We start from the raw sequence: 40,956 nt of genomic DNA, 5'->3' as shown, positions 1-40,956 counted from the left end.
GTCTTGCCATGGTCCACATGCCCGATCGTGCCAATGTTGCAGTGCGGCTTGTTCCGCTCAAACTTAGCTTTCGCCATCTATCGGTCACCCTGTCGGTCATAGCGCCGATATCCGGCGCACCATCTGCCCATGGCATCGCCCCATGGCGCTTCCAGGCTCTTTGGAGCGGGTGACGGGAATCGAACCCGCACAACCAGCTTGGAAGGCTGGGGCTCTACCATTGAGCTACACCCGCACCGCGCACGGCCCTGGAACACAGGCCGCGCACCGTGGCGCCTCCAACCGGGGAAAGAGATGGTCCCGGCCGCGTCACGACCCGAGGGTCGCAGGCGGGCCGGTATGGAGGGGGTTGGATTCGAACCAACGTAGGCGCAAGCCAACGGATTTACAGTCCGTCCCCTTTAGCCACTCGGGCACCCCTCCGCGCTGTCCCCGGCCGGCGGGAGCGCCGCGCTCTATCCGGTTTCCGGCCATCCTGTCAACGCGCCGCATGGCGCCCGTGGCCAGAATCCTGCTGCGGCCCCATCCCGGCGGCGCCCGGGCGGCCACGGCAGGGGTGCCCTGCGGTGACGATGCTTGCGTGCGGCGCGCCGATCAGCAGGATACGCACATGTCTCGACCGCCCCGCCGGCCGGAAGGCCCGCGCCGTCCCGCCCCGTTTTCCCGCGATGCCGCCCCGACCGGCGAGGCGCCGCGCCGCGCCGCGCCCGAGGGCCGCCCCGGCCCGCGCCGCCTCGATTCGCCCGCCGAGCCGGTTCGGCGCGAGAAGCCGGAAGCCAACACGCTGTGGCTTTACGGCCTCCATGCGGTGGCCGCCGCGTTGCGCAACCCGCGCCGCCGCGCCCGACGCCTGTTGCTGACCGCCGAGGCGGAGCAAAACCTGCTGGAACAGCTGCCCAAGCCCTGGCGGCTCCAGCCGGAACGGGTGGAGCGCGCCCGCTTCCAGACCTTTTTGACCGAGGACGCCGTGCACCAGGGCGCCGCCCTGCTGGCCGAGCCGCTGCCGCCGGTGGATCTGGACGACGCGCTCGACGCGTCCCGCGGCACGGTGCTGCTGCTGGATCAGGTGACCGATCCGCGCAATGTCGGCGCCATCCTGCGCTCCGCCGCGGCCTTTGGCGCCGCGGTGGTGGTGATGCAGGACCGCAACGCCCCCCCGGAAACCGGCGCCATGGCCCGCGCCGCCGCCGGGGCGCTCGACATCGTGCCGGTGGCGCGGGAAGTGAACCTGGCCCGCACCATCCAGACGCTGCAGAAGCGGGGCTACTGGGTGATGGGCCTGGCCGGGGATGCCGAGGCGGAGCTCGCCCGGGCCAAGCCCGGCGACCGCCCTTCAGCCCTGGTGCTCGGCGCCGAGGACACCGGCCTGCGCCGCCTCCAGCGCGAAACCTGCGACGAGCTGGTGCGCCTGCCGATCTCCGGCGCGGTCGAGAGCCTCAATGTTTCGGTCGCGGCCGCTGTGGCCCTCTACGAACTGGCGCGGCAAGGTTGAGAATGAGCCTTCCGGCGGGCTGACGGGTTGGCGCCGGAGGCATGCCTCCGGCAACACGCGGGGCTTCGGGGCTGACCGGCACCCGCCCGGGATGTTCGCCGGGGCGGCCGCCGTTGCAGGCCGAGGCTCGGGTTCAGTCGGGCCGGATGCCGGCCCGGCGCACCACCTCGACCCACCGGCCGGCATCCGCCAGGATACGCCGGCCCAGCGCCTCGGGCGGCTCCTCCAGCGGTTCCACGCCGAGGCCGGCCAGGCGCTCCGCCACGTCCGGCTTCCGCAGCGCGGCCCGTCCGGCGGCGGTGAGCCTGGCCGCCAGGCCGGGATCGATGCCTGCCGGGGCCACCAGGCCGTGCCAGCCCGTGGCCGAAAGGCCCTGGAAGCCGCCCTCCTCCAGCGTCGGCACCTCCGGCAGTGCCGCGGCGCGCGCGGGGGAGGACACGGCGAGGCCCCGCAGCCGCCCGGAGCGGACATGGTCCGTCACCGCGCCGATGTTGATCCAGACACCTTCCAGGTGGCCGGCGAGAAGGTCGTTGATGGCCAGTGCGCCGCCGCGATAGGGAACGTGGGTCCAGCGGATCTCCGCGCTCTGCTGCATCAGCTCGCTCACGAGGTGCGAAAGGCTGCCATTGCCCGGCGTGCCTACGGCCAGCGATCCCCCGCGCGCGGCGGCGACGAACTCAGCAAGGCTGCGCTGCGGCGCCTCTCGGCGCACCACCAGGATCTGCGGCACGGCGACGCCGGGCAGGATCGGCGCGAAGGCCCGCAGGGGGTCATAGGTGAGGCGCGGAAACAGTGCTGCGTTGATCGAAAGGCTGTCGGAGCCGGCCAGCAGCGTGTAGCCATCCGGCCGCGCCCGCGCCGCCGCCTCGTAGCCGATGTTGCTGCCGGCACCGGGCAGGTTCTCCACCTGCACCGTCTGCCCCAGCACCTCCCCCATGCCCTTGGCCAGCAGCCGTGCGACCAGATCCTGGCTGCCGCCCGGCGCCACGGGAACGATGAGGCGCAGCGCGCGCCCGGGGAAGTGCGCCGGGTCCTCGCCCTGCGCCCGCGCGGCGCGCGGCAGCAGCAGGGCCGGGCTGGCCAGCGGCGCGGCCAGGGCGGCACCGAGAGCCATCAGGCGGCGGCGGGAAAGGCGGTCCTGCGTCATGTGGTCGTGAATCCTCGGAACGGTCCGAAACAGGCGGCCATCTCCGGTGCCAAGGCATGGCGGCAAGACCTGCCCACCACCACAAAGGCATCGGAAGAACCTGTCGGCCACGCCGCGGGCGCGTCCGGTGGGGTCGGCCAGCCCAGAATATGCGTTCTGTGTAGAACCCGATATAAACGTCCGTCAAACGTGCTTTTAGAAAAAACCCCAGAAATGTTCGTTATGATGCCGCTCGCGGCCAGCCTGGATCATCGACGCCGCGCCAAAGGTCAGGCGCCCTGCCGAGGTCCTGGTGCGCAAAATGGAGGACGGCGCGCAGCTCGACCGCGCGGGGTCGATACGCTTCGCCCGTCCGCCTCAGTGGTATGCGCGCTGCATGAGGACGCCCTCGACCCGAGCCGGCACGCCTGATGGTGCCAGCCCGGCCACGATTTACACTTCCGTTTCGGGTCATCGATGATTTACCCTGAATCCACCGTGATTCAGGGAGGGTCCCATGGCCGAATCCGCCGATACCGCGCTGGCATCCGCCTGCCTCGGCCTCCCCGCCGGGCCACTGGATGCCACGCCCGCCATGCTGGCCAGCCTTCTGTTCAGCGCGTTCGGATTGCTCGGCCTGGCTTTCTGCGGCGTCGTCTCGGGCTGAGCTTGCCGGCGGCGCCCGGCCGCCCGTAAGCCCCCGGCATGGATGCGGCACTTCCGGCGCCCTGGCGCCGGCAAACACTGGGCGTGATCCTCGCCGGCGGCCAGGGGCTGCGCATGGGCGGCGGCGACAAGCCGCTGCGGCTGCTGGGGGGTCGCCCCCTGCTGGACCATGCGGTGGCGCGGCTGCGGCCGCAGGTGGCCGCGCTGCTGCTGAACGCCAATGGCGATGCCGGCCGCTTCGCCGCCTGGGGCCTGCCAGTGGCACCCGACGCGCCACCTTCGCAGGGGCCGCTCAGCGGCGTGCTGGCGGCGCTGGACTGGGCCGCCGCCCGCCACCCCGAACTGCCCTGGGTGGCCTCGGTGCCGGGCGATACCCCCTTCATCCCGCCCGACTTGGTGGACAGGCTGCACGCGGCGCGCGAGGCCGCCGGCCATGACCTGGCCTGCGCCGCCTCGGCCGGACGATGGCACCCGCCGGTGGCGGTGTGGCCGGTGGCGCTGCGCCACGAATTGCGCGCCGCGCTGTCCCGTGGCGAAGGCGGCATCCGCCGCTGGGCCGAGCCGCTCGGCCTGGCGGTCGCGGAATGGCCCGCCCGGCCCCGCGACCCGTTCTTCAACTGCAACACCCCGGCCGAGCTGGCCGAGGCCGAGGTTCTGCTGCGAAGCTGAGGCCGATGGTCAGCCGATTCGCCGCCGCAGGCCCCGGTTCATCGCCGCCCGGTCAGGCGTCCGGACCCGTCCGCCCCCCGGCGATCCGCTCCAGCGCGGCCCGGATCTCCGCCCGCTCGGCCGCCAGGTCACCGCGGGCCACCATCCGTCCGGCCCGGCGGTACCAGTAGGCCGCGTTGTCGTGGTCGCCTTCCCAACGATGCAGGTACGCATGCACCCAATCGCAGTCCGGCTCGCCCTCGTGGTTCTGGACGATCTCGTGCGCGGCCTCGAAGGCGCCACGCTCGGCCTGCTCCAGGGCCCGCAGCGCGGGGGTGTCGGACGGTGCGGCCATGCGTGGCTCTCCTTCAGCGTTCGCAACGGATGAAAACCGTGCCCCGGTTGGCGATGTCGCCCACATCGGCGCCGCCCAGCTCCGGGCCGGTGCTCGCCTCGGTCCGCGGCTGGATGCCGGCCCTGCCGAGGAAGTCCTGCGTGGCGGTGCCCTTCACCGCGAAATTGACGTTCTGCGGAATGTCGCCGGTGCGCTTGGCGATGTTCTGCGCGTGCAGCTTGCTGACCACCACGCCCACCACATGGCCCCGCAGGTCGAACAGCGGCCCACCGGAATTGCCCGGCTGCACCTCGGCGCTGATCTGGTAATGGCCGGGATTGTTGCCGAGCCCGTTCAACCCATTCACCTCGCCCCGCGTCAGCTTCGGATCGGAAGACAGCAGCCCCGGCAAGGGGAAGCCATAGGCGATGACCCCCTCGCCGCGCCGCACCTCGGGGCTGGCGCGGAATGGCAGCACCTCGCCCGGATCGCCCGGCACCGTCAGCAGGGCAAGGTCCAGCCCGGCATCGACGCGGGCCGGCGGCACCGCGGGCAGGGTGCGGCCATCGGCGGTGCGGATGAAGATGCGGTCGCAGCCGCCCACCACATGCTGGTTGGTCAGCACGCGATCGGTCGCCACCACGAAGCCGGTGCCGGAGGAGACGCGGGCGCGCGGGTTGGGCTCGCCCGGGGCCGGCCGGCTGGCGGCGGCGCGCAGCGCGTCGGCCTCGATTGCGATGCGCGGGGCGGCGCAGATGTCGCGGTTGCGCAGCACCGCTTCCCGCCCGTCCGCCACCACCAGGCGCAGGTCGAAGCGGCAGCCCGCCCCGGCCTCGGTGCGAAAGGTGAACACCTTGGCGGTGGGCATCGGGCCCGGCAGCAGGTTGCGGCCCCACGCCGGCTGCCCGCCGGCCTGGCGGCCGCTGCGCACGGCGTAGAGGGCCCGCGCCTCCTGGCCGGTGCGGTTGGCCAGCTGGACGCGGTGGTCCTCGGCGGGCTGGGCCGGTGCCTGGGGTGGCGCCGGGGCCGGCGCAGGCGACTGGGCCAGCAGGGGCAGCGGGATCAGCAACGCCCCGAGCAGCAGGGCGGCGGGGCGGGGGGAACGGCGGAGGCGCGAGCTGGACATGGTTCAGATGTGTTCACCGCTGGTCACGCCGTCAATTGCTGCCCTTGACCTTCCCGCAATGGGAACCCCCATCTGCCGTGGCATGCCGGATCTCGCTCTCTCCCCCAATCGCCTGACCCTGCCGCTCACCGGCATGAGTTGTGCCGCCTGCGCCACGCGGGTGGAACGCGCCTTGGCCCGCGTGCCCGGTGTCGGCGGCATCAGCATCAACCTGGCCAGCAACCACGCCATCGTGGAAGGCACAGCCGCACTTCCCGCCCTGGCCGAGGCCATCGGCCGCGCCGGCTATGGCTTGGCGGAGGAGTCGCGCGACCTCGGCATCGGCGGCATGAGCTGCGCTTCCTGCCAGGGGCGCGTGGAGCGGGCACTACGGCGGGTACCCGGCGTGCTGGAGGCTTCGGTGAACCTCGCGACTGAACGGGCGCAGCTGCGCGTGCTGGTGGGCCTCGATCCGGCGCTGCTGGCGGCGGCGGTGCAGAAGGCCGGCTACAGCCTCACCGATGCGGGCCAGGCGGCGGACGCTCCGCGCGACGCCGGCCGGCACCGGCAGAAGCTGGAGCTGGCGGCTGCCTTTCTGCTGGCGGCGCCGTTCCTGCTCGGCATGCTTAGCATGGCGCTCGGCCGGCACTGGATGCCGCCCGGCTGGGCGCAGGTCCTGCTGGCGGCGCCACTGCAGTTCTGGCTCGGCGCACGCTTCTATCGCGCCGGCTGGCGGGCGCTGCGGGCCGGCACCGGCAACATGGACCTGCTCGTCGCCATCGGCACCAGCGCCGCCTTCGGCTTGTCGCTGGCGTTGCTGCTCCGGGGCGACCCGCATCTATATTTCGAGGCCTCGGCGGTGGTGATCGCCTTTGTGCTGCTGGGCCGGTTCCTGGAAGCGCGGGCCAAGCGCGCCACCGGCGCCGCCATCGCCGCGCTGCTGGCGCTGCGCCCGCGCACCGCCCGCCGCCTGGACGCCGCCGGCCGCGAGCAGGAGGTGCCCGCCGCCGCGCTACGCGTCGATGACCGGCTGGTGGTGCGGCCTGGCGAGCGCATTCCCGCCGATGGCGTGGTGGAGGACGGCGCCGCGGGCGTCGACGAAAGCGCGCTGACCGGCGAAAGCCGCCCGGTGGAAAAGCAGCCCGGCGACATCCTCGCCACCGGCACCGTGGCGCTGGACGGGCGGCTCCTGTTCCGCGCCACCGCGGTGGGCGGGGACACACGGCTGGCACAGGTCGCCGCGCTGGTGCAGGCGGCGCAGAACAGCCGCGCCCCGGTGCAGAAGCTGGTGGACCGCGTCAGCGCCGTGTTCGTGCCCGCCGTGCTGGCGGTGGCGGCGCTGACCTTTCTGGGCTGGTGGCTGGTCGGCGGCGGCGTCGCGGCCGCCATCCTGCACGCCGTCGCGGTGCTGGTGATCGCCTGCCCCTGCGCGCTTGGCCTCGCCACGCCGGCCGCCATCATGGCCGGTACGGGCGCGGCGGCGCGGGCCGGCATCCTGATCCGCGATGCCGCGGCGCTGGAGCAGGCCGGCCGGATCACCATGGTCGCCTTCGACAAGACCGGCACCCTGACCGAGGGCCAGCCGCATCTGGCGACCCTGCAGCCCGCCCCCGGCACCTCCCGCGAGGAAGCCCTGCGGGCCGCCGCGCGGCTGCAAGCCGGCAGCGAGCACCCGCTGGCCCGCGCCGTGCTGGCCGAGGTGGGCGACAAGGCTGCGGCCGGGCTTCCCGTGGCGGACATGTTCCGCGCCCTGCCCGGCCGCGGCGTGGAGGGGGTGGTGGAGGGCCGCCGCCTTCTGCTCGGCAGCCAGCGCCTGCTGGAGGAATGCGGCGCCGGGCCTGGCCCGCTGGCCGGGCCGGCGCGCGAAGCGGCGGAGCAGGGCCAGACCGTGTCCTGGCTGATCGACCCCGCGGCGCAGCGCCCGCTCGCCCTGCTGGCCTTCGCCGACACCCCCCGCCCCGGCGCGGCGGCGACGATCCGGGCGCTGCGGGACGCGGGGCTGCGCACCGCGCTGTTGTCCGGCGACGCGGCGGCGGCGGCCGAAGCGGCGGGCCATGCCCTCGGCATTCCCGAGATCGCCGCCGGCGTGCTGCCCGAGGGCAAGGCCCGGCAGGTGGCGGAATGGCAGCGCGGCGGCGCCCGCGTCGCCATGGTAGGAGATGGCGTGAACGACGCGGCGGCGCTGGCCACCGCCGATCTCGGCATCGCCATGGGCTCCGGCACCGACGCCGCCATCGCCGCCGCCCATGTGACGCTGCTGCGCCCCGACCCGCTGCTGGTGCCGGCCACGCTGCGCATCACCGGCGCCACGCTGCGCAAGATCCGGCAGAACCTCCTCTGGGCCTTCGGGTTCAACACGCTGGGCATTCCGCTCGCCGCCCTCGGCCTGTTGTCGCCGGCATGGGCGGGGGCGGCGATGGCCTTCTCCTCCGTGGCGGTGCTGGGCAATGCGCTGCTGCTCAGCCGCTGGAAGGCCGGCGCATGAACATCAGCGAGGCGGCACGGCGCTCCGGCCTCAGCGCCAAGATGATCCGGCATTACGAGACGCAGGGGCTGGTCACCGCCCGCCGGCTGGAGAATGGCTATCGCGATTATGCCGAAGCCGATCTCGCGGTGCTGCGTTTCATCCGGCATGCGCGGGCGCTGGCCTTCCCTCTGGACGATGTGCGCCGCCTGCTGGCGCTGTGGCGCGACCGCAACCGCGCCAGCGCCGATGTGCGGCGCATCGCCCTCGACCATGTTGCGGCGCTGGAAGCCAAGGCCGAGGCCATGCAGGCCATGGCGCATTCGCTGCGCCACCTGGCGGCGCATTGCCACGGCGATGGCCGCCCCGATTGTCCCATCCTGAACGAGCTGGAGAAGAACCCATGAGCGAGAGCATGTTGTTGAAGGTCGAGGGCATGGATTGCGCCCACTGCGTCCGGGCCGTGACCGAGGCGATCAAGGCCGAGGACCCGCAGGCGGAGGTTGCGGTGGACCTCGACGCCGGCACGGTCAGCGCCACCACCATCCTGCCGCGCCCGCGCGTCGCGACGCTGGTGGAGGAAGAAGGCTACACCGTGGCGCAGGGTTGACCGGGCGCTTCATTCTTCCTTCACTAGGCTCTGGCAGCCTCCGCGCCGAGCAAGATGCGGAGGCCCTGAGCCCGATGTGGAAGACCCCGACCCCGCCGCCCCGGCGACCGATGCCCGGCCCAGAACTGCCTGTGCTGCGGGGGCCCCGCGCTCCCTCGGCGCTGGCCGACTACAACCAGAACCGCTTCACCGGCTATGGCGGCAGCGACATCCACCTGGTGCCGCCCCAGGCGCCGCCCAAGGTGTCGCCCCTGATCGCACGGCTGCAGGAGGAGTTGGAGCGGCTGACCGAATCGCACCGCGACTTCCTGGCCCGGCACGAGAAGACCGACCGCCGCATCCTGAACCGCACCCCGGAAGGCTGGGCGGTGGCCTGGCGCCGCTGGGCGATCACCGATCTGGGCGACCGCGCCGCCTCGGTGCGGGACACCTTTGTGATCCATCGCGGCGAGAGCTACGGCCACCGGCTGTTTCTCGACAGGCAGGGCCAGCAATTGCTGGCGGTGCAGCCGGGCTCTCCTGCCTCGCCGCTGCGCTATGCGCGGCTCAGCGCCACCACGGATCTTTGCGATCTGTACGGCCCCTTCGCCCGGCTGTCCGACAACCCGATGGGATAAGCCACGGGGCGGGTGTTCCTTCCCACCGCCGGCGACTAACCTCCGCCGGCGGGCCTTCAGGGTTCGCCAGAAGGAGGAATACCAGGCCATGCAGCCGCTCGCCCGCTTCACCGTGCTGGACCTGACCCGCGTCCGCTCCGGCCCCACCTGCGTCCGGCAACTGGCCGATTGGGGCGCCAACGTCATCAAGATCGAGGCACCGGAGGCGATCGACACCGGCAAGGGCCTGGGCGGCGAGGTGCTGGGTCCGGACTACCAGAACGTCCACCGCAACAAGCGCGGCCTGACGCTGAACCTGAAAACGCCGGAAGGCCTCGCCACCTTCAAGCGCCTGGTCGCGCAGGCCGACGTGGTGGTGGAGAATTACCGCCCGGACGTGAAAGGCCGCCTCGGCATCGACTATGACAGCCTGGCCGCGATCAACCCCGGCATCGTGCTCGGCTCGATCTCCGGCTTCGGCCAGGACGGGCCTTATGCCGGGCGGCCGGGCTTCGACCAGATCGCCCAGGGCATGGGCGGGCTGATGAGCGTCACCGGCCTGCCGGGCCAGGGCCCGGTACGCGCCGGCATTCCGGTCGCCGATCTCACCGCCGGGCTGTACTGCGCCATCGGCATCCTGGTGGCGCTGCTGGAGCGGGAGCAGACCGGCCGCGGCCGCTGGGTGCACACCTCGCTCCTGGAAGCCATGGTGGCGATGATGGACTTCCAGGCCACCCGCTGGACCATGAAGGGCGAGGTGCCGAAGCAGGCCGGCAACGACCACCCCACCACCATCCCGACCGGCCTGTTCCGGACGCGCGACGGCGTCATCAACATCGCCGGCGGCGGTGGCGAGATGTGGCGTCGCATCGTCGAGGTGCTGGGCATCGAGGCGGAAGCCGCCGATCCGGACCTCGCAACCGATGCGCTGCGCTCCAGGAACCGCGGCAAGACCAACGCGGTGATCCAGGCCAAGCTGGAAACCGATGACGGCGCCAGTTGGGTCGCGAAGTTCAACGCCGCCGGCGTGCCCTGCGGCCCGGTCTACAGCATGGACCAGGTGTTCGCCGACGAGCAGGTGAAGCATCTGGGCCTGGCCTGGACCGTGCCGCACCCGCAGCTCGGCGACATCGCCCTGGTGCGGCCGCCGATGCAGCTGGCCGGCGCCGAGCCGTCCCGCCGCCCGACCCCGGCACGCGGCCAGCACACGGAGGAGGTGCTGCGCGAATTCGGCTTCGACGAGTTGGAGATCACCGCGCTGCGCAACAAGAAGGCCATCTGAACCATGCGCATCACGCAGATCCGCGACGGCGTGGCGCCGATCGCGAGCGACATCGCCAACGCCTATATCGACTTCTCCAAGATGACGGCCAGCATCGTCGCCGTCACCGTGGAGGACGGGAACGGCAGATCCGCCACCGGCTTCGGCTTCAACTCCAACGGCCGCTACGCCCAGCCCGGCCTGCTGCGCGAACGCTTCATCCCGCGCCTGGCCGAGGCGCCGGAGGCGCTTCTCTCCACGCCCGAGGGCACGCTCAACCCGGCCGGTGCCTGGGCCGCCATGATGCGCAACGAGAAGCCGGGCGGGCATGGCGAGCGCTCGGTCGCCGTCGGCGTGCTGGACATGGCGCTTTGGGACGCGGCGGCGAAGCTGGAAGGCGTGCCGCTGTGGCGCCTGCTGGCCGACCGCTACCGCCAGGGCCAGGCGGACGACAATGCCTGGATCTACGCCGCCGGCGGCTACTATTACCCGGGCAAGGGCGTGCAGCAGCTGGTCGAGGAGATGCGGCGCTACCTCGGCATGGGCTATTCGGTGGTGAAGATGAAGATCGGCGGCGCTCCCGGCACGCCGCTGCGCGACGCGCTGAAGGAAGACGTGGCCCGCATCGAGGCGGTGCTGGCGCTGCTCGGCGGCGATGGCTCGCGCCTGTGCGTCGACGTCAACGGGCGCTTCGGCCTGCATGCGGCGCTGAGCTACGCCGCCGCCCTCGCCCCCTACAAGCTGCGCTGGTACGAGGAACCGCTGGACCCGCTGGACTACAGCACCCATGCCGCGCTCGCCGAGCATTACGACGGCCCCATCGCCACCGGCGAGAACCTGTTCTCCATGCAGGACGCGCGCAACCTGATCCGTCATGGCGGGCTGCGCCCCGACCGCGACATCCTGCAATTCGATCCCGCCCTGTCCTACGGGCTGGTGGAATATCTGCGCACGCTGGAGATGCTGGGGAACCACGGCTGGAGCCCGCGCCGCTGCGTGCCGCATGGCGGCCACCAATTCGCGCTCAACATCGCGGTGGGCCTCGGCCTCGGCGGCAATGAAAGCTATCCGGAGGTGTTCGCGCCCTTCGGCGGCTTCGCCGACGACACGCCGGTGGAGAACAGCCGGGTCCGGATGCACGACACGCCCGGCATCGGCTTTGAGCGGAAATCGGCGCTGTACACGGTGTTCAGGTCGCTGCTCGATTGATGCGCGGCCGGTCCGTGGCGGCTCGACCGCGCGCCGCACTTCTGTAAGCTCGGCGGCGTCGCCATCCGGGACGCCGCCGATGCCTGACTGGACCCGCGCCACCGCCCTCGCCGAACGCATCGCCGCCGAATGGGATGGCGGGCCGGGCGGCGCCATCCTGGTGTTCGATGCGGCGGGTCCGCGCGGCGGCGCCGCGGGCGGCTTCGCCAGCCTGGAGCACCGCCTGCCCTTCACCGCGGCGACGCCCAGCCGCTTCGCCTCCATCAGCAAGCATTTCCTGGCCGCCACCCTGCTGCTGCGCGGCACGGCGCTGGAGGCGCCGCTGGGCGCGCTGGTGGAGGGGCTGGCGCCATCCATCGGCGCCGTGCCGCTCGGCCGCGCCCTCGACATGACGGGCGGCATCCCGGACGTCATGGAATGGCTGTGGCAGCGCGGCGTGCCCTTCACCGCCTCCCTGTCGCCGGAGGAGATCTTCGCGGCGCTGCGGGGCGTGCCCGCCCTGTGCGCCGCCCCGGGCACGGAGATGGCCTATTCCAACACCGGCTGGCGCTTGGCGCAGCGCATCCTGCCCGATTACGGCGCGACGCTGCGCCACCGCCTGCTGGACCCGCTCGACCTGCCGATCCGCTTTCCGCTGGACGAGTCGGAGGCGGTGCCGGGCCTCGCCACCGGCTACTGGCAGGACGGCGCCGCCTGGCGGCGCGGGCGCTACGGCCTGCATTTCTCCGCCTCGGGCGGGCTGGCCGGCAGCGCCGGGGCGCTGGCGCGCTGGGGCGCGGCGCTGCTGGCCGGGCGCGGGCCGCTGGACGGAATGCTGGAACGCCTCGCCGCGCCGCGCGGCTTCACCGATGGCACCGCCTCCGCCTACCGGCTCGGCCTGGTGGAAACCATGCTGGGCGGCACCCGGCTGCTGGCGCATGGCGGCTCGCTGCCCGGCTATCGCAACCACCTGCTGCTGGCGCCGGAGCACGGGCTCGGCGTGGTGCTGCTGAGCAACCGGGAAGACGAAGCGCTGTGGCCGGCGCTGCGGGTGCTGGCGGCGCTGCTGGGCGCGCCGATGCCGCGTCCCGCCGCCAATCCTGTTGGCCTCTACGCCGAGGAGGACGGCCCGTTCTGGGCGGAGCTGACGCCGGGCGCGATCGGCGTCATGGGCGGGCACGAGGCCCTGGTGGAGGATGGCGCCGGCGGCTTCCGCTCGCTGCCGGCCTATCTGGAGATGCGGCTGCACGCGGCGCCGGATGGCGCGCTGGAGGGCCGCATCGGCGGCGTGAAGCGACGCCTGCTGCCGGTGCCGGCCGGGCTGCCGCTGGACCCGAGGCTGCACGGCACGTGGCGGGATGCGGCCACCGGCGCCACCATCGTCCTGCGCACCGGTGGCACCGCCCGCTTCGGCGGGAATGGCGGCCTGGGCACCGAGACCACCCTGACGCCGCTGCCCGGCGCCCGCGCCTTGGCCGCGCTGTCGCACGGCCCCTGGCGGCATCGCCCCTGCCTCTGGCTGGAGGGCGACACGCTGCGCCTAGCCGGCCACCGCGCCCGCATCCTGCGCTTCCACCGCCACGAAGGAGATGCCCGATGATCACCGCCCCGCGCCGCTGGCTGCTGCTGGCCACCGTTCTGTGCGGCCTCGCGCCGCTGGCACCGCCGGCGGCCGAGGCGCAGCCGGCGCCGCAGCGGGTGCTGCGCGTCGCCCCGCATGCCGACCTGAAGACGCTGGACCCGGTTTTCGCCTCCATCGTGATCACCCGCATGCACGGGCTGATGATCTACGAGACGCTGTTCGCCTGGGACTCGAAGCTGCAGCCGCACCCGCAGATGGTGGACCGCTTCTCCACCGCCGAGGATGGGCTCAGCTGGCAGTTCCACCTGCGCCCGGGCCTGAAGTTCCATGACGGGCAGAAGGTGCGCAGCCAGGACGTGATCGCCTCATTGCGGCGCTGGATGGCGCGCGACACGGTGGGCGGCAAGGTCGCGGAATATGCCGCCGGGATGGAGGCGGTGGATGAGGACAGCTTCGTCATCCGGCTGAAGCGGCCGATGTCCATGCTGCCTTTCGCGCTCGGCTCGGCGGTCGGCCAGATCCCGGTGATCATGCGGGAAAGCGACGCCAACACCGACCCGATGCGGCCGGTGACGGAGGCGGTCGGCAGCGGCCCGTTCCGCTTCAACCGCGCCGAATGGCGCAGCGGCGCCCGCGTGGTCTATGACCGCAACCCGGATTACGTGCCGCGCGACGAGCCGGCCGACGGGCTGGCGGGCGGCCGCGTGGTGAAGCTCGACCGCGTCGAATGGATCATCATGCCCGATCCCGCCACCGCCGCGGCGGCGCTGCAATCGGGCGAGATCGACATCTGGGAACAGCCGAGCCAGGACCTGGTGCCGGTGATCGGCCGCTCGCGCGAGGTGAAGGTGGAGCGCTTCGCCAGCCTGGCCAACCAGGTCATGCTGCGCCCCAACCACTTGCACCCGCCCTTCAACGACCCGCGCGCCCGGCTGGCCCTGGCTTATGCCACCGACCAGGGCGATTTCCTGGCCGCCGGCTATGGCGACGAGCAATGGTGGAAGCGCTGCGAATCCTATTTCGTCTGCGGCGGCCCGAACGGCACCGAGGCGGGCACGTCGGCCTATGCGAAGCCCGACCTGGAGACCGCCCGGCGCCTGCTGGCCGAGAGCGGCTACAAGGGCGAGCGCCTGGTGCTGAACTCCACCTACGACATCGCGCCGATCGGTCGGATGGCCGAGGTCGCCGCCGAGTCGCTGAAGAAGATCGGCTTCAACATCGACCTGCAATTCGCCGACTGGGGCACGGTGACGACGCGGCAGCAGAACCGTGGCACGGTGGCGGAAGGCGGCTGGAACCTGTTCGTCACCACCGCCTCGGGCGCCACCATGCAGTCGCCGGTCACCAATATCGGCACCAACATGGCCTGCGGCGGCAAGTCCTGGGCCGGCTGGCCCTGCGACGAGGAAGCCGAGCGGCTGCGCGGCGCCGTGGTGGACGCGCCGGATGACGCGGCCCGCCAGCAGGCGACGGAGGCACTGCACCGGCGCCTGGCCGAGGTGCAGCCCTATCGCGTGCTGGGCCAATACGACCAGCCCTATGCCCGCCGCGCCAATGTGTCGGGCATGCTGCAGGCGCCGGTGATGCTGTTCTGGAACCTGGAGAAGCCATAAGCGGACCAAGTCACTCCGCCGGATCCACCCGGAAGCGCATCCGCCGCACGAGGCGGTCCACCAGCGCGGCGGGCAGCAGCGGCGACAGGCGCAGCGCCCAGAACAGCGGCCAGGGAAACGCCAGCTCCGCCGCGCCGCGCCGCAGCGCCGCCTCGATCCGCGCCGCCGCCGCGTCGGCGCTCATCGAGAAGGGCCGGTCGCCGCGATAGCGCCGCCCCATGGCGCTGTCGAAGAAGCCCGGCGCGACCAGGGTGACGCGGAGACCCTCCGGCGCCAGCGCCGCGCGCAGCGCCTGGCCATAGGCCCACAGCCCGGCCTTGCTGGCGCAATAGCCGGGACTGTCCGGCAGGCCGCGCAGCGCCGCCAGCGAGGCCACCAGCCCGATCCCGCCGCCGCCGCGTCGCCGCATCGCCGGCAGCAGCGGTTCCACCAGGTTCAGCGCGCCCAGCAGGTTGACCTCCAGCTGCGCGCGCACCGCCGCCGGGCCTTCCGGCCCGCCATCGGGGCGGGTGCCGTGGGCGATGCCGGCATTGGCGACCACCAGATCCACCGGGCAGGCGGCGTCCCAGTCCCGCAGCAGCGCCGACATCGCCTCCGCTTCCCGCACATCCAGCACCCCGAGGCGGGGCGTGGCGCCGCGCGCGGCGCAGGCCGCTGCCACCGCCGCCAGCGCCGCCGCGTCGCGCCCGATCAGTCCCAGCGTCACGCCGGGTGCCGCGAGGCGCAGGGCCAGCGCCGCGCCCAGGCCGCGCGACGCGCCACTGATCACCGCCGAGCGGAACCCCCGCGTCATCGCAGCCGCCGCAGCCGCGACAGCGCGGCCCTCACCCGGCCCTCCAGCCCCCGATGCAGCGTCAGCGGCGACAGGCGCCAGGCCGCGGGATCGTCGAGCCTTTCCAAAACCACCTCGGGCGGGCAGGGCAGCTCGGTCACCGGGTCGACCTGGCGGGGGAACAGGATCAGCGCCGCCGCCACCAACTCATCCAGGGTCAGGCGCCGGCCGCGGCGCGGCGGCGGGTTGCGGTCCTCCGTCAGGCCCCAGCCGGCGTAGAAGGGCTGGCCCCAGGTGACCACGGGCACGCCGCGCAGCAGCGCCTCGAAGCCGGACAGGGAGGTCAGGGTGTGCAGCGCGTCCACCTGGCCGAACAGCGCGGTCAGCGGCGCGCCGGTCACCACCTGATCCGCCAGCGCCGCCAGGGCCCGCGCTTCCAGCCGGCCCTGCCGGAAGCCGGCCTCCAGGTCGGGGTGCGGTTTGTAGATCAGGAAGGCCTCCGGATGCGCCGCCCGCACAGCCTCCAGCAGCGCCAGGTTGTTCTGGATGGCGCCGCCGCCCAGCCGCACCGAGGCATCGCCCTCCACCTGCCCCGGCACCAGCAGCCGCGGCCGGCCCGGCGGGGCGGCGATGGCCGGCGCCTCGCCGCGCAGATTGTACTTGGTGACGCCGCGGGCGACGATCGCCTCGCGCAGCGCCGCGGCGCGGGCCAGCAGCGCCGGGGGAAAGGCGGCATGGGCCAGAAGCTGCTCCAGCGCGCTGCTCCGCGCCGGGTCGTAGTAGACGCCCCGGTCATCCACGGCATAGGCGGCCCCGGGCAGGAAGCGCGCACCCAGCCCACGCGAGCGGACAAAGCCGTCCTCCACCGTCAGCAGCGGCACGCCGGCCGCGCCGCAGGCGGCGCGCAGATCCGGCGTGGCGCGGCTGGCCCAGGCGGCCACGGCGCCGCCCTGACGCCGGGCATCGGCGATGGCCTGCTGCGGCCGGCCGCTGAAGCGGGGCGTGCCGGCGGCATGGGCGAACAGCGCGGCGATCCGGGGCCGCTTCCAGAAGGCCATGCCGAGGCACACCGCGACCCGCCGGTTCTCCAGCTGGGCCCGACGCCAATCCGCCAGTTGTTCCAGCGCCCGCTCCAGCGGCCAGGGACGGGCCAGGAACGGGTCGGCGCAGCGCAGGGCGGTGATCAGCGCAGCCCAGCGCGGAACTGGATCCAGCCGCCGCCCGCCCACCGCGACGCCGGCGGCCGATGCCAACAGGGCCATCTCGGCGGAAGCCCCGTGCAGGTCTCCGGCGAGGTCGAGCAAGGCCCAGGGCGACAGCGGCGCCGCCAGCAGCCGGACGCCGGCCGGCGGCGTCAGCAGCGGCGCGGCCCCGCCCGGAGCCGCGGGGTCGCGCGCCAGGACCACCGGCCGCCCGCCGGCCGCCGCGAGGCCCGCCGCCAGCGCGGCCCGCGCCGCGGCGTCGTGGCCCGGCCGGCAGGGATCGAGCACCAGCACCGCGCCGTTCCGGGGCAGGCGCAGCGCCTCCGGCGCAGGCTCCGGCAGTCCGGGCTCGCCGCCGATTCGCTCCGCCGCGGCCATGCCGGCGGCCGCCGCGGCGCGCGCTGCCAGAGACCGGTCCTCCACAGGCGGCAGCGCTGCCAGCGCTGCGTCCCCGAGTGCCGCCGGCAAGGCCTGCAACGGCAGCAGGGCGACCGGGAGGCAGCGAGGGCCGAAGGCCGGCGCGCGCAAAGGTCCGGTTGCAAAGCGGAGCACACTTGCACCCGTTGAAATCGCGGGAGTTGTAGCGTCCTGTCGAAGGGCCAGCACATCCGCTCGCCCGGCATGGGCCAGACCATATTCGGGCCAGAATGCCGCCAAGCGCGCGAAATTGACCGGATCCTCACCCGGAAACGCAATGGTCGGGGCGAGGTCAAGCCCCGCAGGGTGAGGAACCTTTTTAATGATTATTCAACTTCTGTGCAGGGCGTGTTTTACAAGGCCAGTTGTGCTGGGTTAGGTTCAACCCATGCAAGAGCGAGTGCAACTCTGCGTGTGCGGGAAACCCACCCTTCCTTCACGGAAGCGGGCACCGTTCATGCAACCCTTGATGGCATCCCTCCTGGCTATGATGCTTTCCGGCTGCGCGACCCAGGGCGCCCCTGGTCACGCTTCAGGTGCCGCGGCGCCGCTGCCTGCCCGGCCCGCCGATCCGCTCGCCGCCTTTGCGGCCCGCGCCCAGCCGGGGCAGGTCGAGGATGTGTCGCCGCAGCCCGGCGCCGCGCCGGTGACGGTGCGGTTGGTTCGTGCCTATCAGGCCGGCAGCGGCCGCGAATGCCGCGAGCTGACCGTCGGCTACCGGGCCAGCCGCCCGGCGCTGTACTGTGAGGACCCGGTGGCCGGCTGGTCCGTGGCCCGGGCGCTGCTGCGCGGCGGGGCCGTGGGACGGCCGTGATGGTGGAGATCCCGCGGCGCCGGGCCATGAGCGGCGCCCGGGCGCAGGTCCAGGTCGTCGGCGCGCTGTTCATGCGGGAGATGCTGACCCGCTTCGGCACCAGCCGCATCGGCTATGTCTGGCTGCTCGCCGAGCCGCTGATCCTCGGCAGCATGATCTCCCTGATGCATGCGCTGAGCGGCAGCGACCTGCCGAACGGCCTGCCGACCTTTCTGTTCTACGCGCTGGGCTACACGCCCTTCCTGATGTTCCGCTCCATCGTGGCGCGCGGCTCCAACGCGGTGAACGGCAACATCTCGCTGCTGTTCCACAACCGCATCACCCTGCTCGACACCATGATCGCCCGCAACCTGATGGAGATGATGGTCTGCTTCACGGTGTGCCTGCTGTTCATCCTGCTCGGCATGCTGATCTTCGGCGAGCTACCGCACCAGCCGGCCCTGCTGGTGGCGGGCTGGTTCATGAGCGCTCTGCTGGCGCACGGGCTGGCCATGGTGATCGGCTCGGCCATGGTTGTGATGGAGTGGGTCGAGCACCTGGTGCATCCCTTCACCTACCTGATGATGCCGATCTCGGCGCCGTTCTACATGATCGACATGCTGCCGCAGGGCACGCAGGAGATGCTGCTGTGGAACCCGCTGGTCAGCATCCACGAGCTGAACCGCTGGGCGATGTTCGGCGACCGCGTCATCCCGCATTACGACCTGGTCTACGTCCTCGCCTGGATCATTGGCCTGAACGTGCTCGGCATGGCGGGCCTGCGCATGGCGCGGCCGCGGCTCAGCCTGTCGGACTGAGCCGCCCATGCTGGAGCTGCGCAACGTCTGGAAAAGCTTTGAGCAGCGCCAGGGCCGCAAGGATGTGCTGCGCGGCATCAATGTCCGGGTGAACCGCGGTGACCACCTCGGCATCCTCGGCCGCAACGGCGCCGGCAAATCGACGCTGGTGCGCGTGCTCGCGGGGGTCGAGGCGCCGACGCGCGGCTCCATCCGGCGGGAGATGCTGATCTCCTGGCCGCTCGGCGGCGGCTACGGCATCCAAAGCAGCCTGACGGGGCGCAACAACTCCCGCTTCATTGCCCGGCTCTACGGCCTGTCGCTCAGCCAGACCGAGGCGTTCGTCGAGGATTTCTCCGAGCTCGGCCGCTACTTCGACGAGCCGGTAAAGCACTACTCCTCCGGCATGCGCTCGCGCCTGATGATGGCGCTGTCCTTTGCCGTGGATTTCGACGGCTACCTGGTGGACGAGGCCCTGTCCACCGGCGATGCCCGCTTCGCCAACAAGTGCCTCTCCGTGTTCGAGGAACGGCGCCAAAACGCCGCCGTGATCATGATCTCGCACAACCTGAACCATGTCCGGCGCTACTGCCGGACGGCTGCCGTGCTGCGCAACGGCATGCTGGAATTCTACGAGGACGTCGATGAAGCTATCGCCGCTTACCAGGGTCTCTGAACCCGCGCTGAGCGGCCATCTGGCCGGCCAGCGCAGCGCCAGCCGCCGCCCCTCGCCCCTGGCACGGGCGCTGTGGAAGCGGCGCTTCTACTTGCTGCTGGTGGCGCTGCCGACGCTGCTGACGGCCTTCTACCTTTATGCCTTCGCCGCCGGACAATACGTCTCGGAGGCGCGCTTCCTGGTGCGCGGCCGGCAGGAAAGCCCTTCCGGCGGCGCCCTCGGCGCGATGATCGGCGCCGCCGGCTTCAAGCAGTCGAGCGAGGAAGCCCTGGCAGTGCGCGACTACCTAGAGTCGCACGACGCACTGTTCGCGTTGGTCGGCAATATCGACCTGATCGGGCTGTACCGGCGGCCGGAAGCTGACTTCCTGTCGAGCCTGTGGTTCGCCGATCCGCCGGCCGAATTCCTGCAAATGTACCATTCCAGCATGAGCTCGGTGAAGAACGACACCAATTCGGGCATCATCACCATCCGGGCGCGCGGCTTCCGCGCCGAGGATGCGCGGCTGATCGCCGAGGAACAGATCCGGCTGTCGGAAGCCTTCGTCAATCAGCTCTCCTCCCGCGCCCGGGAGGAAACGCTGCGCGTCGCGCAGGAGGAGCTGGCCCGTGCCGAGCAGCGCGTGGTAGCCAGCCAGACGGCGGTCACCGCATGGCGCCAGCAGGAGCAGGCGGTGGACCCGACCAAGAGCGCGACGATCGGCCTGGAAGGCCTCGGCGCCCTCGAAGGCCTGCTGACCAGCGCCCGTGCCGAGCTGCAGGAAAAGTCGGCCTTCATGCGCCCCGACAACCCGCAGATCGCCACGCTGCGCAACCGCATCGCCTCGCTGCAATCGGAGATCGCGGCGCACCGGCAGCGGCTGACCCGCGGCGGCGAATCCCTGCCCGGCCAGATCGCCGCCTATGAGCGGCTGCTGCTGGAGCGGGATTTCGCCGACAAGCAGCTGGCGTCGGCCACCGCATCGCTGGAAACCGCGCGGCTCGATGCCCAGCGTCAGCAGATGTTCCTGGCCCGGGTGGTGGAGCCCAACCTGGCCGAATACCCGCTCTACCCGCGTGCCTGGCTGATCGTGGTCAGCATGTTCGCGGTGCTGAGCGTCCTTTACGGCATCGGCTGGATGCTGGTCGCAGGGATCCGTGAACATGCACTCTAGTCGTGTCTTCCTGGCCGCGACCCTGTCGCTGCTGCTGGCGGCCCAGGGCACGGCGCAGCCGCTGAACGCCCCGATGCAGGGCTCCCCGACGCTGAACTCCCCCGTGCCGGGGCTGATGAACCAGTTCCAGGGCCAGCAGTCGCCTTCCATGGCGCAGCAATCGCCGCAACTGCAGGTGCCGCAGTTGCTGCCACAGGACAACATCATCAACCGCGCCGGCAGCACCACGGAAGCCGAGGCCGGCGCCACCGCCGAAGGCCCGCTGTCCGAACCTTATCGCCCGCCGGGGCCGAGCCGCACCGTGTTCGGCGCCCAGCTCTTTCTGCGCGGCGCCCCCTCCGCCTCGGAAAGCGCGAACCCGAATTACCGCCTCGGTCCGGGGGACCGCGTCAGCGTCCGCGTCTGGGGGCCGGTGGAGGCGGAGGTGGTTGGCGCCATCGATCCGGACGGCAACCTGTTCCTGCCCTCGATCGGGCCGCTGCGCCTGGCCGGCGTGCGCGCCGGCGACCTGCAGCGCACCGTGGAAGGCGAGGTGCGGCGGATCTACACCCAGCAGGTGCAGGTCTATGCCGTGCTGCTCTCGGCCAGCCAGATCGGCGTCTACGTCACCGGCTTCGTGCGCACGCCGGGGCGGCATCTCGGCGCCGGCTCGGAAACCGTGCTGGACTACCTGCTCCGCGCCGGCGGCGTGGATCCGGTGCGCGGCTCCTACCGCGACATCGTGGTCAACCGCGGCGGCCGCTCCCTGGTGCGGATCGACCTGTATCCCTTCCTGCTGCAGGGCAAGCTGCCGCAGCTGACGCTGCAGGACGGCGACACCATCGTGGTCGGCCGGCAGGGCGCGGTGGTGTCGGCCGACGGCGCCGTGCGCAACAACTACCTGTTCGAGGTGGCCGGCCGCGCCATGGGCGGCCAGGAGCTGGTGCAATTGTCGGGCCCGCTGCCGGCGGCCACCAACGCAGTGATCCGCGGCACCCGCAGCGGCCAGCCCTGGTCGCGCTACGTCGACGTGGCGGCACTGGAGAAGCAGTCGCTGCTGGATCAGGACACCATCACCTTCATCACCGACGCCCCGGCGCCGACGGTGCGGGTGTTCGTGGAAGGCAGCCGCATCGGCCCCTCGGTGCTGGTGGCCGACCGCGACATCGATCTGTGCAGTCTGCTCAACCACGTCGCGGTGGACCCGGCACTGGCCGACACCAGCTCCGTGTTCATCCTGCGCAAGCGCATCGCGGCGCAGCAGCGCCGCGCCATCAACGAGGCGCTGGACCGGCTGGAACGGCAGCTCTTCACCGCCACCTCGGCGACCACCGGCATCGCGCAGATCCGCACCGCGGAAGCGCAGCTGGTGTCGAACTACATCCAGCGCGGCCGCCGCATCGAGCCGGAAGGCCGGCTGGTGGTGGTGGACGGCAATGGCCGCTGCGCCCGCGTGCGGCTGGAGGATGGCGACACCATCGTGATCCCCGAGCGCTCCGACACCATCCTGGTGGCGGGCGAGGTGGTGACGCCGCAGGCCATCCTGTGGCGCCCGGACATGACCATCGACGCCTATGTGGAGGAAGCCGGCGGCTACACCCAGCGCGGCGACAGCGGCGGCATCATGATCCGCCGCGCCAGCGGCCAGATCATCCTCGACCCGCGCCAGGGACCTCGCCCCGGCGACGAGCTGATCGTGCTGCCGCAACTCGGCATGAAGGGCTTCCAGATCGCCAGCGACCTGCTGCAGATGATCTACCAGGCGGCGCTGGCGGTGCGCTACTTCGACCTCGGCCGCTGAGCCGGGCGGGCGGGGAGCCCGGCTCCCCGCCCGCTTCGCCGGATCAATGCTCCGGCAGCGGCGGCGCGTGCTGGAAGTGCCGCAGCTCCAGCAGCGCCAGCCGCTCATCCTCCCGCTCCACCGCCGCGAAGGCGAAGCCCAGCAGGCCGACGCCGACCGGGCGGCCCGACGGGTCCGGCCGGGCCTCGCCGCAATGCAGGTCGACCGTCACCTCGGCCCCGCCGGCCGGCACCTCCAGCGCCACGGCGAGGCGCGCACCGGCCTCCAGCCGCACCGGCACCGGCAGCGCCGGCGGAGCGCCCTCCCGCATCACATGCAGCTCCACCATCTGCGGCTGCGCCGGGCCGAGCAGGTCCAGCTCCAGCCGCAGCGGGCCGGCATGTTCGGCATCGAGCGGCAGGAACAGGGTGGCATCGCCGGGACGGGTCCAGACGCCCGCATCCTCCAGCGGATACCAGCCATCGCCCTCGCGCACCGCCTCGGCCACCGCCATGCCGAGGTTCGGCCGGCTGGCCGCCATGCGGCGCACCGGATGCCGGATGGCGGGTGCCAGCGGCAGGCGCGGCAGCACGCCGTTCTCCTGTTCGGCGAGGCGGGCCGCCTCCGCCAGCAATTGCGCCGCCACCACGCTCCAGGGCCGCAGCGGCACCGCCGCCGCGCGCGCCTGCTCGGCCTCACGGAAGGCCGGGTCGGTGATCATGCGGCCGAGCAGCTCCACCAGCTCCGGCTCGTTGCCGGGGGTGAAGAAGGTGGCACCGCCCTGGCCGGATTCCACCAGCGCGGAATGCGCGGGCGTCACCACGGCGCGGCCGGCGGCCAGGCTTTCCGTGACCGGCAGACCCCAGCCCTCGTGCAGGCTGTTGTAGACGGTGAACAGGCTCCGCCGGTACAGCGCCGCCAGCACCGGGTCCGACACGTCGTGCAGCAGCCGCACCTTGGCGCGCAGCTCCGGCGAATGCTCCAGCAGCGACAGGGCCGGCTCGGCCCGCCAGCCCGGCTTGCCGACGCAGGCCAGCAGCGGCACCTGCCTGGCGCCGAGGCGGCGCAGCAGCGTCAGCCAGGCGCTGAACACCATGCGGTGGTCCTTGCGCCCCTCCATGGTGGCAACGAACAGCACGAAGGGGGCGTCGCCGCGCAGCAGCGGGTGGTCGGCTGGCGGGCGCGGCGGCGGCGCGGCCGGCGCCGCGTCCATGCGCACCACCGCCGCGCGCGGCACCGGCAATTCGGGCAGCAGGGCCGCGTGTAGCCGCCGCAGGTCGTCGCGCGTCGAGCGCGACACGGTGAGCACGCCGTCGGCATGCAGCGCGAGGTTGGCGAACCAGCGCGAATAACCGCTCACCGTGCCCTCCTGGCAGTATTCCGGCATCAGCAGCGGCACGCAGTCATGCACCAGCGGCACGTGCCGCAGCCCGTCGCGCTGGCGCGCGGCACGCAGTGTGCCGAGATGGCCGGGCACGCCCCAGGTGCCGCCCAGCGGCACCAGCACGGCGCCGGGCGCGAAGCGCAGCGCCGGCGGCCGCTCCAGCAGCGCTTCCAGCAGGCCGGTGGCTTCCCGCCAGGCCGGCTCGTCCGCCTCGGTGCCGGTGGTCATCAGGTGAACGAGGCGGTGAAACAGGGCGGCGGGGAAGTCGCGCAGGCCGCCGGGGCGCATGGCGCAGAGACGCGGCGGCTCGGCCCCGGCCAGGGCGCCCTGGGCGATGCCGATCTGCACCCGCTGAATGCCGCTCGGCGCGCGGTAGCCCTGGCGGATCCACTGGGTCAGGTCGGTGAGGTCGAGCACGATGCCGCCGGCGCGCGGCGCGGCGCGTTCCGGACGGTCGGCCACCAGGGCGATCCATTCGGCCCAGGGTCCGACGGCGCCGGGATCCAGCGCCACGGCGGCGGCATAGGCCGCGCGAGCGTGGTCGCGCTGGCCCAGCAGCTTCTCGGCGTGGCCGATCTGCAGCGGGATGTCGGAATCCAGCGGGCGGCTGCGCCAGGCGGCGCGGTACAGCGTCAGGGCCTGCCGCACCTCGCCCAGTTCCTTCAGGCAATGCGCCTGCTGCACCTGCATGCCGGCATCGTCGGGCCGCAGCCGTAGGAACGCGCCATAGGCGGCGGCCGCCGCCTGCCAGTGGCCGCGGTCGCGCAGCCCGTCGGCCTCGCGCCGCAGCATTTCCGCATCCTGCCCCGCTTCGTCGGCCATGCCCCGCTCCCCGCATCCGCCGTCACCCTTCACGACAGCGTGGGGTTCCGGTCAAGGGGTCGTGATGAATACGCTTCGCCTAACAGGCGCACTCGGCTAGGTTCCGCCCATGCGCCCGCGAATCTACCTCGATGGCTACAACCTCGCTCTCGACCAGGGCACGGGGGTGGCCACCTATGCCCGCAACCTCAGCTTTCGCCTCGGCGCGATGGGGGCCGAGGTCGGCGTGCTGTACGGCACCCGCGCCAGCCCCAGCCGCAACCCGCTGATCCGCGAGATCGCGTTTTTCGACAACCGGGTGGGCGAGCCCGGCACGATACTGCGCTGGATGCGCAATGTGCGGCGCACCACGCTGGGCAATCTGGGCGAATACGCGACGCAGGTGCCGATCACCGGCCGCGTGGTGGCCACCACCTTCGACAACCGGATGCCGCATTTCGACCACCTGTGGAACGTCGAGAACGGCTTCACCCAGGCGGCCAACCACTTCAAGTGGTTCAAATCGCGCCTGACGGTGCGCATGCCGCAGCCGCCGCAGATCATGCACTGGACCTACCCCATCGCCATGCAGATGCCGGGGGTGAAGAACATCTACTGCCTGCATGACCTGGTGCCGCTGCGCCTGCCCTTCACCACCCTCGACCACAAGCGCCGCTACTTCCGGCTGAACAAGCTGATCGCGCAGAAGGCCGACCACATCGTCACGGTCAGCGAGGCGTCGCGGCGCGACATCATCAACCTGCTGGGCGCCGATCCCGACAAGGTCACCAACACCTACCAGTCGGTCGAGCTGCCGCGGAAATTCACCGACAAGCCGCTGGCCGAGGCGCGGGACGAGATCGCCGGCTCCTTCGGCCTCGGCTGGAAGGGCTATTTCCTGTTCTTCGGCGCCATCGAGCCGAAGAAGAATGTCGGCCGCATGATCGAGGCGTTTCTCGCCTCCGGCTCCGAGCTGCCGCTGGTGATCGTCGGCAAGCAGGCCTGGAAGAGCGAGGAGGAGCTGAAGCTCCTGTTCGACGACCACATCCGCTACCAGGTGCAGGAAGGCTCGATCCTGCGCACGCGGCGCAAGATCATCCTGCTCGACTACGCGCCGTTCCGCCTGCTGGTGTCGCTGATCCGCGGCGCCAAGGCGGCACTGTTTCCTTCCCTGTACGAGGGCTTCGGCCTGCCGGCGCTGGAGGCGATGAAGCTCGGCACGCCGGTGATGACCTCCAACACCTCCTCCCTGCCGGAGGTGGTGGGTGACGCCGCCCTCACCGTCGATCCCTACGACGTGCGCGCCATGGTGGAGGCGATCCGCGCTCTCGACACGGGTGCCGACCTTCGCGGGCAGCTGGCCGAGGCTGGGCCGAAGCGGGCCGCCCTGTTCAGCAGCGAAGCCTATGAGAAGAAGCTGGCCGAGGTGTATGGCCGGCTCGGCGTGCGGCTGGACCGGCCGGCGGCCACGCCGCCCGAGGCCGCACCGCTGGCCGCCGAGTAGCTCCGGAGGCTCCGCATTGAAATGGCCTTCGCGGCAGGCTAGAATCACGGCGCTCTGGCGGAGCTGAACGGGTCCCCGCGCCCGGTACACTACTCGCCCCGAAAACGGGGCGGTTTCCTCGAACAGGGGAACCGACCCATGGCCGATAGTACCACGCCCGTTGTCTTCCTGCCTGTCCAGGCGGCCTATGACCGCTGGGCGCCGGGCTATGACAGCACCGACAATCCCATGGTGTTCGCAGCCCGCCGCGCCCTCGACAGCCTGGCACCGACCCTGCGCGGCCGGGCCGTGGTGGAGTTCGGCTGCGGCACCGGCGGCAACCTGCGGCTGCTGCGCCGGCACGGGGCCGGGCCGCTCAGCGGCTTCGACCTGTCGGCGGGCATGCTCGGGGTGGCGCGCGCCGCCGTTCCGTCCGCGCGGCTGTGGCAGCAGGACATGCTGCATCCGGTGCCGCTGCCGGACGCCACCGCCGACGCCGTGCTGTTCAGCCTGACGCTGGAGCATGTGGCCGATCCCGTCACGCCGCTGGCCGAGGCGCGCCGGCTGCTGCGCCCCGGCGGCCGCGTGCTGGTGCTGGAGATCCATCCCTATCTCAGCCTGGGTGGCGTCGGCGCGCATTTCCGGGATGAGGAGGGCGAGGTGCGCATGCCGGTGGTGGCGCATGGCATCGCGGACCACCTGAACGGCTTCGCGCGGGCCGGGCTGCGCGTCGCGGCCTGTCGCGAATGGCGCCCGCGCGACTTCGGCGGAGACCGGCCGGCACGGCTGCTCAAGCGCGGCGAAGCCATGCCAATTTTGATCGCCTTCGAGGCCGTTGCGTGCTGAGCCACAAAAAGAGTTGAGTTGAGGAACTTGAGCACGACCACAATGTTGGTCCGGCAAAGAGAGTGCCCGCCGAATGCCCGAGCCCGAGTCCGACCCGGAGCCGATCACTTCCCCTCGTCCGGACACCCTGCTGCAGCCTGGCCATACCTGCTGGAAACTCGCGCGCGCCGACCGCCTGGCCGTGATCGTGGATGCCGCGGATTATTTCCGCGCCGCCAAATCGGCCATCCTGCAGGCGCAGCACGCGGTGACGCTGATCGGCTGGGATTTCGATGCCCGGATCGAGCTGGAGCCGCAGGGCCAGACACTGGACGGCCCGAATCGCATCGGCCGCTTCCTCAACTGGGTGGCCCGCCGCAAGCCGGGGCTGGAGGTGCGCATCCTGAAATGGGACCTCGGCCTGCTGCGCTCCCTGTCGCGCGGCGAAACGCCCTTCTTTCTGCTGAACTGGATGGGCGGCAAGCAGATCCAGTTGCGGCTTGACGGCGCTCACCCGGCCGCCGCCGCGCACCACATGAAGCTGATGGTGATCGATGACGCCCTGGCCTTCTGCGGCGGCATCGACATCACCATGGGCCGCTGGGACACCCGCGACCACGGCCCCGACGCGCCGGCGCGGCACTCGCCGGGTGGCAAGCGGCTCGGCCCCTGGCACGACGTCACCACCTGCGCCAGCGGCCCACTGGCGCGCGCGCTGGGCGAGGTGGCGCGCCGCCGCTGGCATCGCGCCACCGGCGAAACCCTGGGCCACCCCCCGGTGCCCGCCGAGACACCCTGGCCCGAGGGCCTGGAAGCCGAGTTCCGGGACATCCCCGTGGGCATCGCCCGCACCCTGGCACAATATGACGAGGTGCCGCAGGTCAGCGAGATCGAGGCGCTGACCTTTCGCGCCATCGAGGCCGCGCGCCGCACGCTCTACATCGAGAGCCAGTATTTCGCGTCCCGCAAGGTCGCCGAGGCGATCGCCGCCCGCCTGCAGGAGCCGGACGGGCCGGAAGTGGTGATCGTCAACCCCGACACGGCGGATGGCTGGCTGGAAGCCAAGGCCATGGACTCGGCGCGCCTCCGCTTGGTCAATCTGGTGCGCCGGGCGGACCGGTACGACCGCTTCCGCATTTTCCACCCGGTGAACGAGGCCGAGCAGCCGATCTACGTCCATGCCAAGGTGATGGTGGTGGACGACGCGCTGCTGAAGATCGGCTCGGCCAATTTGAACAACCGTTCGATGGGCTACGACACCGAGTGCGACCTGGCGATCGAGGCGGCGGCGGCGGATGATCCGGCGGCGGTTCGCGCCCTGATCACCGCCCGCCGCGACGACCTGCTGGCCGAGCATCTCGGCCGCGACGCCGCCGAGGTCACGGCCGCCATCACCGCCGCCGGCGGCTCGCTGATCGGCGCCATCGAGGCGCTGAACACGGGGCCGAAGAAGCTGGCGCCGCTGCCGATGCGCGAGCTGACCGCCGGTGAGGAGGCGATCGCGGAAACCGACCTGGTGGACCCGGAACGCCCCACCAGCCTGTGGCGGCAGTTCCGCTCGGTGGTCGCCGGGTAGTTCACGCCCGTACTCCGCGCCGGGTGGTCCGGGCCGGGGGCAGCGCCGCGTCTCCGGCCCGTTCTCCTATGGGGCGCGAAGGCAGATCACCCGCGCGGCGCCGTGCGCCCGCTCCGCCAGCACCTCGGCACCCGGAAGCTCCAGCGTCTCGGCCACGCCCAGCTCGGCGCAGATCAGCGCGCCGGGCGCGATCCAGCCGGCGGCGGTGAGCGCCGCCACCGCCTTGGGCACCAGCTCCTGCGCATAGGGCGGGTCCAGGAACACCAGCCCGCAGGCAGCGGCGGCCCGCGGCGGCCGCGTGGCGTCGCCGGGCAGGATCTGGGCACGCTCGGTTTCGCGGCAGGCGGTGATGTTGGCGCGCAGCACGCCCAGGGCGACGCGGTCGCGCTCCATGAAATACGCGCTGGCGGCCCCACGCGACAGGGCCTCCAGCCCCAGCGCGCCGGTGCCGGCAAAGGCATCCAGCACCCGGGCCTCCTCGATCATGCCCCGCCCGGCCCAGGGGGCATGCCACAGCATGTCGAACAGCGCCTGGCGCACGCGGTCGGCGGTGGGGCGGGTGGCGGCGCCGGGCGGGGCTTCCAGCGTCCGGCCCCGGTTGCGGCCGGCAATGATGCGCATCAGCCGGGCTTGCGCGGTCCGCGCCGGCGGCCCCGGTCGCGGCTCGGCCCTTCCGGCTGGTCGGCATCCGGCCCCTGCGCCACGGCCCCCCAGGGGCGGCGCAGCTTCTCGGTGGCGTTGCGCGCGCGCGGCGGCTTGGCCGGGCGGCTGCGCTGCACCGCCTCCGGCTTGGCGGCGGCGCGCGCCTCGTCCGCGGCGGTGACCCGGGCGGCCTCGGCGGCGCGCTCCACCCCGCGCAGGATGCGCGGTGGCGCATCGAGGCCGAGCTGCTCGCGCATGAACTTGGCGTTCACCTCCTCCACCGCGCCGCGCGGCAGGGTGCCCAGGGTGAAGGGGCCGTAGGCGACGCGGATCAGCCGCGTCACCGTCAGGCCGAGATGCTGCAGCACGCGGCGCACCTCGCGGTTCTTGCCCTCGGTGAGCGACACGGTGAGCCAGGCATTGGTGCCCTGGCGTGAATCCAGCCCCGCCTCGATCGGGCCATAGGCGACACCCTCCACCGTGACGCCGCGCGCCAGCTCGGCCAGGGCGCGCTCGTCGACGCGGCCATGCACGCGGGCGCGGTAGCGGCGCACCCATTCATTGTCCGGCAGCTCCAGCTTGCGGCTCAGCGCGCCGTCATTGGTCAGCAGCAGCAGACCTTCGGAGTTGAGGTCGAGCCGGCCCACCGAGACGAGGCGCGGCAGCCCCTCCGGCAGCTCGTCGAACACGGTGCGGCGCTGTTCCGGATCCTTGTGGGTGGTCACCAGGCCGGGCGGCTTGTGGTAGCGGAACAGCCGCGTCCGCTCCGGCGCGCCGACCGGCTTCTTGTTGACGGTGACGCGGTCCTCGGGGCCCACAAAGGTGGCCGGGGTTTCCACCACCCGGCCGTTCAGCGCCACGGCGCCCTCGGCGATCAGCTTCTCGGCGTCGCGCCGGCTGGCGATGCCGGCCCGCGCCAGCCACTTGGCGATGCGCTCGCCGCGCTCGGCCGTGCCTTCGCTCTCCTCCACCGGATCGCTCACGACGCCCGCTCCGGCGCCACCAGGTTCTCGCCCCGCGCCGCTGCCACGAAACCGTCCAGGATGCGGCGGTCGGCGCGGTCCACCGCGTATTCGGGGTGCCACTGCACGCCCAGGGCGAAGCGGTGCCGGATGCTCTCGATGCCCTCGACCACGCCATCCGGCGCCACGGCGTTGACGATGGCGTCCGGCCCTGGCCGCTCCACCGCCTGATGATGTGCCGAGTTCACCGCCATGCGCGGGCCGCCGACGATGCGGGCCAGCAACGTGCCGGCGGTGACGGCGACCTCGTGCCCCGGCTCCGTGCGCGGGTTGGGCTGCTCATGCGCCAGCGCATCGGCGATGCTGTCGGGGATGTGCTGGATCAGCGTGCCGCCCAGCGCCACCGCCAGCAATTGTTCACCCCCGCAGATGCCGAGGATCGGGATGTCGCGGGCCAGGGCGCCGCGCACCATCGCCAGCTCGAAGGCGGTGCGGCCCTGCTTCAGCGCCACTGTCGGGTGCGCCGGCCCGCCGCCATACAGCGAAGGGTCCACGTCGAACGCGCCGCCGGTGACCAGCAGCCCGTCGATGCGGTCGAGATATGGCTCGGCCAGCTCGGGCTGGTGCGGCAGCGCGACCGGCAGGCCGCCCGCCTCCGCGACACTGGAGAAATAGTTCTGGCGGAGGGCGTACCAGGGCAGCTTGGAGTAGCCGCCGGGCTGTTCCGCATCCAGGGTCAGGCCGATCAGGGGAAGCTTGCGCATGGCTGCGGTTGCTAGCCCTGCGGCGCGGCGACCACAATGCATTTCCGGATGGACAGGAGGCGAGGATGCAGCACAAGGGCAGGCGTGTGGTGGTGATGGGCGGCAGCCGGGGCATCGGGCGCGCCATCGCGCTCGGCTTCGCGCGGGAAGGCGCCGCCGTGGCCGTCTGCGCCCGCGGCGCCGCCGGACTGGAAGCGGTGCGTCAGGATCTCGCGGCGCTCGGCGCCACGGCCCATGCCGCCCCCTGCGACCTGGCGGATGCCGAACAGATCGCCGCCTTCATCCCCAACGCCGCGGCGGCGCTGGGCGGCATCGACGTGCTGGTGAACAACGCGTCCGGCTTCGGCTCCACCGATGACGAGGCGGGCTGGGCGGCATCCTTCAACGTGGACATGATGGCCACGGTGCGCGCGTCCCGCGCGGCCCTGCCATTCCTGGAGCAATCGGGCAGCGGCGCCATCGTCAACCTGTCCTCGATCTCGGCGCTCCGGGCCAGCGCGCGCAGCGCCCCTTATGGCGCGATCAAGGCAGCCATCGACCACTACACCGGCAGCCAGGCCAAGATGTACGCCGCCAAGGGCATCCGGGTGAACGCGGTGGCGCCCGGCTCCATCGAGTTCCCCGGCGGCTCCTGGGAGCAGCGGCGGCTGGAAGGCTCGCCGCTCTACGAATCGGTGCGGTCGCAGATCCCGGCCGGCCGCCTGGGCGAGCCCGAGGAGGTGGCGGATGTGGTGCTGTTCCTGGCCTCCCACGGTGCCCGCTGGGTGACGGGGCAGAGCATCGTGGTGGATGGCGGGCAGCTGATCGGCCCCTGATGCCGGCATCGCCCCCGCCGAGCCCGATCGAGCTGGCCCTGGCCGAGGCGCGCGCGGCCGCCGCGCGCGGCGAGGTGCCGGTGGGCGCCGTGGTCACAGCGCCGGATGGCAGCGTGCTGGGCCGGGCCGGCAACCGGGTGGAGGCCGATCGCGACCCGTCCGCCCATGCCGAGATCCTGGCGCTGCGGCAGGCCGCCCGGCGGCGCGACTCGCCCCGCCTGCCCGACTGCACCCTCACGGTGACGCTGGAGCCTTGCCCGATGTGCGCGCAGGCGGCCAGCTTCTTCCGGGTAAAGCGGGTCTGCTTCGGTGCCTATGATCCCAAGGGCGGTGGGGTGGAGCATGGCGCGCGGATCTTCGCCGCGCCCTCCTGCCACCATGCGCCGGAAGTGATCGGCGGCCTGCGCGAGGCGGAATGCGGCGCCCTGCTGCGGGATTTCTTCGGATCGGTGCGGCGGAACTGAGCGGGCCGGCCAGGCCGTGCGGCACCGCGTCAGGCGGCGGCGGTTCCGTCCTGGCTGTCGCCGGCGACCTCCAGCAGGCCATTCATGTTGCGCGACAGCTGCTGCCAGGCCAGCGACAGGCCGAAGACCTGCTCAATATCCTCCTGCGGCAGCGGCTGGAACAGCCCGTCGGAGCGCATCTGCTCCACAGCGGCGGCGACCCCGCTGGCGGGGCTGCGGATGCCGCCGGCCCGGGCAGGCAGCGTCCCGTCCGCAAGCGCCTGGCCGATCTCGCCGAGGAACCGCTCCGCATCCCGCGTGGCGTTCCGCACCGGCTCGCCCAGGTGGTCGCGGAGTGGCTCCGGCAGGCACCGGGCGCTGAGGCGGTCCGCCATGGCGAGGCTGTACCACAACCGCTCGATCTGCTTCAGGAGAGGCGTCAGGGGCACGTGCCGCCTGCGCTTCCGGCGCAGCCGCGTCTGCTCGATCATGGTGCCGGCCGCGGCCAGTTCGCGCGCGATCCGATCATGAGCCGTCCGGAGATCCGGCGCGTCCTGCGCCAGGACCCCGGCCATGCAGGCGGACAGAAGCTCGCCACAGCCTTCCAGCGCCTTCGCCAGGTGCTGCTCGGCACTGCGATGGGCTTGGCGCGGCAGGATCAGCACGCTGGCCGCCGCGCCGGCCGTGGCGCCCAGCGCGATCGCGCCGATCTTGTGAACGGCGTTCTCCAGCAGTTCCACGCCCGGAGCGATGATCAGGATGGCGACCGGAACCAGACCATAGCTGTACCTCGGCCGGACACCGGTGATCAGGCTCATGATCCCGATCCCGGCCAGCAGGCACAGGATCGTCCGCCAGCCGCCAAGGCCGATCAGGTGGATGCAGCCCAGCGCGACCAGGGACCCCAGCACGGCCCCTAGTACCCGGTCCCGGGCGGCGGTCAGGGTGCCGCCGACACTGCCCTGGATCACGTAGAGCGCGGAGAACACGGCCCAGGAAGGCTCGGACAGGCGCAGCCACTGCGCCGCATTGTAGGAGATGAGGACCGCCAGGATCGTCTGCGCCGCCGAACGGAAGGGGTCCCGCCGGGTCACGTCGAGGCAGAACGCGCAGAAGCTGCGGAACCAGGAGGAACGGGAATGCGGCCGAGTGCCCGAGGCCCGGGGTGGTGTCATGCGGAGCGAAATCCCCAGGCCGCCACAGCGTTGCGCGGCCGGCGCCGGCACCCGCCGCGCGCCGTCGCGGCGAGGATCAGCGGATCGGAGCCCTTGGCTGGCCCCCCCGGCGCCTGCTCCCTCGCCCCCTGTTCCCCAGCTCTGTTTCCGGGTCCCTGGCACTTGGCGCCGGCCACGACGCGGCGCAGCATGGCGGCATGGATACGACTCAGGCCGAGCCGCAGGCCATCCGGCGAATGGTGGCGGTGTTCGGGATGTCCGGCTTCGCGGGGGCCCTGGCAAGCCGCGCCCTGGACCCCTTGATGGGGGAACTCGCCACTGAGTTCCTCGCCCCGCATGAGCAGGTGGCCCTGCTGTCCAGCGCCTTCGCCCTGCCCTACGCGCTGGTGCAGCCGGTGCTGGGGCCGCTCGGCGACGCCTTCGGCAAGCGGCGGGTGGTGGCGCTGTGCATCGGCCTGTTGTCGCTGATGCTGGCGGCCTGCGCCCTGGCGCCGAGCCTGGACGGGCTGTTCGCCGCGCGCGTCGCCGCCGGACTGGCGGCGGGCGGCATCTTTCCGCTGGTGCTGGCGCTGTTCGGCGACACCGTGCCGCTGGCCCAGCGCCAGGTGGCGATCAGCCGCTTCCTGGCCTACGCCATCCTGGGGCAGTTGGCCGGCGGCGCCGTGTCGGGTGCGGTGGCGCCGTTCATCGGCTGGCGGGGCGTGATGTGGATCTGCACGGCCGTCGCCGCCCTGTCCTGCCTGGTGCTGGTGCTGGATGCGCGCGGGCGGGCGGGCACCGCCACCCTGGCCCCGCCGCCCTCGCTGGCCGAGGTGCTGCACCGCTACCGGGGCATCCTGCGCAATCCGGCGGCGCAGCCGCTCTATGGCGGCGTGTTCCTGGAAGGCATGTTCGTGTTCGGCCCCTTCCCCTTCCTGGCGGCGCTGCTGGGGGCGGACGGCCATGGCACGCTGCGCGCCGGGCTGGCGGTGGCCGGGTTCGGCATGGGGGGCTTCGGCTACACCCTGCTGGCGCCGCTGCTGCTGCGGCGGCTGGGGCAGGCGCGGATGATGCGGCTGGCCGGGCTGCTGGTGTGGGGCGGCATGGCGGTGCTGGGCTTCTCGCCGCTCAATCTCGCCACCGGCGGCGGGGTGCTGATCGGGCTCGGCTTCTTCATGCTGCACAATTCGATCCAGGTGCGCGTGACCGAGGTGGCTCCCCTGGCGCGCGGATCGGCCGTCGCCCTGCATGCCTTCTGTTATTTTCTCGGGCAGGCGGCAGGGCCGGCGCTGTTCGGCGCCACCATGTCACGCCTGGGCAGCGGCATCACGCTGGCCTTGGGCGGGCTGGCAGTGTTCGCCATCAGCGTCTGGCTCAGCAGCCCCCGCACCGGAACAAAACCAGCCCGGGCCACGCCTTAGCGGTCCCCGACTTCGCTTCTGCGCGATTCGCACGGAACAAACCGGGCACTTCGACCGGTGCGAATCGGGGCGCGCACGTTCTCCGGATGTTCTCGTCAGAAGTCGGTGACGCGGCCCTTGCGTTCCCAATCACCATAGCGGGTCGGTTCAGGACCAGGCGGGCCGTCCACTTCCTTGGGCAAGGGCTGCTGCGGCTTCGGGGCGGCGGCCGGCGGGGCTGACGCAGCCGTGTTGCCGGGTTCAGGGCTGGCCGGGGTGGCGGCCTCTTGTTCATGGTTTGCCATGCGCTTCATTTGGGGTGGGACGGTCGTAAAGGGAACGGGGCGATGAGCGGCTATCTGAAAACGACCCTGCTGCTGGCGGCCATGACGGCGCTGTTCGTGGCGGCCGGCGGCGCGATCGGCGGCCGCACCGGCATGGGCGTGGCCTTTCTGGTGGCCTGCGCCACCAACCTGTTCGCCTGGTGGAACAGCGACCGCATGGTGCTTCGGATGCACAACGCCCAGCCCATCGGGCCGGAAGACGCGCCGGAGCTTTACCGCATGACTGAGCGGCTGGCCGCCAATGCCGGCCTTCCCATGCCGGCGCTCTACCTGCTCCACGAGGACCAGCCCAATGCCTTCGCCACCGGCCGCAACCCGCAGAACGCCGCGGTGGCGGTGAACACCGGCCTGATCCAGCGCATGCCGCCCGAGGAGGTGGAAGGCGTCATCGCGCATGAGCTGGCGCATATCCGCAACCGCGACACGCTGATCATGACGGTGACCGCCTGCCTCGCCGGCGCGATTGGCATGCTGGCGCAGTTCGGCTTCCTGTTCGGCGGCATGCGTGGGCGGGAGGAGCGCGGCATGGGTCCGGTCGGCACGCTGCTGCTGATGCTGCTGGCGCCCCTGGCTGCCGCCGTGGTGCAGATGGCGATCAGCCGGTCCCGCGAATACGAGGCCGACCGGGCCGGCGCCGCCATCAGCGGCAATCCGCAGGGGCTGGCGCATGCGCTGATGCGGCTGGAACAAGGGCGGCACGCCTTTCTCAACCAAGCCGCCGAGGCGAACCCGGCCACGGCGCACATGTTCATCGTCAATCCGCTGTCGGGGCAGCGGATGGACAACCTGTTCTCCACCCATCCGAGCACCGAGAACCGGGTGGCGGCACTGATCCAGCTGGCGCAGCAGGCCGGCCCGGCGCGGCACGGCAGTTGGAACGCCGCGCCCCGGGGCACGCCGTCGACCCCTGGCAATCCCTGGGCTGCGTCGCGGCCGCCGCAGCGCCGCGGCCCCTGGAGTTAGGGAACGGGGAGTGAGGAGAGCGGGGCCGTCCCCCACGCTTCCAGCTCGCGGCATTTCGGATCCTGCGCCGCTTCCCGCGCCACGGTGAGCAGCAGGCGGCGCAGCCAGGCATGGCCCTGGTCGGCCTCGAAGCGCCGCGGAAAGATCAGCGACAGGCGGGTGTGCGCGATGGCCACCGGGCAGGGACGGAACACCAGCCCATGCGCCTCGGCCAGCAGCACCGCCAGCCGCGCCGACAGCGCCATCACCATGTCGGTGCGCTTCAGGATGCCCGGCACGCCGGACAGATGCGCCACAACCGCGCCCAGGCGGCGCGGATGCCCGGCCTCCCGCATCGGCGCATCCAGGGCGCCGTCGCGCGAGCCGTTGGGCGAGTGCAGCAGGTGCGGCCATTCGGCGAGGCGGGCGATGGTCAGTTCGCCCTCCGCCAGCGGATGGCCAGGGCGCATCAGCACCAGGAACGCCTCGGGCAGCAGGCGCAGCCGGGTATAGAGGGCCGGCGGTTCCGGCAGCATGCCGAGCGCCATCTGCACCGCGTCCTCCTCCAGCATGCTCAGCGCGTTGGTGCGGTCGGCATGATGGATGGCGACCAGGCAGCCCGGCGCCTCGGCGGCCAGCCGGGCCAGCAGCGGTGGGGCCAGCACCGCCTCGGCATATTCCGACAGGCCGACGGGAAACACCCGCCGCGCACTGGCCGGGTCGAAGGGGGCATGGGCGGCGAGCGCATCGCGCAGCTGGTCCAGCATCTCGGCCACGGGCGCGGCCAGGGACGATGCCAGCGCGGTCGGCTCTACCCCGCCAGGGCGGCGCAGGAACAGCTCGTCCCCCAGCGCCGCGCGCAGGCGGGTCAGGGCGTTGGACACCGCCGGCTGCGACAGGTTCAGCCGGGCCGCGGCGCGCGTGACGTGCCGTTCGCGCGCCACGGCGTCGAATACCCGCAGGAGGTTGAGGTCGAGGGTGGAAAGATCAGCCATTGATGCGGCGAATGATGGCCGTTCCGCTTCGCGTTTGGAAGACGAGAGCCCAACCGGGATAGCAAGGACCCCGCGGCCGGATGGGCCGCTTCCCCGACGGAGAGCGAACCGATGACCGAGACCCGCACCACCCCCTACGCCATCGCCCTGTTGCGCATCAGCCTGGGCATCCTGTTCCTGGCCCACGGCCTGTGGATGAAGATCCTGGTCTTCGGCCTTCCCGGCACGATGGGCTTCTTCGGCAGCCTGGGCTACCCACCCATCTTCGGCGCGGTCGTGGCGCTGGCGGAGACCGCCGCCGGCATCGCGCTGGTTCTCGGCATCTGGACCCGGCTGGTGTCGCTGCTGACCCTGCCGATCCTGATCGGCGCCGCGCTGCAGCATGCCGGCCATGGCTGGGTGTTCAGCAATGCCGGCGGCGGCTGGGAATTCCCGGTGTTCTGGATCGTCGCGATGATCGCGCAGGCGGGCCTCGGGGCCGGCGCGCTGGCGCTGGAGCCGCGCCGCCTGCTGGGCGGGTCGGCCACGCCGCGCCACGCCTGAAGCCGGGTGGATGGCCAGGCGGCGGGGTGGCGCCGCCGGGCCCTGCTCCGTTCTGCCGCCCGGTGCGGCCTCGGCGCGCCGAGAGCCGGGGCGCACCACCGGCGATCCTCCCTTCGCGGAGCCCCGCGCGGGGAAAGCCGGTTGCGGGGCGACGGGTGCCGCCCCGCCGGGGTCAGACCGCGCCGCCCTTGCGGCCTGCCATGGCGCCGAGGCGCAGGCGGAGCGCGTTCAGCTTGATGAAGCCCTGGGCGTCGAACTGGTCGTAGGCGCCCTGGTCGTCCTCGAAGGTGACGTGCTTCATGGAGTAGAGGCTGTTGGGCGACTGGCGGCCGGTGACAATGGTGTTGCCCTTGTAGAGCTTCAGGCGGACGGTGCCGGAGACGCTGCGCTGGCTTTCATCGACCATGGCCTGGATCATCCGGCGCTCGGGCGCGAACCAGAAGCCGTTGTAGATCAGCTCCGCGTATTTCGGCATCAGGCTGTCCTTGAGGTGGGCCACCTCGCGGTCCAGGGTGATGCTCTCGATGGCGCGGTGGGCGACGTAGAGGATGGTGCCGCCGGGGGTTTCGTAGCAGCCGCGGGACTTCATGCCGACGAAGCGGTTCTCCACCAGATCGAGGCGGCCGATGCCGTTGGCGCGGCCGAGCTCGTTCAGGCGGGTCAGCAGGGTGGCGGGGGAGAGGCGCTCACCATTGATGGCCACCGCGTCGCCGCGCTCGAACTCGATCGTGATCTCGGTGGCGACGTCCGGCGCGTCCTCGGGGCGGATGGTGCGCTGCCAGACGATCTCAGGCGGCTCGTCCCAGGGCTCCTCCAGGATCTTGCCCTCGGAGGAGCTGTGCAGGAGGTTGGCGTCGACGCTGAAGGGGGCCTCGCCGCGCTTGTCCTTGGCGATGGGGATCTGGTTGGCCTCGGCGAATTCCAGCAGGCGGGTGCGCGAGGTCAGGTCCCATTCGCGCCAGGGGGCGATCACCTTCACGTCGGACTTTAGGGAATAATAGCCGATCTCGAAGCGGACCTGGTCGTTGCCCTTGCCGGTGGCGCCGTGGGAGACGGCGTCGGCGCCGACCTGCTCGGCGATCTCGATCTGGCGCTTGGCGATCAGGGGGCGCGCGATGGAGGTGCCGAGGAGGTACTGGCCCTCATACAGCGCGTTGGCGCGGAACATGGGGAAGACGAAATCCCGCGTGAATTCCTCCCGCAGGTCGTCGATGAAGATGTTTTCTTCCTTGATGCCCAGCAGGCGCGCCTTGTCGCGGGCCGGGCCCAGCTCCTCGCCCTGGCCGAGGTCGGCGGTGAAGGTCACCACCTCACAGCCGTAGGTGGTTTGCAGCCATTTCAGGATGACCGAGGTGTCGAGCCCGCCGGAGTAGGCGAGCACCACCTTTTTCACGTCCTTGACCGCCATCGCGCGGGTCCCCTTTCCGAAGGAGCGAGTTCAGCGAAGTTCCGGGTGGGGGGTTTGCCGCAGTGGCGCGGGGCGGGCAAGGCGGTCACGGCCAGCCCAGCCGCACGGAGCGGGGAATCCGCGCCCGCCCGGCGGCATCGCGCAGCAGGCGGGCGAGGCTGCGCAGCGCATCGGCGGCCGGGCGGGGCCCGAGCGGCCAGCGGTGCAGGGTTTCGGACAAAAGCGGATCGGGCAGCAGCCAGGGCGGCGCGGCGAGGGCCGAGCGCAGGCCGAGGCGGCGGATCAGGATGAGGAGCGGCATGCCGCCCAGGCGCGCGGCGCGGCGGCAGGCGCGGCAGATGCTGTATTCGATGGCGCGGAGCGGGTGGCCCGGCGGCAACTTGGCCAGGGCGCGCAGCAGGCGGTGCCAGACGCCGCCATGCGTCAGGCGGCGGAAGAAGCGGGAGACGGTGTCGGGGCGGCCGTGATGTTCGGGCAGGTCGCGCCAGGCGGCGCCGCGCAGGTGGGCGAGGTGGAAGATGGCATCCATCCGCGCGCGCAGATCGGCAGTGCGGCGGCCCTGCGGGGCGAGGGCCGGGAGGAAGGGGTGCAGGGCGGCCCAGGCGGTGTCGGAGAGTGGGGTCCAGGGGGTGGGGGTGGTGAGGCGGGAAATGGGTAGTGCCCTCCAGTTGCCAGCGAGGCGAAGGGTAATAGGAATTTAGTCCTTCAGTCAAGGTCGTTGTTGAGCGAGGAGGTTTTGTCTGCCGCCTTTTTAGCTCACCTAGACTACACAGCGTCTTCCTTATCGTTTCGAATGCGCATCAAGAAAAATGCGATCGACAATAGCTAGGCGGCCGATTACCTGCTTCGCCGCTGAATAAAAAAATGTCGAGATTTATAATATTATCTGATCGAGCAATCCTAAGCAGAAAATTTTACGTATATTTCCTGACACCCGTTTAGAACACAGTTTTTAGCCAATCGACAGATCAGGCCGAATGTTATTCTTCTTGCAGGTGAAATCCGAATAATCACTAGCGCCTTGAATATTAAACTATGCGCGCTGATGAGCGTTGCCGAGCATGAAAGGCTGCGCCGCAGTCGGAGATTGGCCGCTCCCGACCCAAAGCGGACCTATAACGGCGCACCCTTACTTCCGCCTCGGCGTAGTCGCTCGCCAAGGGCATCTTGCGGGAGGCAGACTAGCTGAGACCTGAGACTGTGAAGAACGACCTTATCGACGTTCTTGAAAACAGCTCTGCGGAAGGACCAGTTCGCGTATCGCTGCCCACCCTCTGCTTCGATGACAAGCAACACATGGAAGTTCGGAGATACTCTGCCGCCGTCTGCCGTCAAAATTTTCAGTCCCTCAAGCTCACTGATATGACGCGGTGTGCCGTTTCGGGTTTGAAGGCAGTACGGATAACCTCCAGCCAAGTTTTCAGCAGCCCGTATGATTTGGTTCGGCAGTGTCGCTGACCACAGTGCCGTGCCCAGGGCAAAGCCGCCTATAAGGCTACAAGCGAAACCAAGGACCGAGCCAAGCACCTGCTTTGGTCGAAGTAGGCCACCTGATCGCCTGACATTGAAGGCTAGTGCGGGAGCCTCACAAAAAACCACGAAAAGAATGAGAGAAAGGCCAAGTAGCTCTGAAAGTCCTAGCCGACTGCTAAAACTGCCCACCATCGTCAAGATGGCGAGCGCACCGGCGGCAGCGCCTAGATGCAATGCAGTGACCGCCGCCACTAAGCGGCCCCCACGACCAACGACGAGGCCAAGAATGGGCGAGAGAAGCAAGCTCATAAAGGTAAGCTCAAAATAGGGAACCGCCACAGCATAGGGCGAATTGAGATAAACAAACGTGGCTAGAGAGCTAACGATGATCGTTAAAGAAAGCAAAGACGCGGTTGCGAGTTCAAAATTCCACTTCATCGCTTAGGGCAGCCATCAATGTGTGTCTTGCCTTGCTATAGCAAATGTCTGTTCTGTGAAGCGATGGTCACGGTGAAGCTAAGCTGCTTCCCCCTTTAGTCAGGTGGAACCCTGATGTCTGCTTCCCACCCATCTCGGTCATGCCTGACCAAGTCTTCATCTTGAGCATCTTTATCGGCGAACAGCAGCAGCGTCTGCCCTGCCGGGAGATCGCTGCCCTCCGAAACGTTCGGCCTAGCAGCCTGTCGGGTTTGGGTCGGCTGCTAGTGGGATAGTTGGGTTACGGATCATGTAGCCAGCCGCAGGCGGT

At 71.4% G+C, this 40,956-nt stretch carries 38 protein-coding genes, 2 tRNA genes and 1 pseudogene; 24 read left to right on the top strand and 17 right to left on the bottom strand.

Annotated elements, in window-relative coordinates:
* Positions 1-161 precede the first annotated feature (161 nt).
* Together D2K64_RS18175 and D2K64_RS18170 are read right to left on the bottom strand one after the other, a co-directional pair.
* A tRNA-Gly gene (locus tag D2K64_RS18175) sits at positions 162-235 on the bottom strand.
* A 105-nt stretch (positions 236-340) separates the two neighbouring features.
* A tRNA-Tyr gene (locus tag D2K64_RS18170) sits at positions 341-423 on the bottom strand.
* 187 nt (positions 424-610) lie between these two features.
* Here D2K64_RS18170 and rlmB point away from each other — a divergent pair.
* Positions 611-1,492, top strand: a complete 882-nt coding sequence (gene rlmB / locus D2K64_RS18165) for a 23S rRNA (guanosine(2251)-2'-O)-methyltransferase RlmB (RefSeq protein WP_157985924.1) — start codon at positions 611-613, stop codon at positions 1,490-1,492.
* A 133-nt stretch (positions 1,493-1,625) separates the two neighbouring features.
* On the opposite strand, the gene D2K64_RS18160 is transcribed toward rlmB, so the two are convergent.
* Positions 1,626-2,639 (bottom strand): Bug family tripartite tricarboxylate transporter substrate binding protein, encoded by a 1,014-nt coding sequence (locus D2K64_RS18160; RefSeq protein WP_120009806.1) that lies wholly within the window; start codon positions 2,637-2,639, stop codon positions 1,626-1,628.
* Between the two features lie 496 nt (positions 2,640-3,135).
* Between D2K64_RS18160 and D2K64_RS24530 the strand changes: the two genes are divergently transcribed.
* Together D2K64_RS24530 and mobA are read left to right on the top strand one after the other, a co-directional pair.
* Positions 3,136-3,285, top strand: coding sequence for a hypothetical protein (locus D2K64_RS24530; RefSeq protein ID WP_157985923.1), 150 nt, complete (start codon positions 3,136-3,138; stop codon positions 3,283-3,285).
* A gap of 38 nt (positions 3,286-3,323) precedes the next feature.
* Complete coding sequence (gene mobA, locus D2K64_RS18155) at positions 3,324-3,953, top strand: molybdenum cofactor guanylyltransferase MobA (protein WP_120009805.1); 630 nt, start codon at positions 3,324-3,326, stop codon at positions 3,951-3,953.
* Positions 3,954-4,005: 52 nt separating this feature from the next.
* On the opposite strand, the gene D2K64_RS18150 is transcribed toward mobA, so the two are convergent.
* Both D2K64_RS18150 and D2K64_RS18145 read right to left on the bottom strand, forming a co-directional pair.
* Positions 4,006-4,287: a hypothetical protein gene (locus tag D2K64_RS18150; RefSeq protein ID WP_120009804.1), complete on the bottom strand. Its 282-nt coding sequence runs from the start codon at positions 4,285-4,287 to the stop codon at positions 4,006-4,008.
* A gap of 13 nt (positions 4,288-4,300) precedes the next feature.
* A complete protein-coding gene (locus D2K64_RS18145; protein WP_120009803.1) occupies positions 4,301-5,392 on the bottom strand; it encodes a S1C family serine protease in 1,092 nt (363 codons plus the stop codon).
* Positions 5,393-5,474: 82 nt separating this feature from the next.
* Here D2K64_RS18145 and D2K64_RS18140 point away from each other — a divergent pair, with 82 nt between their 5' ends.
* The 8 genes from D2K64_RS18140 (at position 5,475) to D2K64_RS18105 (ending at position 14,685) form a co-directional block, all read left to right on the top strand.
* Positions 5,475-7,856 (top strand): heavy metal translocating P-type ATPase, encoded by a 2,382-nt coding sequence (locus D2K64_RS18140; RefSeq protein WP_120009802.1) that lies wholly within the window; start codon positions 5,475-5,477, stop codon positions 7,854-7,856.
* Entirely contained in the window at positions 7,853-8,242 is a 390-nt protein-coding gene (gene cueR, locus D2K64_RS18135; protein WP_120009801.1) for a Cu(I)-responsive transcriptional regulator, read from the top strand. Before D2K64_RS18140 ends, cueR begins: the two co-directional genes overlap by 4 nt.
* A complete protein-coding gene (locus tag D2K64_RS18130; RefSeq protein WP_120009800.1) occupies positions 8,239-8,445 on the top strand; it encodes a heavy-metal-associated domain-containing protein in 207 nt (68 codons plus the stop codon). Before cueR ends, D2K64_RS18130 begins: the two co-directional genes overlap by 4 nt.
* 131 nt (positions 8,446-8,576) lie before the next feature.
* On the top strand, positions 8,577-9,062 hold the full coding sequence (locus tag D2K64_RS18125) for a hypothetical protein (protein WP_157985922.1): 486 nt from the start codon (positions 8,577-8,579) through the stop codon (positions 9,060-9,062).
* An 88-nt stretch (positions 9,063-9,150) separates the two neighbouring features.
* On the top strand, positions 9,151-10,323 hold the full coding sequence (locus tag D2K64_RS18120; RefSeq protein WP_120009798.1) for a CaiB/BaiF CoA transferase family protein: 1,173 nt from the start codon (positions 9,151-9,153) through the stop codon (positions 10,321-10,323).
* A 3-nt stretch (positions 10,324-10,326) separates the two neighbouring features.
* Entirely contained in the window at positions 10,327-11,511 is a 1,185-nt protein-coding gene (locus D2K64_RS18115) for an enolase C-terminal domain-like protein (RefSeq protein WP_120009797.1), read from the top strand.
* A 79-nt stretch (positions 11,512-11,590) separates the two neighbouring features.
* Positions 11,591-13,090, top strand: coding sequence for a serine hydrolase domain-containing protein (locus tag D2K64_RS18110; RefSeq protein ID WP_120009796.1), 1,500 nt, complete (start codon positions 11,591-11,593; stop codon positions 13,088-13,090).
* Positions 13,087-14,685 carry an ABC transporter substrate-binding protein gene (locus D2K64_RS18105; RefSeq protein WP_120009795.1) on the top strand — a complete coding sequence of 533 codons (1,599 nt, stop codon included), beginning with the start codon at positions 13,087-13,089 and terminating at the stop codon, positions 14,683-14,685. Before D2K64_RS18110 ends, D2K64_RS18105 begins: the two co-directional genes overlap by 4 nt.
* Positions 14,686-14,695: 10 nt before the next feature.
* On the opposite strand, the gene D2K64_RS18100 is transcribed toward D2K64_RS18105, so the two are convergent.
* Together D2K64_RS18100 and D2K64_RS18095 are read right to left on the bottom strand one after the other, a co-directional pair.
* Positions 14,696-15,478 carry an SDR family NAD(P)-dependent oxidoreductase gene (locus D2K64_RS18100; protein WP_120009794.1) on the bottom strand — a complete coding sequence of 261 codons (783 nt, stop codon included), beginning with the start codon at positions 15,476-15,478 and terminating at the stop codon, positions 14,696-14,698.
* Positions 15,475-17,211: a capsular polysaccharide export protein, LipB/KpsS family gene (locus tag D2K64_RS18095; RefSeq protein WP_162306216.1), complete on the bottom strand. Its 1,737-nt coding sequence runs from the start codon at positions 17,209-17,211 to the stop codon at positions 15,475-15,477. The genes D2K64_RS18100 and D2K64_RS18095 overlap by 4 nt, the downstream gene beginning before the upstream one ends.
* A gap of 334 nt (positions 17,212-17,545) precedes the next feature.
* Here D2K64_RS18095 and D2K64_RS18090 point away from each other — a divergent pair, with 334 nt between their 5' ends.
* Genes D2K64_RS18090 through D2K64_RS18070 form a run of 5 tightly spaced genes read left to right on the top strand, consistent with a single transcriptional unit; the run spans position 17,546 to position 22,275 of the window.
* Complete coding sequence (locus D2K64_RS18090) at positions 17,546-17,890, top strand: DVU3141 family protein (RefSeq protein ID WP_157985921.1); 345 nt, start codon at positions 17,546-17,548, stop codon at positions 17,888-17,890.
* Positions 17,890-18,687, top strand: a complete 798-nt coding sequence (locus D2K64_RS18085; RefSeq protein WP_238384267.1) for an ABC transporter permease — start codon at positions 17,890-17,892, stop codon at positions 18,685-18,687. The genes D2K64_RS18090 and D2K64_RS18085 overlap by 1 nt, the downstream gene beginning before the upstream one ends.
* A gap of 7 nt (positions 18,688-18,694) precedes the next feature.
* A complete protein-coding gene (locus D2K64_RS18080; RefSeq protein WP_120009791.1) occupies positions 18,695-19,342 on the top strand; it encodes an ABC transporter ATP-binding protein in 648 nt (215 codons plus the stop codon).
* Positions 19,311-20,495, top strand: coding sequence for a capsule biosynthesis protein (locus D2K64_RS18075; RefSeq protein ID WP_238384266.1), 1,185 nt, complete (start codon positions 19,311-19,313; stop codon positions 20,493-20,495). The genes D2K64_RS18080 and D2K64_RS18075 overlap by 32 nt, the downstream gene beginning before the upstream one ends.
* A complete protein-coding gene (locus D2K64_RS18070) occupies positions 20,485-22,275 on the top strand; it encodes a polysaccharide biosynthesis/export family protein (RefSeq protein ID WP_120009790.1) in 1,791 nt (596 codons plus the stop codon). Before D2K64_RS18075 ends, D2K64_RS18070 begins: the two co-directional genes overlap by 11 nt.
* 43 nt (positions 22,276-22,318) lie before the next feature.
* Here the strand turns inward: D2K64_RS18070 and D2K64_RS18065 are convergent, their stop codons facing one another.
* Positions 22,319-24,460: a glycosyltransferase gene (locus tag D2K64_RS18065; protein WP_120009789.1), complete on the bottom strand. Its 2,142-nt coding sequence runs from the start codon at positions 24,458-24,460 to the stop codon at positions 22,319-22,321.
* A gap of 109 nt (positions 24,461-24,569) precedes the next feature.
* On the opposite strand from D2K64_RS18065, the gene D2K64_RS18060 reads away from it, so the two are divergent.
* The 3 genes from D2K64_RS18060 (at position 24,570) to D2K64_RS18050 (ending at position 28,323) form a co-directional block, all read left to right on the top strand.
* Complete coding sequence (locus D2K64_RS18060; protein WP_120009788.1) at positions 24,570-25,943, top strand: glycosyltransferase family 4 protein; 1,374 nt, start codon at positions 24,570-24,572, stop codon at positions 25,941-25,943.
* A 138-nt stretch (positions 25,944-26,081) separates the two neighbouring features.
* Entirely contained in the window at positions 26,082-26,768 is a 687-nt protein-coding gene (locus D2K64_RS18055) for a class I SAM-dependent methyltransferase (protein WP_120009787.1), read from the top strand.
* Positions 26,769-26,841: 73 nt separating this feature from the next.
* A complete protein-coding gene (locus D2K64_RS18050) occupies positions 26,842-28,323 on the top strand; it encodes a phospholipase D-like domain-containing protein (protein WP_120009786.1) in 1,482 nt (493 codons plus the stop codon).
* A 66-nt stretch (positions 28,324-28,389) separates the two neighbouring features.
* On the opposite strand, the gene rsmD is transcribed toward D2K64_RS18050, so the two are convergent.
* From rsmD to D2K64_RS18035, 3 genes and pseudogenes are all read right to left on the bottom strand, one after another.
* Complete coding sequence (gene rsmD / locus D2K64_RS18045; RefSeq protein ID WP_120009785.1) at positions 28,390-28,944, bottom strand: 16S rRNA (guanine(966)-N(2))-methyltransferase RsmD; 555 nt, start codon at positions 28,942-28,944, stop codon at positions 28,390-28,392.
* A 263-nt stretch (positions 28,945-29,207) separates the two neighbouring features.
* Positions 29,208-29,936, bottom strand: a pseudogene (locus D2K64_RS18040) (pseudouridine synthase); the annotation flags it as partial.
* 8 nt (positions 29,937-29,944) lie between these two features.
* The gene (locus D2K64_RS18035) at positions 29,945-30,691 is read right to left on the bottom strand and encodes a gamma-glutamyl-gamma-aminobutyrate hydrolase family protein (RefSeq protein WP_120009784.1); all 747 of its coding nucleotides are present in this window, start codon (positions 30,689-30,691) and stop codon (positions 29,945-29,947) included.
* A 65-nt stretch (positions 30,692-30,756) separates the two neighbouring features.
* Between D2K64_RS18035 and D2K64_RS18030 the strand changes: the two genes are divergently transcribed.
* Together D2K64_RS18030 and D2K64_RS18025 are read left to right on the top strand one after the other, a co-directional pair.
* Positions 30,757-31,506: an SDR family NAD(P)-dependent oxidoreductase gene (locus D2K64_RS18030; RefSeq protein ID WP_120009783.1), complete on the top strand. Its 750-nt coding sequence runs from the start codon at positions 30,757-30,759 to the stop codon at positions 31,504-31,506.
* Entirely contained in the window at positions 31,506-31,970 is a 465-nt protein-coding gene (locus D2K64_RS18025; RefSeq protein WP_120009782.1) for a nucleoside deaminase, read from the top strand. The genes D2K64_RS18030 and D2K64_RS18025 overlap by 1 nt, the downstream gene beginning before the upstream one ends.
* A 29-nt stretch (positions 31,971-31,999) precedes the next feature.
* On the opposite strand, the gene D2K64_RS18020 is transcribed toward D2K64_RS18025, so the two are convergent.
* The gene (locus D2K64_RS18020) at positions 32,000-33,124 is read right to left on the bottom strand and encodes an FUSC family protein (protein WP_120009781.1); all 1,125 of its coding nucleotides are present in this window, start codon (positions 33,122-33,124) and stop codon (positions 32,000-32,002) included.
* A gap of 197 nt (positions 33,125-33,321) precedes the next feature.
* On the opposite strand from D2K64_RS18020, the gene D2K64_RS18015 reads away from it, so the two are divergent.
* On the top strand, positions 33,322-34,524 hold the full coding sequence (locus tag D2K64_RS18015) for an MFS transporter (RefSeq protein ID WP_120009780.1): 1,203 nt from the start codon (positions 33,322-33,324) through the stop codon (positions 34,522-34,524).
* 95 nt (positions 34,525-34,619) lie between these two features.
* Here the strand turns inward: D2K64_RS18015 and D2K64_RS18010 are convergent, their stop codons facing one another.
* Entirely contained in the window at positions 34,620-34,808 is a 189-nt protein-coding gene (locus D2K64_RS18010) for a DUF1674 domain-containing protein (RefSeq protein ID WP_120009779.1), read from the bottom strand.
* 42 nt (positions 34,809-34,850) lie between these two features.
* On the opposite strand from D2K64_RS18010, the gene htpX reads away from it, so the two are divergent.
* A complete protein-coding gene (htpX, locus tag D2K64_RS18005) occupies positions 34,851-35,810 on the top strand; it encodes a zinc metalloprotease HtpX (protein WP_120009778.1) in 960 nt (319 codons plus the stop codon).
* On the opposite strand, the gene D2K64_RS18000 is transcribed toward htpX, so the two are convergent.
* Positions 35,807-36,784, bottom strand: a complete 978-nt coding sequence (locus tag D2K64_RS18000) for a LysR family transcriptional regulator (RefSeq protein ID WP_120009777.1) — start codon at positions 36,782-36,784, stop codon at positions 35,807-35,809. The genes htpX and D2K64_RS18000 overlap by 4 nt on opposite strands.
* Before the next feature lie 111 nt (positions 36,785-36,895).
* Here D2K64_RS18000 and D2K64_RS17995 point away from each other — a divergent pair, with 111 nt between their 5' ends.
* Positions 36,896-37,327 (top strand): DoxX family protein, encoded by a 432-nt coding sequence (locus D2K64_RS17995; protein WP_120009776.1) that lies wholly within the window; start codon positions 36,896-36,898, stop codon positions 37,325-37,327.
* A gap of 172 nt (positions 37,328-37,499) precedes the next feature.
* On the opposite strand, the gene D2K64_RS17990 is transcribed toward D2K64_RS17995, so the two are convergent.
* The 3 genes from D2K64_RS17990 to D2K64_RS24525 all read right to left on the bottom strand — a co-directional run bounded on the left by D2K64_RS17990 (position 37,500) and on the right by D2K64_RS24525 (position 40,646).
* Positions 37,500-38,735 carry an argininosuccinate synthase gene (locus D2K64_RS17990; protein ID WP_120009775.1) on the bottom strand — a complete coding sequence of 412 codons (1,236 nt, stop codon included), beginning with the start codon at positions 38,733-38,735 and terminating at the stop codon, positions 37,500-37,502.
* A gap of 85 nt (positions 38,736-38,820) precedes the next feature.
* Positions 38,821-39,387 (bottom strand): transposase, encoded by a 567-nt coding sequence (locus D2K64_RS17985; RefSeq protein WP_202910733.1) that lies wholly within the window; start codon positions 39,385-39,387, stop codon positions 38,821-38,823.
* 461 nt (positions 39,388-39,848) lie between these two features.
* On the bottom strand, positions 39,849-40,646 hold the full coding sequence (locus D2K64_RS24525; RefSeq protein ID WP_157985920.1) for a hypothetical protein: 798 nt from the start codon (positions 40,644-40,646) through the stop codon (positions 39,849-39,851).
* Positions 40,647-40,956: the final 310 nt, after the last annotated feature.

This window comes from Teichococcus vastitatis (genome assembly GCF_003604215.1).
Lineage (GTDB): Bacteria > Pseudomonadota > Alphaproteobacteria > Acetobacterales > Acetobacteraceae > Pseudoroseomonas > Pseudoroseomonas vastitatis.
This window is presented reverse-complemented; position numbering and strand designations above follow the sequence as displayed.

Bases quoted from the DNA above. Each gene is read 5' to 3' on its own strand.
- rlmB (WP_157985924.1), top strand. From the start codon at position 611: ATGTCTCGACCGCCCCGCCGGCCGGAAGGCCCGCGCCGTCCCGCCCCG.
- D2K64_RS18160 (WP_120009806.1), bottom strand. From the start codon at position 2,639: ATGACGCAGGACCGCCTTTCCCGCCGCCGCCTGATGGCTCTCGGTGCC.
- D2K64_RS24530 (WP_157985923.1), top strand. From the start codon at position 3,136: ATGGCCGAATCCGCCGATACCGCGCTGGCATCCGCCTGCCTCGGCCTC.
- mobA (WP_120009805.1), top strand. From the start codon at position 3,324: ATGGATGCGGCACTTCCGGCGCCCTGGCGCCGGCAAACACTGGGCGTG.
- D2K64_RS18150 (WP_120009804.1), bottom strand. From the start codon at position 4,287: ATGGCCGCACCGTCCGACACCCCCGCGCTGCGGGCCCTGGAGCAGGCC.
- D2K64_RS18145 (WP_120009803.1), bottom strand. From the start codon at position 5,392: ATGTCCAGCTCGCGCCTCCGCCGTTCCCCCCGCCCCGCCGCCCTGCTG.
- D2K64_RS18140 (WP_120009802.1), top strand. From the start codon at position 5,475: ATGCCGGATCTCGCTCTCTCCCCCAATCGCCTGACCCTGCCGCTCACC.
- cueR (WP_120009801.1), top strand. From the start codon at position 7,853: ATGAACATCAGCGAGGCGGCACGGCGCTCCGGCCTCAGCGCCAAGATG.
- D2K64_RS18130 (WP_120009800.1), top strand. From the start codon at position 8,239: ATGAGCGAGAGCATGTTGTTGAAGGTCGAGGGCATGGATTGCGCCCAC.
- D2K64_RS18120 (WP_120009798.1), top strand. From the start codon at position 9,151: ATGCAGCCGCTCGCCCGCTTCACCGTGCTGGACCTGACCCGCGTCCGC.
- D2K64_RS18115 (WP_120009797.1), top strand. From the start codon at position 10,327: ATGCGCATCACGCAGATCCGCGACGGCGTGGCGCCGATCGCGAGCGAC.
- D2K64_RS18110 (WP_120009796.1), top strand. From the start codon at position 11,591: ATGCCTGACTGGACCCGCGCCACCGCCCTCGCCGAACGCATCGCCGCC.
- D2K64_RS18105 (WP_120009795.1), top strand. From the start codon at position 13,087: ATGATCACCGCCCCGCGCCGCTGGCTGCTGCTGGCCACCGTTCTGTGC.
- D2K64_RS18100 (WP_120009794.1), bottom strand. From the start codon at position 15,478: ATGACGCGGGGGTTCCGCTCGGCGGTGATCAGTGGCGCGTCGCGCGGC.
- D2K64_RS18090 (WP_157985921.1), top strand. From the start codon at position 17,546: ATGGCATCCCTCCTGGCTATGATGCTTTCCGGCTGCGCGACCCAGGGC.
- D2K64_RS18085 (WP_238384267.1), top strand. From the start codon at position 17,890: ATGGTGGAGATCCCGCGGCGCCGGGCCATGAGCGGCGCCCGGGCGCAG.
- D2K64_RS18080 (WP_120009791.1), top strand. From the start codon at position 18,695: ATGCTGGAGCTGCGCAACGTCTGGAAAAGCTTTGAGCAGCGCCAGGGC.
- D2K64_RS18075 (WP_238384266.1), top strand. From the start codon at position 19,311: ATGAAGCTATCGCCGCTTACCAGGGTCTCTGAACCCGCGCTGAGCGGC.
- D2K64_RS18070 (WP_120009790.1), top strand. From the start codon at position 20,485: ATGCACTCTAGTCGTGTCTTCCTGGCCGCGACCCTGTCGCTGCTGCTG.
- D2K64_RS18065 (WP_120009789.1), bottom strand. From the start codon at position 24,460: ATGGCCGACGAAGCGGGGCAGGATGCGGAAATGCTGCGGCGCGAGGCC.
- D2K64_RS18060 (WP_120009788.1), top strand. From the start codon at position 24,570: ATGCGCCCGCGAATCTACCTCGATGGCTACAACCTCGCTCTCGACCAG.
- D2K64_RS18055 (WP_120009787.1), top strand. From the start codon at position 26,082: ATGGCCGATAGTACCACGCCCGTTGTCTTCCTGCCTGTCCAGGCGGCC.
- D2K64_RS18050 (WP_120009786.1), top strand. From the start codon at position 26,842: ATGCCCGAGCCCGAGTCCGACCCGGAGCCGATCACTTCCCCTCGTCCG.
- rsmD (WP_120009785.1), bottom strand. From the start codon at position 28,944: ATGCGCATCATTGCCGGCCGCAACCGGGGCCGGACGCTGGAAGCCCCG.
- D2K64_RS18035 (WP_120009784.1), bottom strand. From the start codon at position 30,691: ATGCGCAAGCTTCCCCTGATCGGCCTGACCCTGGATGCGGAACAGCCC.
- D2K64_RS18030 (WP_120009783.1), top strand. From the start codon at position 30,757: ATGCAGCACAAGGGCAGGCGTGTGGTGGTGATGGGCGGCAGCCGGGGC.
- D2K64_RS18025 (WP_120009782.1), top strand. From the start codon at position 31,506: ATGCCGGCATCGCCCCCGCCGAGCCCGATCGAGCTGGCCCTGGCCGAG.
- D2K64_RS18020 (WP_120009781.1), bottom strand. From the start codon at position 33,124: ATGACACCACCCCGGGCCTCGGGCACTCGGCCGCATTCCCGTTCCTCC.
- D2K64_RS18015 (WP_120009780.1), top strand. From the start codon at position 33,322: ATGGATACGACTCAGGCCGAGCCGCAGGCCATCCGGCGAATGGTGGCG.
- D2K64_RS18010 (WP_120009779.1), bottom strand. From the start codon at position 34,808: ATGGCAAACCATGAACAAGAGGCCGCCACCCCGGCCAGCCCTGAACCC.
- htpX (WP_120009778.1), top strand. From the start codon at position 34,851: ATGAGCGGCTATCTGAAAACGACCCTGCTGCTGGCGGCCATGACGGCG.
- D2K64_RS18000 (WP_120009777.1), bottom strand. From the start codon at position 36,784: ATGGCTGATCTTTCCACCCTCGACCTCAACCTCCTGCGGGTATTCGAC.
- D2K64_RS17995 (WP_120009776.1), top strand. From the start codon at position 36,896: ATGACCGAGACCCGCACCACCCCCTACGCCATCGCCCTGTTGCGCATC.
- D2K64_RS17990 (WP_120009775.1), bottom strand. From the start codon at position 38,735: ATGGCGGTCAAGGACGTGAAAAAGGTGGTGCTCGCCTACTCCGGCGGG.
- D2K64_RS24525 (WP_157985920.1), bottom strand. From the start codon at position 40,646: ATGAAGTGGAATTTTGAACTCGCAACCGCGTCTTTGCTTTCTTTAACG.